The 57,671-nt window shown below is 73.2% G+C and carries 39 protein-coding genes, 1 pseudogene and 1 riboswitch (1 of these 41 running past the window's edge); of the genes and pseudogenes, 8 read left to right on the plus strand and 32 right to left on the minus strand.

Translation table 11 applies throughout. The annotated features are described in order from the left end of the window. From ACFWW8_RS21725 to ACFWW8_RS21740, 4 genes and pseudogenes are all read right to left on the minus strand, one after another. A pseudogene (locus tag ACFWW8_RS21725) lies at positions 1-108 on the minus strand (thymidine kinase); the annotation flags it as partial. 71 nt (positions 109-179) lie between these two features. After that, complete coding sequence (locus tag ACFWW8_RS21730; RefSeq protein WP_386530586.1) at positions 180-1,385, minus strand: alkaline phosphatase family protein; 1,206 nt, start codon at positions 1,383-1,385, stop codon at positions 180-182. After that, positions 1,385-1,984 carry a DUF5998 family protein gene (locus ACFWW8_RS21735; RefSeq protein WP_351279619.1) on the minus strand — a complete coding sequence of 200 codons (600 nt, stop codon included), beginning with the start codon at positions 1,982-1,984 and terminating at the stop codon, positions 1,385-1,387. Before ACFWW8_RS21735 ends, ACFWW8_RS21730 begins: the two co-directional genes overlap by 1 nt. 59 nt (positions 1,985-2,043) lie before the next feature. After that, positions 2,044-4,845: a GNAT family N-acetyltransferase gene (locus tag ACFWW8_RS21740; RefSeq protein ID WP_386530587.1), complete on the minus strand. Its 2,802-nt coding sequence runs from the start codon at positions 4,843-4,845 to the stop codon at positions 2,044-2,046. Between the two features lie 184 nt (positions 4,846-5,029). On the opposite strand from ACFWW8_RS21740, the gene ACFWW8_RS21745 reads away from it, so the two are divergent. Next, the gene (locus ACFWW8_RS21745; RefSeq protein WP_386530588.1) at positions 5,030-5,311 is read left to right on the plus strand and encodes an HPr family phosphocarrier protein; all 282 of its coding nucleotides are present in this window, start codon (positions 5,030-5,032) and stop codon (positions 5,309-5,311) included. Positions 5,312-5,556: 245 nt separating this feature from the next. On the opposite strand, the gene ACFWW8_RS21750 is transcribed toward ACFWW8_RS21745, so the two are convergent. The 4 genes from ACFWW8_RS21750 to ACFWW8_RS21765 all read right to left on the minus strand — a co-directional run bounded on the left by ACFWW8_RS21750 (position 5,557) and on the right by ACFWW8_RS21765 (position 10,348). Further along, a complete protein-coding gene (locus ACFWW8_RS21750; protein WP_386530589.1) occupies positions 5,557-6,228 on the minus strand; it encodes a GntR family transcriptional regulator in 672 nt (223 codons plus the stop codon). A 173-nt stretch (positions 6,229-6,401) separates the two neighbouring features. Then, positions 6,402-7,202, minus strand: a complete 801-nt coding sequence (locus ACFWW8_RS21755) for a M23 family metallopeptidase (protein WP_386530590.1) — start codon at positions 7,200-7,202, stop codon at positions 6,402-6,404. A 12-nt stretch (positions 7,203-7,214) separates the two neighbouring features. Beyond that, positions 7,215-7,374: riboswitch (cyclic di-AMP (ydaO/yuaA leader) on the minus strand. A gap of 185 nt (positions 7,375-7,559) precedes the next feature. Beyond that, a complete protein-coding gene (locus ACFWW8_RS21760; protein ID WP_386530664.1) occupies positions 7,560-8,927 on the minus strand; it encodes a M16 family metallopeptidase in 1,368 nt (455 codons plus the stop codon). A 56-nt stretch (positions 8,928-8,983) separates the two neighbouring features. Continuing rightward, positions 8,984-10,348, minus strand: coding sequence for a M16 family metallopeptidase (locus ACFWW8_RS21765; RefSeq protein WP_386530591.1), 1,365 nt, complete (start codon positions 10,346-10,348; stop codon positions 8,984-8,986). Positions 10,349-10,532: 184 nt separating this feature from the next. On the opposite strand from ACFWW8_RS21765, the gene ACFWW8_RS21770 reads away from it, so the two are divergent. After that, positions 10,533-12,989 carry a DNA topoisomerase (ATP-hydrolyzing) subunit A gene (locus tag ACFWW8_RS21770; RefSeq protein WP_386530592.1) on the plus strand — a complete coding sequence of 819 codons (2,457 nt, stop codon included), beginning with the start codon at positions 10,533-10,535 and terminating at the stop codon, positions 12,987-12,989. A gap of 98 nt (positions 12,990-13,087) precedes the next feature. Continuing rightward, on the plus strand, positions 13,088-15,154 hold the full coding sequence (locus ACFWW8_RS21775; RefSeq protein WP_386530593.1) for a restriction endonuclease: 2,067 nt from the start codon (positions 13,088-13,090) through the stop codon (positions 15,152-15,154). Between the two features lie 351 nt (positions 15,155-15,505). Here ACFWW8_RS21775 and ACFWW8_RS21780 read toward each other — a convergent pair whose 3' ends face one another. Together ACFWW8_RS21780 and ACFWW8_RS21785 are read right to left on the minus strand one after the other, a co-directional pair. Further along, complete coding sequence (locus ACFWW8_RS21780) at positions 15,506-16,723, minus strand: CobW family GTP-binding protein (protein ID WP_386530594.1); 1,218 nt, start codon at positions 16,721-16,723, stop codon at positions 15,506-15,508. Between the two features lie 14 nt (positions 16,724-16,737). Continuing rightward, complete coding sequence (locus ACFWW8_RS21785; protein ID WP_386530595.1) at positions 16,738-17,886, minus strand: citrate synthase; 1,149 nt, start codon at positions 17,884-17,886, stop codon at positions 16,738-16,740. Positions 17,887-17,955: 69 nt separating this feature from the next. Between ACFWW8_RS21785 and ACFWW8_RS21790 the strand changes: the two genes are divergently transcribed. Further along, complete coding sequence (locus tag ACFWW8_RS21790) at positions 17,956-19,182, plus strand: citrate synthase (RefSeq protein ID WP_386530596.1); 1,227 nt, start codon at positions 17,956-17,958, stop codon at positions 19,180-19,182. Positions 19,183-19,309: 127 nt separating this feature from the next. Here the strand turns inward: ACFWW8_RS21790 and ACFWW8_RS21795 are convergent, their stop codons facing one another. From ACFWW8_RS21795 to ACFWW8_RS21820, 6 genes are all read right to left on the minus strand, one after another. Further along, positions 19,310-20,917, minus strand: a complete 1,608-nt coding sequence (locus ACFWW8_RS21795) for a glycoside hydrolase family 13 protein (protein ID WP_386530597.1) — start codon at positions 20,915-20,917, stop codon at positions 19,310-19,312. Positions 20,918-20,975: 58 nt separating this feature from the next. Further along, positions 20,976-21,851, minus strand: a complete 876-nt coding sequence (locus ACFWW8_RS21800) for a carbohydrate ABC transporter permease (protein ID WP_386530598.1) — start codon at positions 21,849-21,851, stop codon at positions 20,976-20,978. 29 nt (positions 21,852-21,880) lie between these two features. Further along, complete coding sequence (locus ACFWW8_RS21805; protein ID WP_386530599.1) at positions 21,881-22,789, minus strand: carbohydrate ABC transporter permease; 909 nt, start codon at positions 22,787-22,789, stop codon at positions 21,881-21,883. 97 nt (positions 22,790-22,886) lie between these two features. Further along, positions 22,887-24,284: an ABC transporter substrate-binding protein gene (locus tag ACFWW8_RS21810; protein ID WP_386530600.1), complete on the minus strand. Its 1,398-nt coding sequence runs from the start codon at positions 24,282-24,284 to the stop codon at positions 22,887-22,889. Positions 24,285-24,495: 211 nt separating this feature from the next. Then, the gene (locus tag ACFWW8_RS21815; RefSeq protein WP_386530601.1) at positions 24,496-25,506 is read right to left on the minus strand and encodes a LacI family DNA-binding transcriptional regulator; all 1,011 of its coding nucleotides are present in this window, start codon (positions 25,504-25,506) and stop codon (positions 24,496-24,498) included. A 190-nt stretch (positions 25,507-25,696) separates the two neighbouring features. Next, positions 25,697-29,704: a discoidin domain-containing protein gene (locus tag ACFWW8_RS21820; RefSeq protein ID WP_386530602.1), complete on the minus strand. Its 4,008-nt coding sequence runs from the start codon at positions 29,702-29,704 to the stop codon at positions 25,697-25,699. 216 nt (positions 29,705-29,920) lie between these two features. On the opposite strand from ACFWW8_RS21820, the gene ACFWW8_RS21825 reads away from it, so the two are divergent. Both ACFWW8_RS21825 and ACFWW8_RS21830 read left to right on the plus strand, forming a co-directional pair. After that, positions 29,921-31,537, plus strand: a complete 1,617-nt coding sequence (locus ACFWW8_RS21825) for an ATP-binding protein (protein WP_386530603.1) — start codon at positions 29,921-29,923, stop codon at positions 31,535-31,537. Further along, positions 31,534-32,259, plus strand: a complete 726-nt coding sequence (locus ACFWW8_RS21830; protein WP_386530604.1) for a response regulator — start codon at positions 31,534-31,536, stop codon at positions 32,257-32,259. Before ACFWW8_RS21825 ends, ACFWW8_RS21830 begins: the two co-directional genes overlap by 4 nt. 101 nt (positions 32,260-32,360) lie before the next feature. Here ACFWW8_RS21830 and ACFWW8_RS21835 read toward each other — a convergent pair whose 3' ends face one another. The 3 genes from ACFWW8_RS21835 to ACFWW8_RS21845 all read right to left on the minus strand — a co-directional run bounded on the left by ACFWW8_RS21835 (position 32,361) and on the right by ACFWW8_RS21845 (position 36,716). Next, on the minus strand, positions 32,361-33,953 hold the full coding sequence (locus ACFWW8_RS21835; protein ID WP_386530605.1) for a cation acetate symporter: 1,593 nt from the start codon (positions 33,951-33,953) through the stop codon (positions 32,361-32,363). Then, the gene (locus ACFWW8_RS21840; protein ID WP_386530606.1) at positions 33,950-34,435 is read right to left on the minus strand and encodes a DUF485 domain-containing protein; all 486 of its coding nucleotides are present in this window, start codon (positions 34,433-34,435) and stop codon (positions 33,950-33,952) included. The genes ACFWW8_RS21835 and ACFWW8_RS21840 overlap by 4 nt, the downstream gene beginning before the upstream one ends. Positions 34,436-34,595: 160 nt before the next feature. Continuing rightward, entirely contained in the window at positions 34,596-36,716 is a 2,121-nt protein-coding gene (locus ACFWW8_RS21845) for a type IIA DNA topoisomerase subunit B (RefSeq protein WP_386530607.1), read from the minus strand. 446 nt (positions 36,717-37,162) lie between these two features. On the opposite strand from ACFWW8_RS21845, the gene ACFWW8_RS21850 reads away from it, so the two are divergent. Next, positions 37,163-37,399 (plus strand): hypothetical protein, encoded by a 237-nt coding sequence (locus ACFWW8_RS21850; protein WP_351273481.1) that lies wholly within the window; start codon positions 37,163-37,165, stop codon positions 37,397-37,399. A 189-nt stretch (positions 37,400-37,588) separates the two neighbouring features. Here the strand turns inward: ACFWW8_RS21850 and ACFWW8_RS21855 are convergent, their stop codons facing one another. The 8 genes from ACFWW8_RS21855 to ACFWW8_RS21890 all read right to left on the minus strand — a co-directional run bounded on the left by ACFWW8_RS21855 (position 37,589) and on the right by ACFWW8_RS21890 (position 50,788). Further along, complete coding sequence (locus ACFWW8_RS21855; RefSeq protein ID WP_386530608.1) at positions 37,589-38,524, minus strand: serine protease; 936 nt, start codon at positions 38,522-38,524, stop codon at positions 37,589-37,591. A 96-nt stretch (positions 38,525-38,620) separates the two neighbouring features. After that, positions 38,621-40,207, minus strand: a complete 1,587-nt coding sequence (locus tag ACFWW8_RS21860; protein ID WP_386530609.1) for an RNA polymerase sigma factor — start codon at positions 40,205-40,207, stop codon at positions 38,621-38,623. A gap of 508 nt (positions 40,208-40,715) precedes the next feature. Further along, positions 40,716-41,657: a FadR/GntR family transcriptional regulator gene (locus tag ACFWW8_RS21865; protein ID WP_386530610.1), complete on the minus strand. Its 942-nt coding sequence runs from the start codon at positions 41,655-41,657 to the stop codon at positions 40,716-40,718. 137 nt (positions 41,658-41,794) lie between these two features. After that, complete coding sequence (locus ACFWW8_RS21870) at positions 41,795-43,606, minus strand: ATP-binding cassette domain-containing protein (protein ID WP_386530611.1); 1,812 nt, start codon at positions 43,604-43,606, stop codon at positions 41,795-41,797. Between the two features lie 134 nt (positions 43,607-43,740). Beyond that, positions 43,741-44,487 (minus strand): NUDIX domain-containing protein, encoded by a 747-nt coding sequence (locus ACFWW8_RS21875; protein WP_386530612.1) that lies wholly within the window; start codon positions 44,485-44,487, stop codon positions 43,741-43,743. A 366-nt stretch (positions 44,488-44,853) separates the two neighbouring features. After that, a complete protein-coding gene (locus tag ACFWW8_RS21880; RefSeq protein WP_386530613.1) occupies positions 44,854-46,839 on the minus strand; it encodes a glycogen debranching N-terminal domain-containing protein in 1,986 nt (661 codons plus the stop codon). Positions 46,840-47,048: 209 nt separating this feature from the next. Beyond that, positions 47,049-48,317 (minus strand): DUF4192 domain-containing protein, encoded by a 1,269-nt coding sequence (locus tag ACFWW8_RS21885; RefSeq protein ID WP_386530614.1) that lies wholly within the window; start codon positions 48,315-48,317, stop codon positions 47,049-47,051. Between the two features lie 311 nt (positions 48,318-48,628). Further along, entirely contained in the window at positions 48,629-50,788 is a 2,160-nt protein-coding gene (locus ACFWW8_RS21890) for a RecQ family ATP-dependent DNA helicase (protein WP_386530615.1), read from the minus strand. Between the two features lie 359 nt (positions 50,789-51,147). Here ACFWW8_RS21890 and ACFWW8_RS21895 point away from each other — a divergent pair, with 359 nt between their 5' ends. After that, positions 51,148-51,777, plus strand: coding sequence for a hypothetical protein (locus ACFWW8_RS21895; protein ID WP_386530616.1), 630 nt, complete (start codon positions 51,148-51,150; stop codon positions 51,775-51,777). Positions 51,778-52,000: 223 nt separating this feature from the next. Here the strand turns inward: ACFWW8_RS21895 and ACFWW8_RS21900 are convergent, their stop codons facing one another. The 5 genes from ACFWW8_RS21900 to ACFWW8_RS21920 all read right to left on the minus strand — a co-directional run. Then, a complete protein-coding gene (locus tag ACFWW8_RS21900; RefSeq protein WP_386530665.1) occupies positions 52,001-52,624 on the minus strand; it encodes a hypothetical protein in 624 nt (207 codons plus the stop codon). Between the two features lie 76 nt (positions 52,625-52,700). After that, the gene (locus tag ACFWW8_RS21905) at positions 52,701-53,411 is read right to left on the minus strand and encodes a ribonuclease HII (RefSeq protein ID WP_386530617.1); all 711 of its coding nucleotides are present in this window, start codon (positions 53,409-53,411) and stop codon (positions 52,701-52,703) included. A gap of 767 nt (positions 53,412-54,178) precedes the next feature. Continuing rightward, positions 54,179-56,107, minus strand: coding sequence for a DUF4173 domain-containing protein (locus ACFWW8_RS21910; protein WP_386530618.1), 1,929 nt, complete (start codon positions 56,105-56,107; stop codon positions 54,179-54,181). A 174-nt stretch (positions 56,108-56,281) separates the two neighbouring features. Next, positions 56,282-57,199 carry an ADP-ribosylglycohydrolase family protein gene (locus ACFWW8_RS21915; RefSeq protein ID WP_386530619.1) on the minus strand — a complete coding sequence of 306 codons (918 nt, stop codon included), beginning with the start codon at positions 57,197-57,199 and terminating at the stop codon, positions 56,282-56,284. 11 nt (positions 57,200-57,210) lie between these two features. Next, a protein-coding gene (locus ACFWW8_RS21920) for a histidine phosphatase family protein (RefSeq protein ID WP_386530620.1) crosses the window boundary here: on the minus strand, positions 57,211-57,671 show its 3' portion. It continues 199 nt past the right edge of the window; only the last 461 of its 660 coding nucleotides appear in the window; its start codon lies off the right edge, out of view; its stop codon occupies positions 57,211-57,213.

The raw sequence follows: 57,671 nt of genomic DNA on the forward strand, positions 1-57,671 counted from the left end.
GAAGATCACGCCCTGGAGGCCCCGCGCGTCGCGGTTGTGGGCGATCTGGAGAGCCAGTGTGCTCTTTCCGCAGTCCATCGTTCCGGAGAAGAACACCAGCTCGGGCATGGGGAGTACGGGGCCTTTCAGGTCGTGGTCAGGTGGTGCGGGCCGCGGGCGGGCGGGCGTCCGGAGGGGCGTCAGGAGCGGATTTCGAGCAGCGGGACCAGCTGCTCGGCCGCCGTCATGGAGCCGTGCATTCCGACGAGGGCGGACTCGTTGGGCTCGTTCCGCGAGGCGGTGATCGCGGCATCGGCCTGGGCGGCCGCGACCACGTCCCCGATCCGGCCGAGGACCCGCTCGTCGCACTCCCCCGGCGGGCCGAACCAGCCGAGTTCCAGGGCCTCTTCGCGGCCCGCGACCCAGAACCGGTCGCCGAGCACCTCGCGCCACACGGTCAGTACGTCGGCCTCGGCCCCCGGCACCGCGTAGACGTGCCGGGCCCGGCCCTCGCCGCCCAGCAGGGCCACGCCGGCGCCGAGTTCCCAGTCGTCGTCGTAGTCGATCCGGGCGTCCTCGTCGAACGGGACGTCCACCATGCCGTGGTCCGCCGTCACGTACAGGGCGGTCCGCGGCGGGAGTTGCTCGGCCAGGCGCTGCACCAGGCGGTCGACGTACATCAGCTGCCCGCGCCAGGCGTCGGAGTCCACGCCGTGCCGGTGGCCGGCGCCGTCGAGTTCGCTGTAGTACGTGTACACGAGCGACCGGTCGCCCGCCGCGAGGCGCTCGGCCGCCAGGTCCATGCGGTCCTCGCCCGTCATCCGGCCGAGGAACGTGCCCCCGCTCAGCGCGACCTTCGTCAGGGGGGTGGTCTGGAAGGCGGGCGAGGACACCTGTGCGGTCGCGACCCCGGCCTTGTCGGCCAGCTGGAACACGGTGGGGTACGGCTGCCACGGCTTCGGCGCCGTCCACGGCTGCCAGCGGAGCTGGTTCATCAGTTCGCCGGTGGCCGGGTTGCGCACGGCGTACCCGGGCAGGCCGTGCCGGGCCGGCGGCAGACCGGTGCCGACGGAGGCCAGCGAGGTCGCGGTGGTGGCCGGGAACCCGGCGGTGATCGGGCGGCCGGTGCCGCCGCGCGAGCCCGCGAGGAGGGAGGTGAGGTACGGGGCCTCGTCCGGGTGGGCCTTGATCTGCTCCCAGCCCATGCCGTCGACCAGGAACACGCAGTTCCGGTCGGCCGGGGTCAGCTCCGCGATGGCGGCGGTGAAGCCGGGTACGCCCTGGCCGGCGACGAGGGTCGGCAGCAGGTCGGCGAGCGAGCCGGTGCCGTACTCCGGCACCGGGGCTCCGGCCGGGTCCAGCGGTTCCGGCTCGTCCGCCCACTGGTGCGCCGCGGGCTGCGCCATCAGCGGGCGGCGGGGGCGGAGGTGGCCGCCGTCGCTTCGCTGAGCGCCTGCGCGAAGACCAGCGTCTGGCGCACGGCCTCGGGGCCGTCGCCCGCCTCGCTGACCCGCAGGCTGAGGTCGTCCGCGGTGGAGTTGCCGGTGTAGCCGTGGTCGGCGTCGCAGTTGGCGTCGCCGCAGGCGGCCGGCTCCAGGTCGATCCGGGAGACGGCGCCCCAGCCGATGGTCAGGACGACCTCGCGGGGCAGGGTGCCCGGGGTGTAGGACTCCGGGTTGGCGACGACGCGGCTGAGCACGACCGAGGAGATGCTGGAGAGCTTAACCGACTCGGTGGACGTGGTCGCGTACGGGGACGGGGACCCCGCGTCGGCCGCCTGCTCGTCGGTGTGGCTGACGATGAACCTGTTGCCGGTCAGGACCAGCACGGTGACGTGGCGGCGCACCTCGTTGGAATCGAAGGTCGTCTCCTGGTGGACCAGGTACGACGAGATCGGCTCGCCGCCGACCGCGGCCTCCACGGCCTCGGCCACGAGGGCCGGGTAGTAGCCGCTGCGCTCGATCGCCGTGCGCAGCCCCTGGGTCGTCGTACCGGATTTCGCCATGAGGTCCATCCTAAGGCCCGTACGGGGCGCCCCGGCCGCGCCGTACCCGCTCGCTACCCTCAGTAGCTGGGCAGGGTCCGCGGGCCGAGGTCGCCGCGGGCCGGCGGGTGGGCGACCCGGACCGCCGCGCTGAGCACGGAGAGGCCCTCGGCGGCGACCACGACCGGCTCCAGGGAGACGCCGACGACCTCGGGGTGGTCGTCGACGAGCCGGGACAGCCGCAGCAGCAGCTCTTCCAGGGCGGGGGTGTCCACGGGCGCGCTGCCGCGCCAGCCGAAGAGGAGGGGCGCCGCCCGGATGGAGCGGATCAGCGTGGCCACGTCGCGGTCGGTGGCGGGGACCAGGCGGTGGGCGGTGTCGCCGAGCAGCTCCGAGGGGACGCCCGCGAGCCCGAAGGAGAGGACGGCGCCGGCCCCCGGGTCGATGACGGACCGCACGACGGTGTCGACGCCGCGCGGGACCATCGCCTGCACCACGGGCTGGAGCTCCGCCGGCTTGCCGAGCGCCTCGGTGAGTTCCTCGTACGACCGCCTCAGCTCGGCCTCGCCGGTGAGGTCGAGCCGCACGCCGCCCAGGTCCGCCCGGTGGCGCAGGTGCGGGGCGGTCGTCTTCAGGGCCACCGGGTAGCCCAGGATCGCGGCGGCCCGGACCGCCGCGTCGGCGCTCGGCGCGGGCAGGGTGGTCAGGACGCGGATGCCGTACCGGCCGAGCAGCTCGCGGGCCTCCCACTCGCCGAGGGTCAGCACGGTCCCGGGGGCGGTTCCGGCCAGCAGCCCGGCCAGCTGGCCGGCGGCCCCGGCCTCGTCGATGTCCTCGTACCCGGGGACCGAACCGGAGTCGGCGAGGCCCCGGCGCCACTGGCCGTAGCGGACCGCCTCCGCGACGGCCTTGACGGCCCGCTCGCCGGCGGGATAGGCGGGGATCCGGGTCCCGGCGGGGAGCTCCCCGGCGTCGGCGGGCCCGGCCGGGTGCCCGAACGGGCCGGCGGCGGGCTCCTGCCGGGGCGCCGCCGGGGCGGAGGGGCGCGCGGCCCCCCGTACGGCGGACAGCGCCTCGACGAGCTCGCCGAGCTCCACGTGGACCACGGCCACCGGCTTGCCCGGCACCTCGGCGACGGCGGCGCGCAGGGCGCCGGCCAGGTCGTCGGCAGGGGCCCGCTCGCTCACCCAGGGGATCGCGGTGACGATCACGGCGTCGCAGTCGTCGGAGGCCAGCGCGGCGGCCAGGGCCGTGCGGAAGTCCGCCGGGGAGGCGGCCGTGGTCAGGTCGAGCGGCGGCAGCGGGCGCAGGCCCTGCGCGAGGCAGGCGTCGTAGGTGAGGACGCCGAGCGACTCGGAGTTGCCGAGGATCGCGATGCGGGGGCCGGCGGGCAGCGGCTGGGCGGCCAGCAGCAGGCCGACGTCGACGAGCTCGGTGACGGTGTCGACCCGGATCACGCCGGCCTGCCGCAGCAGGGCGGAGACGGTGGCGTCCGGCAGCCGGGTGCCCGGGACGACATGCCCGGCCGGGGTGTGGCGGCCGCCCCGGACGACGACCACGGGCTTCTCGGCCGCGGTCCGGCGGGCGAGGCGGGTGAACTTGCGCGGGTTGCCGAGGGTTTCGAGGTAGAGCAGGGCGACGTCGGTGGTGTCGTCCTCGTACCAGTACTGGAGGATGTCGTTGCCCGAGACGTCGGCCCGGTTGCCCGCGGAGACGAAGGACGAGAGCCCTTCGCCGCGCCGCAGCAGGGCGGAGAGCAGGGCGATGCCGATGGCCCCGGACTGCGTGAACAGGCCGATGCGGCCGCGCATCGGCATCGGCGCGGGGGTCAGGGAGGCGTTGAGCTCCACCTCCGGCGCCGTGTTGATCACCCCGAAGGCGTTCGGCCCGATGAGGCGCATGCCGTACGAGCGGACCTGGCGGACGAGTTCGCGCTGGCGGGCGAGGCCGGCCGGGCCGCTCTCCCCGTACCCGGCGGACAGGACGACGAGCCCCTGCACCCCGTGGTCGCCGCAGGCGGCCACGGCCTCGGGGACGCGGTCGGCGGGCACGGCGATGACGGCGAGGTCGACGGGTGCGGCGATGGCGCCGACCGTGCGGTAGGCCCGTACGCCGTCGATGAGGTCGCGCGTGACGGCCTCGTTCACCGCGTAGAGGTGACCGTGGAAGCCGCTGTCGCGCAGGTTGCGCAGGGCGGCGGCGCCCACGCCGGCGCCGGAGCGGCTGACGCCGACCACCACGACCGAGCCGGGGGTGAGCAGCCGCTGGACGGAGCGGGCCTCGGCGCGCTGTTCGCGGGCGCGCTGGACGGCGAGGGACTCGGCGGTGGGTTCGAGGCCGAGGGTGAGGTGGACGGAGCCGTCCTCGAAGCTGCGCTTCTGCTCGTATCCGGCGTCCGTGAACACCTTGATCATCTTGGTGTTGGCGGGCAGCACCTCGGCGGCGAACCGCCGGATGCCGCGCTCGCGCGCGACGGCGCCGATGTGTTCGAGGAGGGCGGAGGCGACCCCGCGGCCCTGGTGGGCGTCCTGCACGAGGAAGGCGACCTCGGCCTCGTCGGAGGGGCCGGTGGCGGACCGGCCGTCGGCGCCGATGCGGTCGTAGCGGACGGTGCCGATGAACTCCCCGCCGATGGTCGCGGCGAGGCCGACCCGGTCCACGTAGTCGTGGTGCGTGAAGCGGCGCACGTCCCGGTCGGAGAGCCGGGGGTAGGGGGCGAAGAAGCGGTAGTACTTCGACTCGTCCGAGACCTGCTCGTAGAAGCTGACCAGACGCGCCGCGTCCTCGGTGGTGATGGGCCTGATCCGGGCGGTGCCGCCGTCGCGCAGGACGACGTCGGCCTCCCAGTGGGCCGGGTACGCGGGGTCCGACTCGGTGGTCATGGGGCCACCTTACGGCCGGTACCGGCGCGGCTGCGCTCGCGCGGCGCGTTAGGCAGGCCGGGGCAATTCGGTGCAAGCTGGGCAAGGTCGAACGGCGGCACATCGGGGCCGAAGGTCGGTCGGAGCATTCGGGACGTCGTGAGAGACTGGTCTAGACAACCGTAAGAACCTGAAGGGCATCACCATGGCAGAGCGCCGCGTCAACGTCGGCTGGGCCGAGGGCCTGCACGCTCGTCCCGCCTCGATCTTCGTCCGGGCGACGACCGCTTCCGGCGTCCCGGTGACCATCGCGAAGGCCGGCGGCGACCCCGTCAACGCCGCTTCCATGCTGGCGGTCCTGGGCCTGGGCGCCCAGGGCGGCGAGGAGATCGTCCTCGCCTCCGACGCCGACGGCGCGGACGCCGCACTGGACCGCCTCGCGAAGCTGGTGGCCGAAGGCCTCGACGAGCTCCCCGAGACCGTCTGACCCTTCGGGTTCGACCACACCCGTACGCCGAAGCCGCGGCCCCCGCCCCTGGGGACCGCGGCTTCCGCGTTCCCCCGCGCGGGACGGCCGCGGCGCGACCTCCCCGCGCGACGCGTTGCGGCCGCCGGATTCAGCCCGGCCGGGAATTCGACGGCGCCGCGGGAATTCGACCGCAGGCCGAAAAAGCACCGCGCGGGAATTCCGGCAGCGGCGCGCGGATACCCGTCCTTTGTATACGGCGCCTGTTAATGACGGCCGCTCGACATGTTTACGGCAGGTTGCGAAGTCCTCACGGCGGCCCGCGGCCGGTGCGCCGCGGAGGCACGGTCCGCGTGCATCGCGGTCAGGGCGCGCGCCCGCTCCGCGTCCCCGCGGGCCACCGCGTCCACGATCGCGCCGTGCTCCGCCCAGGACTCCACGGGCCGGGCCGGGGCCTCCACCACGTACATCCACGCGACCTTGTGCCGCATCTGCGTGAGCAGGGCGATCAGCCCCGGGCTCCCCGAGGCCTGGGCCAGCGTCTCGTGGAACCAGCCGCCCAGGGACCGCAGGTCCTCCCCCTGCCCCCTCCTGGCCCGTTCCTGGCCCAGCCTGACCAGCCCGCGGAGCACCTTCAGGTGGGCTTCGGTGCGCCGCCGCGCGGCCCGGGCGGCCGCGAGGGGCTCCAGCAGCATCCGCAGCTCCAGGAGGTCGGCCGCCTCCTGCCCGGTCGGCTCGGCGACGCAGGCGCCCGCGTGCCGCCGCGTGGTCACGAACCCCTCCGACTCCAGGGTCCGCAGCGCCTCGCGGACCGGGACGCGCGAGACCCCGTACCGGCGGGCGAGGACCTCCTCGGTGAGTCTGCTGCCCGGCTCGAAGACCCCGGAGACGATGTCGTCGCGAATTGCCATGCATACCGCGTGCGCAGGAATACGCAAGACCGAACCTCCGCCTATTTCCGACTGCCGTGCCAGAGTGTGCTGCGACTCTATTGCAACACACGATAATTTCCGAGAGCGGCCGGAAAAGCGAAACATTCGCAAAAGACCCCGGCTCGCGGTGCGAGCCGGGGTCTTTGGTGAAGCGTGGGTCGTGCGCGGGGTCGTACGGGTCAGAGGCTGACGCCGTGCGAGCGCAGGTACGAGACCGGGTCGATGTCCGAGCCGTAGTCGGCGCCGGTGCGGGCCTCGAAGTGCAGGTGCGGGCCGCTGGAGTTGCCGGTGGAGCCCGACAGGCCGATCTGCTGGCCCGGGGTGACCTGCTGGCCGACGGAGACGCTCAGCGAGGACAGGTGCCCGTACTGGGTGAACGTGCCGTCGTTGTGCTTGATGACGACGTTGTTGCCGTACGCGCCGCCCCAGCCGGCCTCGACGACGGTGCCCGCGCCCACGGCGTGGACCGAGGTGCCGGAGGCCGCGCGGAAGTCGATGCCGGTGTGGCTGCCGGAGGACCACATGCCGCCACCGGCGTGGTAGTGGGTGCTGATGCCGCCGCTGACGGGCGCGACGAAGGTGTTGAGGCGCTTGCGCTCCTCCTCGCGGGCGGCGCGCTCTGCCGCGTCCCGCTCCGCCTTCGCCTTGGCCTCGGCGAGGCGCTTGGCCTCGGCGGCACGCTGCTTGGCGTCGGCCTCGGCCTGGGCCTTGGCGGCCGCGCGCTCGGCGGCGCGCTGCTGCGACTCGGCCTGGTCCTGGATGTCATCCGCGAGCTCGCCGCCGACGACGACCGCGTCGTATCCGGCGTCGGGGACGGAGTGCCCGGTGTTGTTGTCCGCGGCGAAGGCCGGGCCTGCGAGGGAACCGACGACGCCCGTGGTGGCGAGGGCGGCTATACCGGCGTAGCCGGCGGTCTTGCGGCTCAGACGGCTGGAACCGCGGTGCTTGCCGGAGCCGGCGGTACGACTGCCAAACGCCATGAAGAGGTTGATCCTTTCCTTCCCTCTCGCCTACCGGGTTAGCTGACGGGTTCGGAGCAGGAAGGTCTCCTACGGGCTTCCTCTTGCGAGGCGGCCCGATTCACCCCAGGGACTGATGTGGGTCCCCGGCTCCCCAGGCTCGCGCCTGACGGGGACTCGGCGATCGCTGTCCGGTGCCGCGGGTGCGGCGGGCACAACTGACGAACAGCACGGCTGACGCTAGGCGGATCATCAGTCGATCGCCAAACAGACGAGCCCTTTTGTTGCGTACGCCACACCGCATATAAGCAACCTCACCACTAAAGAGACAAAAGGGGCCCTGACGGACAAGCCGCCAGAGCCCCCGTGTTCCGGACGTCAGTTGGTGACGACGCTGACGTCACCGATCCCGAGCGCCCGCACCGGCTCCTCGATCTGCGACGCGTCGCCCACCAGCACCGTGACCAGCCGGTTCGCCGGGAAGGCGCTCACGACCGCCGAAGTGGCCTCCACCGTGCCGGTCTCGGCGAGCCGGGCGTACAACTGCGCCTGGTAGTCGTCCGGCAGCTCCTGCTCCACCTGGTCCGCGAGGGTGCCGGCCACCGAGGCGGCCGTCTCGAACTTCAGCGGCGCCACGCCCACCAAGTTCTGCACCGCGACGTCCCGTTCGGCGTCGGTCAGCCCGCCCTCCGCGAGGGTGCGCAACACCTTCCAGAGGTCCTCCAGCGCCGGGCCCGTGTTCGGCGTGTCCACCGAGCCGCTGATGGCCAGCATCGAGGCGCCCTTGCCGTCGGCGGTGGACCGCAGCACCTGGCCGAAGGCGCGCACGCCGTAGGTGTACCCCTTCTCCTCGCGCAGCACCTTGTCCAGACGGGAGGTCAGGGTGCCGCCGAGGCAGTACGTGCCGAGCACCTGGGGCGCCCAGACGCGGTCGTGCCGGTCCGGTCCGATCCGGCCGATCAGCAGCTGCGTCTGGACCGCGCCCGGCCGGTCCACGATGACGACGCGGCCGGTGTCGTCGGCGGTCACCGGCGGCACGGGCCGGGGCGCGGCGGAGTTGCCCGTCCAGGTACCCAGGGTGTCGGCCAGGACGGCGTCCAGGTCGATCCCGGTCAGGTCGCCGACGACGACCGCGGTGGCCGTGGCGGGGCGTACGTGGGCGTCGTAGAAGGCGCGTACGGCCGCGGCGTCGATCCGGGCCACCGTCTCCTCGGAGCCCTGGCGTGGGCGGGACATCCGCAGGGAGGCCGGGAAGAGCTCCTTGGAGAGCTGCATGGCGGCGCGGCGCTGCGGGTTGGCCAGCTCGTGCGGGATCTCGTCGAGCCGGTTGCGCACCAGGCGTTCGACTTCGGCGTCGGCGAACGCGGGCGCGCGCAGCGCCTCGGCGAGCAGGCCGAGCGCCTTGTGCAGGCGCGAGGCGGGGACCTCCAGGGAGACCCGCAGGCCCGGGTGGTCGGCGTGGGCGTCGAGGGTGGCCCCGCAGCGCTCCAGCTCGGCCGAGAACTCCTCGGCGGAGTGCTTGTCGGTGCCCTCGGACAGCGCGCGCGCCATGATCGTCGCCACGCCGTCCAGGCCCTCGGGCTCCGCGTCCAGCGGGGCGGCGAGGTTGACCTCGACCGCGATCACCTGCTGGCCCGGGCGGTGGCAGCGCAGCAGCGTCAGCCCGTTGGACAGCTCGCCGCGCTCGGGCGCCGGGAAGGCCCACGGCTGCGGCTCGCCGGCCTCGGGGCGCGGGTGGAAGGTCATCGTGACGGCTGCGGTGTCGGCCGCGCTGTCGGCCTCGGTGTCGGCTGCGGTGTCGCTCACTGCTCCGCCCCCTCGTTCTCGTCGGACTCGTCGTTCTCGTCGGCCCCGTCCGCGTCCGCCGCGAGCGGCTCGTAGACGAGCACCGCGCGGTTGTCCGGGCGCAGCCGGGCCGCGGCCACGGCCTGGACCTCCTCGGCGGTGACGTCGAGGACGCGCTGCACGGCGGTCAGTGCCAGCTGCGGGTCGCCGAACAGCACCGCGAATCGGCACAGTTCGTCGGCGCGGCCGGAGACCGTGCTCAGCCGGTCCAGCCATTCGCGCTCGAGCTGGGCCTGGGCGCGCTCCATCTCCTCGGCCGTCGGGCCCTCGGCGGCGAACCGTGCGAGCTCCTCGTCCACGGCCGCCTCGATCGCGGGCACCTCGACCCCGCCGGACGTCTTCACGTCCAGCCAGCCCAGCGAGGGGGCACCGGCCAGGCGCAGCAGGCCGAAGCCGGCCGCGACGGCCGTCTGGTCGCGGCGCACCAGGCGGTTGTGGAGCCGCGAGGACTCGCCGCCGCCCAGCACGGTCAGCGCCACGTCGGCGGCGTCGCACTCGCGGGTGCCGTCGTGCGGGAGCCGGTAGGCGGCCATCAGGGCCCGCGCCGGCACGTCCTCGACGATCTCCTCGCGGAGCTCCCGGCCGATGACGTCCGGCAGCGTGCCGTCGCGCGGCGGCTGCTTGCCGTCGTGGCTCGGGATGGTGCCGAAGTACTTCTCGATCCACGCGAGCGTGCGCTCGGGGTCGATGTCGCCGACGACCGAGAGCACCGCGTTGTTGGGCGCGTAGTACGTGCGGAAGAAGTGGCGCGCGTCCTCCAGGGAGGCGGCGTCGAGGTCGGCCATCGAGCCGATCGGGGTGTGGTGGTAGGGGTGCCCCTCGGGGTACGAGAGGGCGGTCAGCCGCTCGAACGCCGTGCCGTACGGGACGTTGTCGTACCGCTGGCGGCGCTCGTTCTTGACGACGTCGCGCTGGTTCTCCATGGACTCTTCGTCCAGGGCGGCCAGCAGCGAGCCCATCCGGTCCGCCTCCAGCCAGAGCGCGAGCTCCAGCTGGTGGGTCGGCATCGTCTCGAAGTAGTTGGTGCGCTCGAAACTGGTGGTGCCGTTGAGGGAACCGCCGGCCCCCTGGACGAGCTCGAAGTGGCCGTTGCCGGGTACGCTCGCCGAGCCCTGGAACATCAGGTGCTCGAAGAGGTGAGCCAGACCGGTACGCCCCTTGACTTCGTGGCGCGAGCCCACGTCGTACCAGAGGCAGACCGCGGCGACCGGGGTCAGGTGGTCCTCGGAGAGCACCACGCGCAGGCCGTTGGCCAGCCGGTGCTCGGTCGCTGTCAGGCCGCCGGAGCCGGCCTGAGCTGTGGCCGTGTGACCCATGGGCATGTGGTCCCTTCGATCGCGATGTAGAGATTTCTGTCAGACCTGCCACTGTATGCAAGCGCGTCGGCCGCCGGAGAAGTTCCCGGGTCACACCTGGGTCGGAGACGGCGTTGTCGGTGCCCCGGGCCACAATGGTCCGCGTCAGACCCCCAGCACACCTCTTTCTTGGTTAAGGAGCCGCGCAGCGATGGCCCGCCGCAGCACGAAGACCCCGCCGCCGGAGGATTTCGAGGAGAAGATCCTCGACATCGACGTCGTCGACGAAATGCAGGGCTCCTTCCTCGAGTACGCGTACTCGGTGATCTACTCCCGCGCCCTGCCCGACGCCCGGGACGGCATGAAGCCGGTCCACCGGCGCATCGTCTACCAGATGAACGAGATGGGCCTGCGTCCCGACCGGGGGTACGTCAAGTGCGCCCGCGTCGTGGGCGAGGTCATGGGCAAGCTCCACCCGCACGGAGACGCGTCGATCTACGACGCCCTCGTGCGCATGGCCCAGCCCTTCTCGATGCGGCTCCCGCTGGTCGACGGCCACGGCAACTTCGGTTCCCTCGGCAACGACGACCCGCCGGCCGCGATGCGCTACACCGAGTGCAAGATGGCCGACGCCACGTCGCTGATGACGGAGTCGATCGACGAGGACACCGTCGACTTCACCGCCAACTACGACGGCCAGGAGCGGGAGCCGGTGGCCCTGCCCGCCGCGTACCCCAACCTGCTGGTCAACGGCGCGTCCGGCATCGCGGTCGGCATGGCGACCAACATGCCCCCGCACAACCTCGGCGAGGTCATCGCCGCCGCCCGCCACCTGATCCGCCACCCCGGGGCGGACCTGGAGGCGCTGATGCGCTTCGTACCGGGCCCCGACCTGCCCACGGGCGGCCGGATCGTCGGTCTGGCGGGCATCAAGGACGCCTACGAGAACGGCCGCGGCACCTTCAAGATCCGTGCGACGGTGGCCGTGGACAACGTGACGGCGCGCCGCAAGGGCCTGGTCGTCACGGAACTGCCCTTCGCGGTGGGCCCCGAGAAGGTCATCGCGAAGATCAAGGACCTGGTCGGCTCGAAGAAGCTCCAGGGCATCGCCGACGTCAAGGACCTCACCGACCGCTCGCACGGCCTGCGCCTGGTCATCGAGATCAAGAACGGCTTCCACCCGGAGGCCGTGCTGGAGCAGCTCTACAAGCTGACGCCGATGGAGGAGTCCTTCGGCATCAACAACGTGGCGCTGGTGGACGGTCAGCCGCTGACGCTGGGCCTCAAGGAGCTGCTGGAGGTCTACCTCGACCACCGTTTCGAGGTCGTCCGGCGGCGCAGCGAGTTCCGCCGCACCAAGCGCCGCGACCGGCTGCACCTGGTCGAGGGCCTGCTGGTGGCGCTCATCGACATCGACGAGGTCATCCGGCTCATCCGGGACAGCGAGAACTCCGCGCAGGCCAAGGCGCGGCTGATGGAGCGGTTCTCGCTGAGCGAGATCCAGACCCAGTACATCCTGGACACGCCGCTGCGCCGGCTCACGAAGTTCGACCGGCTGGAGCTGGAGTCCGAGCGGGACCGGCTGACCGGTGAGATCGACGAGCTGACCGGGATCCTGGACTCCGACAGCGAGCTGCGCAAGCTGGTCTCCACCGAGCTGGCGGCGGTCGCCAAGAAGTTCGGCACCGAACGGCGCACGGTCCTGCTGGAGTCGGCGGGCACCACGGTCGCCGCGGTTCCGCTGGAGGTCGCGGACGACCCGTGCCGCGTGCTGCTCTCCTCGACGGGCCTGCTCGCCCGTACGGCGAACGGCGACGCCCTGCCGGAGGAGGAGGGCGGCGCCCGCGCCAAGCACGACCTGGTCGTCTCGCAGGTCGCGGCGACGGCCCGGGCGGACGTCGGGGCGGTCACCTCGTACGGTCGGCTGCTGCGGCTCGCCGTGATCGACCTGCCGCAGCTGCCGGACACCCACGCCGCGCCGAACCTGGCGGGCGGCGCCCCCGTCTCGGAGTTCCTCTCCGGACTGGAGGCGGACGAGAAGGTGATCTGCCTGCTCTCGCTGGACGAGTCCTCGCAGGGCCTGGCGCTGGGCACCGAGCAGGGCGTGGTCAAGCGCGTCGTGCCGGACTATCCGGCCAACAAGGACGAGCTGGAGGTCATCACCCTCAAGGACGGCGACCGGATCGTCGGCGCGGTCGAGCTGCGCACGGGCGAGGAGGACCTGGTCTTCATCACCGACGACGCCCAGCTCCTCCGCTATCCGGCGGCCCAGGTGCGCCCGCAGGGCCGCCCGGCGGGCGGCATGGCCGGCATCAAGCTCACCGACGGTGCCAAGGTGATCCACTTCTCGGCCGTCGACCCGGCGCGGGACGGCGTGGTCTTCACGGTGGCGGGCTCGCACGGGACGCTGGACGACTCGATGACGTCGGGCAAGCTGACCCCCTTCGACCAGTACCCGCGCAAGGGCCGCGCGACCGGTGGCGTCCGCTGCCAGCGGTTCCTGAAGGGCGAGGACGTCCTGGTGCTGGCCTGGGCGGGCGGCTCCCCGGTCCGCGCGGCCGGCGCCAACGGGACTCCGGCCGCACTGCCGCCGGTGGACCCGCGCCGGGACGGTTCGGGGGCGCCGCTGCCCGCGGTGGTCACGGCGCTGGCGGGAGCCGCGCTGTAGGACGTACGCCGGCGTGCGGGGTGTCCGGACCGGGTCCGGACGCCCCGCACGCCGACTAGTGTTTTCCCGGATGCACGCGGTGGGGGGAGACACAGCTGATGAGCCGTCGATCGAGCAGCGGACTGATCGGGGACTGGGCGCAGGAGCAGCGCCGTCGGCAGCAGACGCTGCAGGTCCAGCAGCGGGAGGCCGAACGCCGTCAGCGGACCTACGAGCGGGAGGCGGCGCGCAACCAGCGCCAGCACCGCGAGGCCGAGGCGCAGCGGCGGACCGCCCGGCTCGACGCCGAGGTGGAGGCCCTGCAGGGGCTATTGGTCGCGGGGTGCAGGGCGCCGGCCTTCCGGATGGCCGACCTGGTGCGGCCCGACCGGCTGGAGCCGTTCGACCCCGGGACCCTCGCGCACCCCGTGCCGATGCCGCGGATCGAGCAGTTCCAGCAGCAGAGCAGCGGCTGGACCCCCGGGGCGGGCCACCGGGCCCAGGCCGAGCGCGAGGCGCACGCGCGCTACTCCGAGGCCTGGCAGGCGGCGCACGCGGCGGAGGGCCGGCGGCAGCAGGAGCTGGCCGCGTACCGGCAGCAGTACGACCGGTGGGCAGCGGACCAGCTCGCCGGTGTCCGGGCGCACAACAGCGGGCTCGCGGAGCTGGCCGGGGCCCTGCGCGACGGTGATCCGGAGGCGGTGGTGGAGTACTTCTCGGCCGCCCTGTACGCCTCGACGGCATGGCCCGAGGCGCTGCCGAGGCAGGTTGCGGCGGCGTACGACCCCGGCGCGCGCGAGCTGGTCCTGGACTGGGAGCTCCCCGCGTACGCGATGGTGCCGGAGGCCAGGTCGGTGCAGTACCTGCCGAGCACGGGCCAGGACAAGGTCAGGCCCCGTCCGGTGACGGAGCGGCGGGCGCTGTACCGGGACCTGCTGGCGCAGTGCATGCTGCTGGTCGTGCGCGAGCTGTACGCGGCGGACGAGTTCGGCGTGCTGGACTCGGTCGCCGTCAACGGTTTCGTGGACTGTCCCGATCCGGTGACGGGGCACGGGGCGCAGTTCGTACTCGCGACCGCGCAGGCGCCGCGCAGCGCCTTCTCGGGGCTGCGGCTGGAACAGGTCAGCGCGGCGGACTGCCTGGTCGGGGGGTTGCGGGGGCAGTTGTCGGCGCGGCCCGACCAGCTGACGGCCGTACGTCCGGGTCGCAGGCCGCAGGAGGTCGGCGGAGGGGTCGTCAGCCACGGCGGGGACGCGGGCGGTGACGACGAGCCGGACCTGTTCGCGATGGACCCGATCGCCTTCGAGAACCTGGTCGCCGAGCTGTTCCGGGCGATGGGCATGGAGGCGGTGACCACGCAGCGGTCGGGCGACGGCGGTGTGGACGTCGAGGCGCTGGACCCGGCCCCGATCCGGGGCGGGCGGATCGTGGTGCAGGTCAAGCGCTACCGCAACACGGTGCCGCCCACGGCGGTCCGGGACCTGTACGGCACCGTCCAGGACAAGGGCGCGAACAAGGGCGTCCTCGTCACCACCGCGACCTTCGGGCCGGGGTCGTACACCTTCGCCAACGGAAAGCCGCTGGAGCTGGTTCCCGGCGACGCGCTCGTGGAGCTGCTGCACCAGTACGGGCTGCGGGGGCGGTTGGGGGGCACGGGCGGGAGCGTCCCGGCGCAGCGCGCGCCCGAACCCGAGGCGTCCGCCGACCACAACGTGCTCGGCATGTCCTGGTCGGGCTCGGTGGCGCTGGACGTGTGCGCGCTCGTGTGCACGGGCGGCCGCGTGCTGAGCGAGGACCACTTCGTCTTCTTCAACAACCCGCGGACCCCGGACGGTGCGGTCCGCACCCGCCCGCACGCGGCGCCCGACAAGGCGGCCGTCGAGGTGTCCTTCGACACCCTGCCGCGGGAGGCCGACCGGCTGGTCCTGGTGGCCGCCGTGGACCCGGAGGCCGATCCGCACGGCGATCTGGCCGGGTTCACCGATGCCCGGATCCGGCTCCTCGACGCGGCGGGCGCGGAGGCCGGCCGGCTGGAGGTCTCCGACGGCCGGGCGGGCGAAACGGCTCTGGTCCTGGGCTCGTTCCGGCGCCGGGCGAACGGCGACTGGGACTTCGTGATCGGCGGCAAGGGCTACCGGGGCGGCCTGGAGGACCTCCTGCGGGAGTACGGCATCGAGGTGGCCTGAGGGGTGTCGTCACACTCGCTCCTGCCGTGCGGCCGCACGGCGCACGGCCCGCCCTCGGGCTTACGGAACGACCGTGACGACAACACCCCTTGGAGTCGGGCGCGGCCGCGGCGCTGCGGGCCCCCGCTGCGGGGCCGACGCCGGGACCGCACGGGAGCCGGGACCGCGCCGGGACCGGGGTCGGTTCGGGTCGCGGCGGTCCGCTTCACCTCGCGGGCGACCGCCCGGGCGTCGGCGACCGGACCGATGTGGCCGATCTTGGGACGGGGCGGGCCCGACGCCCCGTGACACGGACGGCTGTCCCCACGTCTCACGGCCGCCGCCCGCGGGGTGGACCCCGGCCGGCCGCCGTCACTCCTCGGTACGTTCGGCTTCCTGTGCCTGCTCCTCGTGCCCCTCCTGCTCCTGCCCCTGCCGCGCCACGTACCGCAGCACGCCCCACATGCTCTCGGGGCCCAGCTCGTGCGGGGCGGGCTCGCGGCAGGCCTCCAGGTCGCGGAGCAGCCCGGCCGCGTCGATGCCGGAGCCGATCAGGACCAGCCGGCTCAGGCGCGCCTCGCCCCGCCCCCACGGCTGGGGGGCGAAGCGGAGGAAGCGGCCGACCGCGTGGACCTCGTACCGCTCCCCGTGCCCGGGGACCCCGAAGTGGACGAAGCCCTTGATCCGGTAGAGGCCGGGCGGGCGGCGGTCGAGGAAGTCGATGAACCGTCGGGGGGAAAGGGCCTCGCGGGAGGTGAACTCGACGCTCTCGTACGCCGCGTGCGGGTGGGCGGCGCGGCCGTGGCCGCACCCGGGGCCGTGCACGTGACCGGGATCCTGCGCGCGGCTCTGCGCGTGTTCCTGCTCGGGGCCGTCCCCGTGGTCCTGCTCGCCGCCCTGCTCCCGGCCCGCTCCGTGTCCGGGGCCGTCCGCCTCCGCGAGCAGGTCCTCGAAGGAGAGCTGTCCGCGGGTCTCGGTCCACGGCCGGCGGTCGAAGAGGAGCTCCGGATCGATCCGCCCGTGCTCGGCGCCGATCCGCGGGGTGCCCGGGGCGCAGAGCGTGTCGAGGACCTCCTCGATCCGGGCCCGCTCGGCGGGGTCCACCCGGTCGGTCTTGTTGAGCACCACCAGGTCGGCGACCGCCAGGTGCCGGTCGGTCTCCGGGTGCTTGCCACGGGTCGCGTCGAACTCCGCCGCGTCCACGACCTGCACCAGGCCGCCATAGCGGACGTCCGGGTTCTCGCTGGCCATCAGCATCCGGATCATCTCCTGGGGCTCGGCCAGTCCGCTCGCCTCGATGACGATGACGTCGATGCGGTGGGCGGGCGCCGCCAGCTTCTCCAGATACGCGTCGAGCTCGCTGCCGTCGACGGCGCAGCACAGGCAGCCGCCGCCGAGGGAGACCATCGAGTCGCCGAGCCGGCCGGCCACCGACATGGCGTCGACCTCGATCGAGCCGAAGTCGTTGACGACGACTCCGATGCGGGTGCCTCCGCGGTGGGCGAGGAGGTGGTTGAGCACGGTGGTCTTGCCGGAGCCGAGGAAACCGGCGAGGACGACGACGGGGACGGGCTGCCTGCTGCTGTTCACCCGGTCGATCGTAGTCAGTCCGCAGCCGGGACCGGCTGGGGAGCGAGGGGTCCGGTGTAGCGGGCGGCGGGACGGATGATCTTCGAGTCGGCGGCCTGTTCGAGGACGTTCGCACTCCAGCCGACCACGCGGGCCGCGCAGAAGGTGGGGGTGAACATGGCGCGCGGCAGCCCGCACAGTTCCATGACCACGCCCGCGTAGAACTCCACGTTGGTGTGCAGTTCGCGGCCGGGCTTGAGCTCGGCGAGGATCCGCTCGACCTGGCGCTCGACCTCGACCGCGAAGTCCACGAGCGGGCCGCCGAAGCCCAGCGCGAGGTCGCGGAGCATGCGCGAGCGCGGATCCTCGGTGCGGTAGACGGGATGCCCGAAGCCCATGATCCGGTCGCCGGCGAGCACCCGCTCGCGGATCCACGGCTCGATGCGCTCGACGGTGCCGATGGCGTCCAGGGTGTCCAGGGCCCGGCTCGGGGCACCGCCGTGCAGCGGTCCGGAGAGGGCGCCGACGGCGCCGGTCAGGCAGGCCGCGACATCGGCGCCGGTGGAGGCGATGACGCGGGCGGTGAAGGTCGAGGCGTTGAACCCGTGGTCGATGGTGGAGATGAGGTACTGCTCGACCGCGCGGGCCCGGACCGGGTCGGGTTCGCCGCCGGTCAGCATGTAGAGGTAGTTGGCGGCGTACGGGAGGTCGTCGCGCGGCTCGACCGGCTCCTGCCCCTGCCCCAGCCGGTGCAGGGCGGTGAGCAGGGTCGGTACGGCGGCGCAGGCGGCCAGCGCGTCGGCGGCCCGGCGGCCGGGGTCGAGGTCGTAGACGGGGCGGAAGCCCGCGGAGGCGCCCAGCAGGGAAAGGGCCGTTCGCAGCCCGGCGAGGGGGCCCGAGAGGGCGGTGGCCCGGGCGAGCCCCGGCAGGGCGTCCCGGACCGCGGCGGGCAGCCGGCGCAGCGGGGCTGTCTCGGCGGCGAAGGCGGCCCGCTCGGCGGCCGACGGGAGCGTGCCGCGGAACATCAGGTGCCACACGTCCTCGAAGCCCCGGCTGCCGGCGAGCTCGACGGCGGAGTACTGGCGGTAGTGGTAGAAGCCCTCGCGGCCCCGGACGTCTCCGATTTCGGTCTCGGTGACCACGACGCCCGCGAGACCGCGGGGTACATCGACAGTGGTGTTCATGGATCGACCATCGATGATTGATGTAATCATTGTCAATATTGATTGAATCAATGTGTATAGAGTGCCGCCATGGACGAAGCGCAACGGCTCACCACCCGGCAGGCCGCGGAGCTGCTCGGGGTGAAGCCCGCGACCGTGTACGCGTACGTCAGCCGCGGCCAGCTCACGAGCCGGCGGGACGCGGTGGGCCGCGGCAGCACCTTCGACGCGCACGAGGTGGAGGCGCTCGCCCGGCGCAGCAGGCGCGAGGCGGCGGTCCCGGCGGGGGAACTCTCCGTCCGGACCTCGCTGACCCTCATCGAGGACGACCGGTACTACTACCGGGGCGTCGACGCGGTGGAGCTCGCCTCGGCCCACCCCTGCGAAGAGGTCGCCGAGTGGCTCTGGACCGGCTCCCTGCCCCGCGGGGCGCGGTTCACCGCTCCGCCCGACGCCTTGGCCGCCGCCCGCCGGGCCGTGGCCGCGCTGCCCGGGCACAGCGGGCCGATCGACCGGCTGCGGGTAGCGACGGCCGCCGCCGCCGTCTCGGACCCGCTGCGCTTCGACCTCTCCCCCGAGGCCGTCCTCGGCTCCGCGCGCTGCCTGATCCCGATGCTGGTCGGAGCCCTGCCGGTGCTCGGGCGGGCGCAGTGGGCCGGCGACGGCCGCACGGCACGGCAGTTGTGGCCGCGGCTCACGGAGCGGGAGCCCGACCCGGACGCGTTGGCCGTGCTCGACCTGGCCCTCGGGCTGCTGATCGACCACGACCTGGCCGCGTCGACCCTGGCCGTACGGGTGGCCGCGTCGGCGCGGGCGCACCCGTACGCGGTGGTGTCGGCCGGACTCGGCGCATTGGAAGGCCCGTTGCACGGTGCGGCGGGGCGGCTCGCGCACGGGATGCTGGCCGAGGCGCTGGAGCGGGGCGGCGCCGCGCCCGTCGTCGCCGACCACCTGCGGGCGGGACGGCGCGTTCCGGGGCTCGGGCACCGGCTGTACCGGGGCGAGGACCCGCGGGCCGGCGCCCTGTTCGCCCGCCTGGAGGCGCTGCCGCAGGCGGGGCCGGCGCTGGCGGCCGCCCGGGAGGTGGTGGCGGTGACCGCCGCCCGCAGACCCGGGCTGCACGCCAACGTGGACCTGGCGCTGGCCGTGCTGACGGTGTCGTACGGGATGCGTGCGGAGGCCGGGGAGACCGTGTTCGCAGTGGCGCGCACGGCGGGCTGGATCGCCCACGCGCTGGAGGAGTACGAGGAGCGGCCGCTGCGCATGCGGCTCAGCGGCCAGTACCAGGGTCCGCGCCCGCCGCAGCCGATGCCGTGACGTGCGCGGGCCCCCCGGCCCGCGCCCGCCGGACCCGCGGCTCACGGCCCCGCGGCCTCCTCGGCACCCGCCGCACCCCGTGCCCCGGGCCGGTGGTGCTGACGGTGCCGGCGGTCCGGCTGCGGCATCAGGTCCGCAGCCAGACCGCCGTGTCCTGCGGGAGCAGCCCCGTGTCGTCAAGGGCGGAGCTGCCCAGCAGGAGGCTCGTGTGGGCCGGCAGCGGGACCGGCTCCCGGGACAGGTTGGCCACGCAGAGCAGCCCGTCGGGGCGGGCGAACGCCAGTACCCCGGGCGGCGCGTGCAGCCACTCCAGCCCGCCCCCGCCGAAGCCGCCCGCCGCGCGGCGCAGACCCAGGGCGGTGCGGTAGAGGGTGAGCATGGAGTCCGGGTCCCCGTCCTGCCGGTCGGCCGCGTACGCCGGCCAGTCCGCGGGCTGCGGCAGCCACGGGTCGCTCCAGGGCTCGGCGGTCCAGGGCAGCGGCACCCGGCAGCCGTCCCGCCCGGGGTCGGTGCCGCCGGACCGGAAGTGCATCGGGTCCTGGATGCGGCCGATCGGCACGTCGGCTTCGGGGAGCCCCAGCTCCTCGCCCTGGTAGACGTACACGGCGCCGGGCAGGGCCAGCGTCAGCAGGGCCGCGGCGCGCGCACGACGGGTGCCGAGCTCCAGGTCCGTGGGGGTCCCGAAGGCCTTGGCCGCGAAGTCGAATCCGGTGTCGGCACGGCCGTAGCGGGTGACCGTACGGGTCACGTCGTGGTTGCAGAGGACCCAGGTGGCCGGGGCCCCGACCGGGGCGTGCTCGGCGAGGGTCTCCGTGATGGAGGTGCGCAGCCGCTCCGCGTCCCACGGGCAGCTGAGGAAGGAGAAGTTGAACGCGGTGTGCAGCTCGTCGGGGCGCAGGTAGCGGGCGAACCGCTCGGAGTCGGGCAGCCAGACCTCCCCGACGAAGATCGCGCCGTAGTCGTCGGCGACGGCCCGCCACGAGCGGTAGACGGCGTGCAGTTCGTCGCGGTCGATGTACGGGTGGATCTCGCCCGGCCAGGGCTCGGGCGGGCGGCCCGCCAGGTCGGGCAGGGCGGGGTCCTTGGCGAGCAGGGCCGCGGAGTCGATCCGTACGCCGGCCACCCCGCGCTCGAACCAGAACCGCAGCACCTCCTCGTGCTCCCGGCGCACGGCCGGGTGGTCCCAGTTGAGGTCGGGCTGCTGCGGGGTGAAGAGGTGCAGGTACCACTCCCCGTCCGGCACCCGTGTCCAGGTGTCGGCGCCGTTGAACTGCGAGGGCCAGTCCCCGGGCGGCAGTTCGCCGTGCTCGCCGCGGCCGGGGCGGAAGTGGAACAGCTCCCGCTCCGGGCTGCCGGGGCCGGCGGCGAGGGCGGCCCGGAACCAGGCGTGCTGGTCGGACACGTGGTTCGGGACGATGTCGACGATGGTGCGGATGCCCAGCTCGCGGGCCTCGGCGATGAGCTTCTCGGCCTCGGCCAGGGTGCCGAAGGCGGGGTCGATGGTGCGGTAGTCGGCGACGTCGTAGCCGCCGTCCGCGAGCGGGGAGAGGTACCAGGGGGTGAACCACAGTGCGTCCACGCCCAGGTCGGCGAGGTACGGGAGGCGGGCCCGGACGCCTGCGAGGTCACCGGTGCCGTCCCCGTCGCCGTCGGCGAAGCTGCGTACGTACACCTGGTAGATGGCGGCCGTGCGCCACCAGTCGGCGGCGGGTCGGGGCAGGGGAAAGTCAGCCACGGAGGGGTCCTTTCGCGGGGGCGGCCGGGCGCGGCGGCGGAGCTGGGGCTCGGGGTGGTCAGCCCTTGAGGGAGCCCGCCGTCAGGCCGCTCATGATGTTGCGCTGGAAGATCAGGAAGATGACGAGCGTGGGGGCCGATGCCATCGCGAGTGCGGCGATGAGGTGGTTCTCGGGGACGCCCGAGGCCAGCGAGTAGATGCCGACGTTGAGCGTCTGCAGGGCGGGGTCCGGAAGGGTCAGCATGGGCCAGAGGAAGTCCTTCCAGACGCCGACGATCGCGAAGATCGACACGACCCCGAGGATGGGCCGTGACATCGGCAGGACGATGGAGCGCAGGATGCGCAGGGCGCTCGCCCCGTCGATGGCGGCGGCGTCGAGGATCTCCTGCGGGATGGAGTCGAAGAACCGCTTCAGCAGGAAGATGCTGAAGGCGTTGGTCACGGACGGCAGCCAGATCACCCAAGGCGTGTTGAGCAGGTTCCGCTCGATGATCGGCATGTCCAGGACCGTGAGGTACTGCGGTACGACGAGGACGGTCGCCGGAATCATCAGGGTCGCCAGCATCATGCCGAGCACGGCCTTGCCGAAGACGGGCCGCAGCCGGGACAGCGAGTAGGCGGCGGCCACGTCGAGGACGAGCTGGAAGGCGAGGGCGCCGAAGGCGTAGTAGAGGGTGTTGAACAGCAGCTTGGCGAGGTCCATCACCTTCCAGGCGGCTTCGTAGTTGGCGGTGTGCAGGGAGTCGGGCACCAGGGTCGGCGGGACCCGGGCGAACTCCTCGGTGCTCTTGAGGCCGCCCGCGACCATCCAGTAGAGGGGGCCGAGGAAGACGAGGGTGAAGCCGGCCACGACCAGGACGAGGACGGTCCAGTAGAGGATCCTGCCCCGAGTGCGGCCGAGTTGGGCCGGCGATATCAGCGTGCGCTCTGCCATGTGAAGTGCTCCCCCCGGCGGGTTCCCGGTCAGTTCTCGTTGTCGCGGCTGAGGCGGACGTACAGGGCGGAGAAGCCCGCGAGCAGGACGAGCAGGCACAGGCCCAGGGCCGCGGCGCCGCCGTACTGGTTGAAGCTGAAGGCGTACTGGTAGATGAGGATGACGACGGTCGTGGTCGAGCCTTCGGGGCCGGCGCCGCCGGTCAGCAGGAAGGGTTCGACGAAGACCTGCATCGTCGCGATGATCTGCATCAGCAGCATGAGCGAGAGGATGAGCTTGGTCTGCGGGATCGTGACGTGCCAGATCTTGCGCAGCAGACCCGCCCCGTCGAGCTCGGCGGCCTCGTACAGCTCACCCGGGACGCTCTGGAGGGCGGCCAGGTAGATCAGGGTCGCTCCACCCATGTTCATCCAGGTGGAGGCGATGACGACCGAGAGCATCGCGGTGTCGGTGGACTGGAGCCAGTCCTGGGGCGGGAGGTGCAGGAACTCCAGCGCCCGGTTGAAGAGGCCGTAGCCGGGGTCGTAGAAGTACTTGAAGAGCAGGATCGAGGCCACCGGCGGCATCATCACCGGCAGGTAGACGAGCAGCCTCAGGTAGCCCTGCGCGTGGCGGAACTCGTTCAGCACGAGGGAGACCACGAAGGGGACCAGGAACCCGAAGAGCAGGGCGAGCCCGGTGAAGAGCAGGGTGTTGCGCCAGGCCTGCCAGACGTTCGGGTCGGCGAAGACGTAGCGGAAGTTGTCCCAGCCGACCCAGCGGGTGGCGCCGCCCTCGGTCTTCTGGAAGGCCAGCAGGAACTCCCGGACCATCGGGTACCAGGAGAAGAAGGAGAAGCAGAGGACGGCGCCGATCAGGAAGCCGTGGGCCGTGAGGTTGCGCTTGAAGGCCCGCAGGAACTCCGCGCGGGAGTCCCGGGGCAGGGTGGGGGCCGACATCGCCGCTCGCTCCTTGGTGGATCGTCGCCGCCTGGGGGGAGGTGGGGCGGGTGGGACCGGGGGGCGGGGAGGCTCACCGCCGGACCCACCCGGGCCGCTACTGGTTCCCCAGCACCTGGTTGACCGCCTTCTCCGCGTCTCCGAGGAGCTGGGCGGGGTCGGCGTCCTTGTTGGTGAGGACGCCCGACATCACCTTGTCGAGGACCTTGTAGACCTCCTGCGCCTTCGGCGGCTCGGCCTTGCCGGGCACCGGGTTGTCCAGGAAGGGCTTGAAGTTGGCGACCGGCATGGTGGCGCTCGCCGCCTTCAGCTCGTCGTCCTTGATCTTGCCCGCGCCGGTGAAGAAGGCGGGCTGGGGCAGACCCACCGGCAGGCCGTCGGCCTTGCTCCGGTCGTACTGGAACTGGCCCTTGCCGATCGTGAGGGTCTTGAAGTTCAGCCACGCGATGGCGGCCTTGACCTTGTCGGGCGAGCTGCCCTTCTTGATCATGTAGCCGTTGCCGCCGGCCAGGGTGGCCGCGCCGCCGGGGATGGGGCCCATGCCGAAGTTGTCGTACTTGGCGCCGAGCTGCTGGACCATGTACGTGATGTCGTCGGGTGCGGCGAGGAACATGCCGAGCTTGTCCGAGGCCATCTGCTTCTGCAGGTCGCCCCACTTGAGCAGCTGGGTCTTGCCCATGGTGTCGTCCTCCCAGCGCATGGCGCGGAGGTTGTCGACGATCTGCCGGCCCGTGGGGTTGTTGAAGGCCGCCTTGCCGTCGGCGCCGACGATGTCGCCGCCGAGGCCGTACATGGCGGCCGTGTAGTGCCAGCCTCCGGTGTTCTCGACGCTGTACTCGCCGAAGCCGGCGACGCCGTTTCCGAGGGCCGCGATCTTCCTGGCGGCCGCCCGGACCTCCTCCCAGGAGCGCGGCGGGCTGTCGGGGTCGAGGCCCGCTCGCTGGAAGAGCCCGCGGTTGACCAGCAGGCCCATCCTGTAGTTGCTGGTGGGGACGCCGTAGAGCTTGCCGTCTCGCCTGAGGACGTCCATCACGCTCTTGTCGATGTCGCCGAGCGCGGGGACCGAGGCGGGGGTGACGTACGCGGAGATGTCCTGCGCCCCGTCGTTGTCCAGCACCTGCTGGAGGTCGGTGAAGTAGGCGTAGAACACGTCCGGCTGGGACTTGGCCTTGAGCATCGCGGTGAAGCGCGGGGGCTCCAGGCACTGGCCGGGGGTGGAGCGGCCTTCGATGGTGACGTTCGGGTAGGTCTTGTTGAACTCCGCCACGTCCTCCTTCCACTCCTTGAGCTCGGCCGCCTTGGCCGCGGGCGGCATGCAGTCGATGGAGACGGTGACCTTGGCCTTCGGGTCGAGCGGGGTGGTGGCGTCGGCCGAACTCCCGCCGGCCTGAGGCTTGTCGTCGCCGCTGCTGCTCGTGCCGCAGGCCGCGAGGGCGGTGACGGCGAGCGTGCAGGCGAGGGCGGCCGCGACGTTGCGGCGGACGTTGGTTCTCATCGGTGGACCCCTTCGAGCATCGGGCAGGAGGCGTGGGGCGAGCGCGGCACACTCAACCACCACCCACAGATGAACGCAATATCTCGCGCAGATTTCGTAAGTCATTGACAGTGGAACGTCGGACGCCGGACGCACAAAGGGCTTCGGACCGTCCGTGGACGGTCCGAAGCCCTGGTCGCTTCACGTGGGGGCCGTACGGGCCCTGCGCGCCCTACCGGCGCGGAGCCTGCGCCGTGGAGCCGCGGACCACCAGCTCCGGCTCGAAGAGCAGTTCTCCGGGCTGCACGGCGGCCCCCTGGATCTGCGCGGTGAGCAGTTCGACCGCGGCCCGGCCCATGGCCTCGATGGGCTGCCGGACGGTGGTCAGGGGCGGCTCGGTGCAGTTCATGAACGCGGAGTCGTCGTACCCCACCACGGAGACCTCCCGGGGCACGTCCAGGCCCCGGCGGCGGGCGGCCCGTACGGCCCCCAGGGCCAGCGGGTCGCTCGCGCAGATGATGCCGGTGATCCCGCGGTCCAGCAGCCGGGACGCGGCCGCGTGGCCGCCCTCCAGCGAGAACAGGGTCCGCTCCACGTGGGCGGCGGGCAGTTCGGCGCCGGCGGCGGCGACCACCGCCTGGGCGGCGACCAGCTTGCGCAGCGAGGGCATGTGGTCGGGCGGCCCCAGCACCAGGCCGATCCGCTCGTGCCCGAGGGAGGCGAGGTGGCGCCAGGCCTGCTCGACCGCGACCGCGTCGTCGCAGGCCACGCACGGGAACCCGAGGTCGTCGATGGAGGCGTTGATCAGCACCACCGGAACCTTGCGCTCCGAGAGCAGCCGGTAGTGCTCGTGAGGGGCGTCGGCCTGCGCGAAGAGGCCTCCGGCGAAGACGACGCCGGACACCTGCTGCTGGAGCAGCAGCTCGACGTAGTCGGCCTCGGACACCCCGCCGGTGGTCTGGGTGCACAGCACCGGCGTCAGGCCCTGCTGGGCCAGGGCGCCGCCGATGACCTCGGCGAACGCCGGGAAGATGGGGTTCTGCAGCTCGGGCAGGACCAGCCCGACCAGCCGGGCCCGCTCGCCGCGCAGCTGGGTGGGACGCTCGTACCCGAGGACGTCCAGGGCGGTGAGCACGGACTGTCGGGTCGCCTCCGAGACGCCCGGCTTGCCGTTGAGCACCCGGCTGACCGTTGCCTCGCTGACTCCCACCTTCTTCGCCACTTGAGCAAGTCGTCGCGTCATGAGCGCAAGAGTAGCGCAAGAAATGCAAGTTCCTTGCAGTTCGATTACAACCAGTTTGCCGCACGCGAGCCCGGCCCGGAAGGGGCCGGGCTCGGGGCCCGCGGACGCCGGTGCAGCCCGGCCGGACCGGGTTGTACGGGTGGGAGCAACGGGCGGGGCGCCCCCGGAAGGGCGTCCCGCCCGGGTCCGGTCACGGCAGCCGGTTGATCCTGAACGTGGACGTCGTGTTCCGCACGTCCACCGCGTTGTCGCTCGTCCTCAGGTTGTGGAAGGTGACCTCGCCGACCGCGGGACCCTGCCCCGCCTCGGGCATCTCGTTCGCCCAGAGGCCGAAGCCCGACTTCGCGTCGAAGGCGTCACCGCTCTTCTTCGCACCGGTGATGGTGATGTCCCGCAGGATGGTGTCCTTGATCGGGTTGACGGGCTGACCTCCCACGTACTGCGTCTGGAACATGATTCCGCTGTACGTCGGGTCGACGATGTCGACGTTGTTGATCCGGATGCCCTGGAAGACCTTGGAGGCCGAGAAGACCCAGATCCCCGGGAAGGTCTGCCCGCCCCAGAAGTGGCCTCCGGACCGGACGATCGAGATGTTTTCGAAGGTCGTCGGATCGGTCCCGAACCCGTTCATCGGATACCCGAAGTCCAGCGAGCTGATGGTGATGCCCGAGTAGACGAGGGTGTCGGCGATGTGGATGTTGCGGAAGGTGTTGTTGAAGCCGCCGTAGACGGCGACGCCCGCCGCGCGCCAGGTCAGGATCGTGGTCAGGTTCTCGTAGACGTTGTTCTTCATGTCCGCGCCGCCCGCGTCGATCGCGGAGAACAGCGCGAAGCTGTCGTCCCCGGTGGCCCGCGCCTCGTTGTTGGTCACGAGGTTGTCCGTGCTGCCGTTGGTCATGTTGATGCCGTCGGCGAACATGTTGCGGATCCGGGAGTTCTTGATGGTGACCCGGTCGGTGTTGGCGCCCCAGTACAGGCACACCATGTGCTCGTTCCAGATGTTGTCGATGGTGATGTCGGAGACGTTGGCGAAGTCGAAGACCTTGCCGGGGCCGTCGATGCGCGACGTGTAGTTGCCGAAGTAGGCGAAGCCCGAGAAGGACGAGCCCTTCGCGGTGCCCTCCGCGCGCCACCCGATGTCGGTGTTGTTCTGGGTCGAGGGGGCGTGGAAGCGGGTGAACCACGGCCCGGCTCCGACCACCTGCACGGCCTTTCCGTACACCTGGAACTTGCTGGCCGTCTGGTAGTCGCCGGGCGGCAGGTAGACGCCGACGAGCTTGCCGGTGGTGTCCATCCGGACCCTGTCCAGGGCGTTCTGCACGTCCTGGTGGGTCTGGCCGGCCGGCACGGCGTAGGTCGCCGGGTCCGGGTTGGGGATCGCGGCGGCCTGCTCCAGGCTCACGAAGTCGATCGCGTAGACGGAGGTGTTGGACGCGTCCTTCTGGAGGCGGATCCGGCTGCCCTGCGGGACGGTCTCGCCCAGCAGGATGTTCGCCTCGTCGTAGATGTGACGGGGGGCGCCGGAGCCGGGCGAGTCGCCCGGGGAGGCCTCGGCCCCGTAGAGCCAGGCGTACTTGGAGGTCAGCGGGAGCGTCTTCTTGAACACGCCGTTGACGTAGACGTTGATCGTGGAGTCGATGCCCCCGCCGCCCGGTGCGTCCGGGATGGAGAACCGTGTGACCAGGGTGTTCGTGGCGGCCCGGGTGGTGAACTCCACGAACTCGCCGGTCGCGTCGAGACTGACCGCCTTACGGCCCGAAGCCTCGCCCGCGATGTCGCCGATGGTCCGGTTGGGGCCGACCACCCCGGCTCCGCCGCCGACGACGCCGTCCTCGGCCTCGTACATGTCGAAGGGCATGTTCGCCCCGCGGCCCACGAAGAACGGCTTGGTGGAGGTGTTGTTGCCGCGCTTGACCGGCAGCTCGCCGGCGTCCGCGGCGAGGACCGTCCTGACGGTGTACTTGCCGTTGGCGGCCGGCCAGCTGCCGAGCGCGATCGGGGCGGTGGAGGCGCCGGCGGCGAGGGCGCCGCTGAAGGAGCCCGTGAGCGTGCGCACGGTGGCGCCGCCCGCGTCCAGCAGGGTGAGGGTGATCTCGTGCGTTCCGGCGGCTGCCGCGACGGTGCCCTGGTTGCGGACGGTGACGGCGAAGTTCACCGGCTGACCCGCGGACGGGGCGCTCGGCGACCAGGTCACGGCCGAGGCGACGAGGTCGGAACTGTCGACGGGGCGGACCAGCAGCGGCGGTCCGGTGAAGGTGTTGTTCGTGTCGTTCTGCTCGACGACCGTGTTCGCCTCGTCGACGATCGCGCTCAGCGGGTACGTACCGGCGTCGCGAGGGCCGATGGCGGCGGTGACGGTGGCCGAGGCACCCGCGGCGAGCGCCGGCACGGCGGCGGCAGCGGTCTTCGCGCCGCCGAGCTGGAAGGTGACGGCGGTGGCCGCGGCCGGAGCCGGGCCGGCGTTCTTGACGGTCGCGGACAGGGTGACGGCGTCCGACTCGACCGGGGCCGCCGGAGCCGCGCTCAGTGCGGTGACCACCAGGTCGGGGTTGGGCGCCGGAACGCCGATGACCTGGAACTCGGCGATCTGCCCGTTGGAGGAGCCCGTGTTGGAGGTGAACCGCAGCTGGACGTCCGCGACGCGGGCGGTCAGCGGGATGGTGACGGTGTTCCCGGACGCCGGGCCGAACGCGTAGTCCTTGGCGGCGACCAGGCTGGTGACGGCCTGGGAGCTCTGCTCGCGGCCGAGGACCTGGATGTTCTGGATGCGGGGACCCCAGGAGCTGTCCGGGCTGAGCTTGAGGACGACGCGGTCGGTGTCGGCGTTGGCGCCGAGCTTGACCGTGAGGGTGCTGGGATACGCGCCGGCCGCGCCCTCCCAGTAGGTGGCCGTGCTGTTGTCGTTGGCGTTCTCCGCGGCGAAGGTGTGGATCACGGAGGAGCCGGCGATGGGCTTGCCGACGGCCAGGTTGGAGCCGCCGCCCCCGGCGCCGTTGCGGGTGACGGAGTTGCTGTCGCCGGAGCGGTTGCCCGCGGCGTCCTTGGCGCGCACGACGTAGGTGACCGTGGCACTGGTCGGCTGGGTGTCGGTGAAGGTGGTCACGCCGCCCGCGACGCTGGTGCGCAGCTGGTTGTTGGCGTACACGTCGTAGCCGGTCACGCCGACGTTGTCGGTGGACGCCTGCCAGGTGAGCTTGACCTGGCCGGTGGCGGGCTCGGTCAGGGCCAGACCGGACGGAGCCGAGGGGGCCCGGGTGTCACCGGTCTGCGGACCGTAGACCTCCAGCTCGGAGAGCTGGCCGCCGGGCTGGACGGAATTGAGCGAGATCAGCACGCGCAGGTACCGGGTCGTGGCGGCGTCGAAGGTGACGGACACCGTGTTGCCGCCGGCCGGGGCGAAGGCGTAGGCCGTGGAGGCGGTGAGGTCGGTGAAGTCCGAGCCGTTGGCGCTGCCCTGGATCTTCAGGGTCTGGGTGCGCGCGCCCCAGCCCTCGGGCAGCCGCAGGACGACCCGGTCGACGCGGACGGAGGAGCCGAGGTCGGCCTGGATCCACTGGGGCAGGGCGTTGTTGACGCTCTCCCAGTAGCTGGCGGCGTTGCCGTCGTTGGCGTTGGCCGGCACGTAGGCCTGGGTGTGGCTGCTGGCGGTCAGGGTCTTGCCCAGGGCCAGGTTGGTGGAGGAGTCACCGGGGGCGCGGACCTCCAGCTCGGAGAGCTGCGCGGCCTGCCAGCCCGTGTTGGCGGTGATGTTGATCCGCACGTAGCGGGTCTGGGCGGCGGGGAAGGTGACGGTCACCGTGTTCCCGCTGCCCTGGCCGAAGGTGTAGGCCGCCGAGTTGACCAGGGTGCTGAAGCCGGCGCCGTCGGCGCTGCCCTGGACGGACAGGGTCTGGCTGCGGCTCTCCCAGGCGGCGGGCAGTTTGAGCACCACCTGGTCGACGCGGGTGGTGGCGCCGAGATCCGTCTGCACCCACTGCGGGAGGGCGGCGCCCGCGCTCTCCCAGTACGTCGACTGGTTGCCGTCGGTGACGTTGGCGGCGGTGTACGCGCCGTTGGTGCTGCTCGCGGCCGCGGGCCGACCCGCGGCGATGCTCGGACCACCGGCGGCTGCGGCGGTCAGGGCGGGCCAGCCCATCATCAACAGGGCGGTGCTGATGACGGCGGCCAGGACCCGCCCTCTCCAATGGAGCCTTCTCATATGTCCTCGCCCCTCAGGCATGAGTTTTCTGAACCAGGTGAGATAGGAATTTGCGTCGTGCGGTGCGAGAGTTGCAGAGCTTTGCTGACTCGTCTACTGCTCTGACCGCACTTTCACGGCTTCATCTCTTGCGCAAGCTGCACGCAAATCACGCAAGTGATTTGCGTGCAGCTTGGAAATTCCGCTGGTGCCCGAGCCGACCTACCGTTGCTCCTCATGCGGTTCCACCTCCTGAGCGCTCGGCGCCTCGGGCTGCCCAGACGGGCGGTCTCCCAGATCCTGCTGACCCAGCTGGCCATCGCCGGCGGGGTCGTCGTGCTGGCCACGGGGCTGTTCCTGGCCCCGCTCGGCGCCCAGCTCGACGACCAGGCCATGCGGCGCGCACTGGCCATCGCGCAGAGCGCGGCGGCCGACCCGTCGCTGGCCGCCGACCTCCTCGGCTCCGGGCCCTCGGCGGACGGCCCGGTCCAGGCCTCCGCCGAACGGATCCGCCGGGCGACCGGCGCCGAGTACGTGGTCGTCCTCGGCCTGGACGGCATCCGCCGCTCGCACCCCAGCACCGAACGCATCGGGCTGCCCGTCTCCACCGACCCAGCCGACGCACTGGCGGGCCGCGAGGTCATGGAGATCGACGACGGCACCCTGGGCCGCTCCGCCCGAGGCAAGGTTCCGCTCGTCGCCGCGGACGGCGAGATCGTCGGCGCCGTCTCGGTCGGCATCGCCTACGACAGCGTCCGCGACCGGCTGCTCGGAGCCATCCCCGGCCTGCTCGCCTACGCGGGCGGCGCTTTGGCCGTGGGCGCCCTCGCCGCCTGCCTGCTGTCCCGCAGGATCCAGCGGCAGACCCGGGACCTGGCCTTCTCGGACATCGCCGGCCTCCTCGCGGAGCGCGAGGCGATGCTGCACTCCATCCGGGAGGGCGTGATCGCCCTCGACCGGAACGGCCGGGTCCGGCTGGTCAACGACGAGGCCGCCCGCCTGCTGGGCCTCGCTCCGGACTCCGCCGCCTCCCTGGCCGGACGCCCGCTCGACGAGGTACTCGGCACGGGCCGCACCGCCGACGTCCTTTCCGGCCGGGTCTCCGGCCGGGACCTCCTCACCGTCCAGGGCCCGCTGGTCCTGGTCGCCAACCGGATGCCCACCGAGGACGGCGGCGCCGTCGCCACCCTGCGCGACCGCACCGAGCTGGAACACCTCGGCCGCGAGCTCGATTCCACCCGGGGCCTGATCGACGCCCTGCGCGCCCAGGACCACGAGCACGCGAACCGGCTGCACACGCTCCTCGGCCTGCTGGAGCTGGGCCTGCACGAGGAGGCCGTGGAGTTCGTCACCGAGGTCGCCGACGTACACCGGACCACCGCCGAACAGGTCACCGAGAAGGTGCACGACCCGCTGCTGGCCGCCCTCCTCGTGGGCAAGGCGACCGTGGCGGCGGAACGCGGTGTCCCGTTGCGGCTGGCCGCGGCCACCCTCCTCCCCGACCGCCTGGTCGACCCGGGCGGCCTCGTCACGATCGTCGGCAACCTCGTCGACAACGCCCTGGACGCCGCCGCCGGTTCGGCGGAGCCGCTGGTCGAGGTGGAACTGCGCGCGGAAGGCCGCTCCGCCGTGCTGCGGGTGCGCGACAGCGGACCCGGCGTCCCCGCCGCACGCCGCGAGGAGATCTTCACCGAGGGCTGGTCGACCAAGCAGCCCAGGGCCCACCGCGAGCGCGGGCTCGGCCTCGCCCTCGTACGCCGCCTCGCGGAGCGGCAGGGCGGCAGCGCCCGGGCCGGCGCGGCGGCGGACGGCGGGGCCGAGTTCTCCGTCGTCCTCCCGGAGGCGCTGCGATGACCGGGACCGCCGGCGGCGGCTTGAACGGACCGGACCCACTGGACGTACTCGTCGTCGACGACGACGTGCGCGTCGCCCGCATCAACGCCGCGTACGTGGCGAAAGTGCCGGGCTTCCGCGTGGCCGCGCAGGTCCACTCCGCCGCCGAGGCCCTCGCCTTCCTCGCCTCCCGCCGGGTGGACCTGATCCTCCTCGACCACTACCTGCCGGACGAGAACGGCCTCGACCTGGTGCGCCACCTGCGCCAACGCGGCCAGGGCACCGACGTGATCATGGTCACCGCCGCCCGTGACCTGACGACGGTGCAGGCCGCCATGCGCCTCGGCGCGCTCCAGTACCTGGTCAAGCCCTTCACCTTCACGGGCCTCCGCAGCCGGCTGGAGGCGTACGGGGCCCTGCGCCGCACCCTGGAGACCGGGGGCGAGGCCGAGCAGGACGAGGTGGACCGGATCTTCGGCGCCCTGGCCGCCGCCGGATCCCCCAACGAACTCCCCAAGGGCCACTCCCCCACCACCGCGGACCTGGTCCGCAGGGTGCTCCGCTCCGCCGACGGCCCGCTGTCCACCCAGCAGATCGCCGACCGCGCGGGCATCAGCCGTCAGACCGCCCAGCGCTACCTGAAGCTCCTGGACCGCGCCGGCCGCGTCACCCTCGCCCTGCGCTACGGCGAGACCGGCCGCCCCGAGCACCGCTACACCTGGCTGCCCTCGGAGGGCGCCTGAGCCCCCGCCCGCCTGCCGGCACCCCGAACCGACCGGCCCGGACGGGGCCCGACCCGGTGTGGGCCTCCCGGCGCGGGCCCCGCCCGCTCGGCCCGGCCGGCTCAGACCGCCCCGGCACCCGTCAGGGCTCGGACCTCGGTCTCCGCGTGCCGCCTCTCGTCGGGCTCCTCGCCCGACGCGGCCGTGCCCAGCCAGCCCGCGAGGAAGCCCAGCGGGATCGAGACGATCCCGGGGTTCTGGAGCGGGAAGAGCTGGAAGTCCACCCCGGGGAAGAGCGACTCCGGGCTGCCGGACACCACCGGCGAGACCAGGACCAGCAGTACGGCCGGAACCAGCCCGCCGTACACCGACCAGACGGCGCCCCGCGTGGTGAACCCGCGCCAGAAGAGCGAGTACAGCAGCACCGGCAGGTTGGCCGACGCGGCCACCGCGAAGGCCAGCCCCACCAGGAAGGCCACGTTCAGGTCCTGGGCGAGCAGTCCGAGGGCGATCGCCACCGCCCCGATCCCGACGGCGGCGGCCCGGGCCACGGACACCTCGCTGCGCTGCCGGGCGTGCCGGCGCTTCAGGGAGGCGTACAGGTCGTGCGCGACGGACGCCGACGAGGCCAGGGTGATCCCGGCGACGACGGCGAGGATGGTCGCGAAGGCGATGGCCGCCACGAAGGCGAACAGCACCGCGCCCCCGGTGGATCCGGCGCCCCCGCCGAGGAAGGCGGCCAGCAGCGGCACCGCCGTGTTGCCGGAGGCGTTGGAGGCCCGCACCGCGTCGGGTCCCACCAGCGCGGCGGCTCCGAAGCCGAGCACGATGGTCATCAGGTAGAAGCCGCCGATGAGGCCGATCGCCCAGACCACCGACCGGCGGGCCGCCCGCGCGGTGGGCACGGTGTAGAACCGCGACAGGATGTGCGGCAGCCCGGCGGTCCCGAGGACCAGCGCGAGGCCGAGGCTCATGAAGTCGATGCGGGCCGTCCAGTCGCCGCCGTACTTCAGTCCCGGGCCGAGGAAGCGCGCCCCGTGCCCGCTGCGGTCGGCGGCGCTGGTGAGCAGCTGGTCGAAGTTGCCGTGGAAGCGGAGCAGGACGAGCACGGTCAGGGTGATCGCCCCGCCCATCAGCAGCACGGCCTTGACGATCTGGATCCAGGTGGTGGCCCGCATGCCGCCGAAGGACACGTAGACCACCATCAGCGCGCCGACCCCGATCACGGTCAGCGTGCGGGCCGCGGCGCTGGAGTTGCCCAGCAGCAGGCCGACCAGGCTGCCCGCGCCGACCATCTGCGCGACGAGGTAGAGCACCGAGACGACGACGGAGGAGGTGCCGGCCGCGATCCGCACCGGCCGCTCGCTCATCCGGGCGGCGACCACGTCGGCGAGGGTGAAGCGGCCGCAGTTGCGGACCAGTTCGGCGACCAGGAACAGCACCACCAGCCAGGCGACGAGGAAGCCCACCGAGTACAGCAGGCCGTCGTAGCCGAAGAGGGCGATCAGTCCGGAGATGCCCAGGAAGGAGGCGGCGGACATGTAGTCGCCCGCGATGGCGAATCCGTTCTCCATGGGCGAGAAGAGGCGCCCGCCCGCGTAGAACTCCTCCGCCGAACCGTGCCGGTTCCGGCTGACCCAGGTGGTGATGCCCAGGGTGACGGCGATGAAGAGGCTGAAGAGGATCAGCGCGAGCGTCTGGTGTTCGGTGGTCACCGGCCGCTTCCCCTCGCCCGGCTGCGCTCCTGGCCGCGTTCCTGCTCGAAGACGGTCCAGCGCAGGTCGAGGGCGGCCCGGTCCCGGCGCAGCCGCGCGTGCCGGGCGTACGCCCAGGTCAGCAGGAAGGTGCTGAGGAACTGCCCGAGCCCCGCCAGCATGGCCACGTTGACCGCGCCCGCCACGGGCCGGGCCATGAGGCCGGGCGCCGCGGTGGCGGCGACCACGTAGGCCACGTACCAGAGGAAGAAGCCGGCGGTGGCGGGGACGACGAACCTGCGGTAGCGGCTGCGGACCTCCTGGAAGGCGGCACTCCGCTGCACTTCGAGGTAGATGTCGGATGCGCCGGGCGCGGGCCGGCCTCCGGGGGCCGGAGTCGGCGGGGACGTTTCTTCACCCTCGCCCCAGCCGACGGCCAGCGCGTCGTACCAGGGGTCGTCCAGCCGGACCGTTCCGGCATCGCGACCTGCGTGCTTGTCCACCGAACTCTCCTTGTCCGCCGCCGCATTGGCCGCGTACTCCCAAGGATGTGTCGAGTGGCCGCTCTCCGGACTGGTGTCCCGGCGCTCTTCACTCCATCAGGTGATGGAGTGAAGAGCGCCGGTGTGCCGTGGCTCGGAGCGTGCGGTCACCGCCGCCGGGTCAGGCGTCGATGCGCGAGCGGTCCAGCGTCGCCGCGGAGCTGGTGATGAACTCCTTGCGGGGGGCCACCTCGTTGCCCATGAGCAGGTCGAAGACCTGCTCGGCCCCGTCCAGGTCGCCGATGTTGATCCGGCGCAGGGTGCGGAAGCGGGGGTCCATCGTGGTCTCCGCCAGCTGGTCCGCGTCCATCTCGCCGAGGCCCTTGTAGCGCTGGATCGAGTCTTTGTACCGGATGTTCTTGCGCTGGTACTCCAGCAGGGTCTGGCGCAGTTCGTTGTCCGAGTACGTGTAGACGTACTTGTCCTGGCCCTTCTTGGGCTGGACGAGCTCGATCCGGTGCAGCGGCGGTACGGCCGCGAAGACCCGGCCCGCCTGGACCATCGGCCGCATGTATCGCTGGAAGAGCGTGAGCAGCAGGCAGCGGATGTGCGCGCCGTCGACGTCGGCGTCGACGAGGAGGACGATCTTGCCGTAGCGGGCGGCGTCGATGTCGAAGGTCCGGCCCGAGCCGGCTCCTATGACCTGGATGATCGCGCCGCACTCGGTGTTCTTGAGCATGTCCGAGACTGACGACTTCTGGACGTTGAGGATCTTGCCGCGGATGGGCAGGAGTGCCTGGAACTCGGAGTTCCGCGCGAGCTTGGCGGTGCCCAGGGCGGAGTCGCCCTCGACGATGAAGAGCTCGCTGCGGTCCACGTCGTCGCTGCGGCAGTCGGCCAGCTTGGCGGGCAGCGAGGAGGACTCCAGCGCGGTCTTGCGGCGCTGGGCCTCCTTGTGCTGGCGGGCCGCGATCCGGGTGCGGGCGGCCGCGACGATCTTCTCCATCACGGAGCGCGCCTGCTGCTTGTCGTCGCGCTTGGTGGAGGTCAGGAACGCCTTGAGTTCCTTGGCCACCACCGCGGCGACGATCCGGGCGGCCGCGGAGGTGCCGAGCACCTCCTTGGTCTGGCCCTCGAACTGCGGCTCGGCGAGACGGACGGTGACGACGGCCGTCATGCCCTCCATCGCGTCGTCCTTGACCACGTCGTCTTCGGCCACGCGCAGCAGCTTCGCGGAGCGCAGCACCTCGTTCACGGTCTTGGCGATCGAGCGCTCGAAGCCGGAGATGTGGGTGCCGCCCTTGGGGGTGGCGATGATGTTCACGAAGGACTTGACGTTGGTCTCGTAGCCCGTGCCCCAGCGCAGGGCGATGTCCACGCCGAGCTCCCGGGTGACCTCGGTGGCGGTCATGTGGCCGCGGTCGTCCAGGACCGGCACGGTCTCCTTGAAGGTCCCGGTGCCGGTCAGGCGCAGCACGTCGCAGACGGCTTTGTCCTGGGCGAGGTACTCGCAGAACTCGCTGATCCCCCCGTCGAAGCGGAAGGTCTCCTCCGTCTTGCCGGAGCCGTCGAGGCCGCGCTCGTCGCGCACGACCAGGGTCAGGCCGGGGACGAGAAAGGCGGTCTGGCGGGCGCGCTGGTGGAGCGTGTCCAGGTTGAGCCGGGCGTCCTTGAGGAAGATCTGCCGGTCGGCCCAGTAGCGGACCCGGGTTCCGGTGCGGCCCTTGGGGACCCGCTTGGCCTTGCGCAGGCCGTTGGCGGGGTCGAAGGGGCTGTCGGGGCCCTGCTCGGTGAACATCCCGGGGACGCCGCGGCGGAAGCTGATGGCGTGCGTCGCGCTGTTGCGGTCGACCTCGACGTCCAGGCGGGCGGAGAGGGCGTTGACCACGGAGGCACCGACCCCGTGCAGGCCGCCGGAGGCCGCGTACGAGCCGCCTCCGAACTTGCCGCCGGCGTGCAGCTTGGTCATGACGACCTCGACGCCGGACAGGCCGGTCTTGGGTTCGACGTCCACGGGGATGCCGCGGCCGTTGTCCCGGACCTCCACGGAGGCGTCCTCGTGGAGGATGACCTCGATGTGGTCGCAGTAGCCGCCCAGGGCCTCGTCGACCGAGTTGTCGATGATCTCCCATAGACAGTGCATGAGGCCCCGGCTGTCGGTGGACCCGATGTACATGCCGGGGCGCTTGCGGACGGCCTCCAGCCCTTCGAGGACGAGCAGGTGCCGCGCGGTGTAGTTGGAACCGTCCCGGTCTGCTCCGGACAGCAGCGCGCTGGAAGGCACGGACGTGTCGGCGGTCACGCAGTTCGCTCCTCGCTGAATTTCTTTTCTGGCCCGGTGGGGCGCAGGGGTGGCTTGCTTGCCGGTCGAAGGGTACCGAGGCCTGGTAGAGCCGATGTAACGCCACCCTCGCGCGCCGCTCAGCCTAGTGCAGATACGCACGGATGTTCGATCACCTGCGGGGGTGAAGCAAACATCACGTTCCCTTCCAGGCATGAACCATTTAGTGTTCGGGCACGTCCTCATGAACAACCTGGCATCACGCCGGGGAGGATGGAACTGCAAGAAGCCAACGACTGACAACGCGAAACCGTAAAGCAACGCAATACGGCTCCTTCGCCGCCAACCGGCAACAGCCGGCCAGCTTCGGAAGGAAGTTTCGAGGAAAAGCCGCGAGCGGGAACGTTTTCGGCCTGGTTGGATGTTGACCCTGGTACGACAGCTCGTCGAGCTAGAGAAGAGGCGACGTGACTACTGTTCTGACACCCGCGACCCCGCTGACGGCCGCTGACCGATGCGACCGTTGCGGCGCCCAGGCATATCTGCGCGTCGTCCTGCTGAGCGGCGGTGAACTGCTCTTCTGCGCCCACCACGGTCGCAAGTTCGAGCCGGAACTCAAGAAGATCGCCGCGGAAATACAGGATGAGACCGAGCGGCTCACGTCCGCTCCGGCAGCGACTGCCGCCGAACCCGAGGACCGCTGACACAAGGCCTGCACCTCGCATCCGACGAGCCAGGACCGGCCAGGCCGGTCGACGGGCGCCTCCCCTGTGACCCAGGGGCGGCGCCCGTCCTCATGTCCGGACCCCGCCGCCCCGAGCTCCGTCCGCGGCCCCGCTGCGGCAGCGCGCGGAAAGCCGCCCCGTCGGGGACGGCCGCCCGCGCGCCGTCCCCTACTCGATCCTGCCCGTGCTCTGCCCCCGTACGGCCCCTGCAGCCCCCTCGGAGCTCCTCCGGACGTCCTGTGCGCCCGCCCGGCCACCCGACGGCCCCGAGCCGCTCTCCGGGCCCGTCACGAAGTCGGTCAGCGGTGCTATGCGCGTGTACACCCCCGGGCTGTCGGCCCGCCCGCAGCCGCGCCCCCACGACACCAGCCCGATGAGCCGTCCCGCGGCCACCAGCGGCCCGCCGCTGTCCCCCTGGCAGGCGTCCTTGCCGCCCTTCCCGTCCCCCGCGCACACCATGGATTCCGCCCGGTACTGCCCGTCTGCGTCCCCCGGGTAGGCCCGCCCGCAGACCTCGTCAGCCAGGACGGTCACCCGCGCAGCCCGGAGCCCGTACGCGTAGTCACCGAACCCGCTGGTGTCGCCCCACCCGTAGACGGCCGCCTCGGTCCCGGCCGCGTATGCGGGGTGCCCCGCACCGGCCATCGGGAGCACGTAGTGGGCGGGCACCGCCTCGGCGAGGTCCAGTACGGCGAGGTCCCCGGCGTTGCTGGCCGGATCGTAGGCGGGGTTCACCCGGGCCCCGCGCACCGCGATCTCGCGGCCGTCGGCCGCCTGGAGCTCGGTGCGCCCCGCGACGACCCTGAGGTCCGAGACGGACTCGACGGGACCGCCCAGCACCTCGCGGCCCAGGCAGTGGGCCGCGGTCAGCACCTTGGCAGGGGCCACGATGACGCCCCCGCAGAACTGCCCGCCCCGCGTACCCCCGAACCGGTCACGGCTGGTGAGGGCGACGACCCAGGGGCTGTCCGCGACCTTGACCGGCTTCCCGCCGATCACCACGCTGTCCGCGGCCGCCTGCGGCGCCTGGGCCAGCGGCGCCGCGGCCGCGCCCGCCGCCAGGGTCAGCGCGCCCGCCAGAGCGCGGGCAAAGGGACGACGCATGAGGCCTCCTGACTCCGAGTGTGCATGACTCCACCCAGAGTGGGATGCCCGGTGGCCGTGCGCACCCGCGCGACCACCGGCGACCGTCCCCGCCGGTCAGTCCAGGTAGTCGCGCAGCACCTGGGAACGGGAGGGGTGGCGCAGCTTCGACATCGTCTTGGACTCGATCTGGCGGATCCGCTCGCGCGTGACCCCGTAGACCTTGCCGATCTCGTCGAGGGTCTTGGGCTGGCCGTCGGTCAGGCCGAAGCGCATCGAGACCACGCCGGCCTCGCGCTCGCTGAGGGTGTCGAGCACGGAGTGCAGCTGCTCCTGCAGGAGCGTGAAGCTGACCGCGTCGGCCGGGACGACCGCCTCCGAGTCCTCGATCAGGTCGCCGAACTCGCTGTCGCCGTCCTCACCCAGCGGCGTGTGCAGGGAGATGGGCTCGCGGCCGTACTTCTGGACCTCGATGACCTTCTCGGGGGTCATGTCGAGTTCCTTGGCCAGCTCCTCCGGGGTGGGCTCGCGGCCCAGGTCCTGGAGCATCTGGCGCTGTACGCGGGCGAGCTTGTTGATGACCTCGACCATGTGCACCGGGATGCGGATCGTGCGGGCCTGGTCGGCCATGGCCCGGGTGATCGCCTGCCGGATCCACCAGGTGGCGTACGTGGAGAACTTGTAGCCCTTGGTGTAGTCGAACTTCTCCACGGCGCGGATCAGGCCCAGGTTCCCCTCCTGGATCAGGTCCAGGAAGAGCATGCCGCGGCCGGTGTAGCGCTTGGCGAGGGAGACCACGAGGCGGAGGTTGGCCTCCAGCAGGTGGTTCTTCGCGCGGCGGCCGTCCTCGGCGATGATCTCCAGCTCGCGCTTGAGCTTGGGCGCCAGCTTGTCGGAGTTCGCCAGCTTGTCCTCGGCGAACAGGCCCGCCTCGATGCGCTTGGCGAGCTCGACCTCCTGCTCGGCGTTGAGGAGCGGCACCTTGCCGATCTGCTTGAGGTAGTCCTTGACCGGGTCGGCGGTCGCGCCGGCGACCACGACCTGCTGGGCGGGGGCGTCGTCCTCGTCGTCGGAGATGACGAAGCCCTTGTTCTCGCCGCCCTCCTCCTCTTCCTCGGACTCGCCCTTGGCGGCCTCGGGCCCGTCTTCCGCGGCCCCGTCCTCGCCGTCGTCGGAGTCCTTCTTGGAGGTGGTCTTCTTCGCCGCGGTCTTCTTGGCGGCGGTCTTGCGGGCGGGCGCGGCCTTCTTCGCCGTGGCCTTCTTCGCCGCCGTCTTCTTGGCCGCGGGCTCGGTTCCGGTACCGGTCTCCCCCGTGGCGGCGTCCGCGGTGTCCGGATCCGTCGTCCCGGCTGCGGGCGCCTCGGTCGTCGCGGTGGCCGTGGGCTGCGCAGCCGTCGTCTTCGCGGCGACGGTCCTGGTCGCCGTCCGCTTGGCCGGGGTCTTTGCTGCGACGCTCTTGCGGGTGGCGCGCTTGGGCGACTCCGCGGCACTGACCATCAGCGTCACACCCTCTTCCTCGAGGATCTGGTTGAGGCTGCGCAGAACATTCTTCCACTGGGTCGCTGGAATCTGGTCAGCCTCGAAGGCCCGACGCACGTCATCGCCGGCGATCTGCCCCTCGGCCTTGCCCCGCTCGATGAGCGCCATCACGGACTCGGAATCGGCGATCTCCGACGGGAGCGTACGGGATGTGCTGGCCGACACGAACAACCTCTCGGAACGATGGAAACGGCTTCCGACCCCGGGCCTGGTGGTGCTGGACCGGAGCCGACGACCACCGACTGGGGATGGGTCGGCGGCGCGGGCAGGGGCCGGGGAGCTTCGCAGCACCCCAAGGGCTGCTGCATTCCCTCCGTCGGCCATCACCTCTTAGGTCATCGCGTGACCTCGCGGAGCGTTACGCCCAATCTTCGTGGCCCGAGTCACACCCCGTATGCGCGTACGGAGGTCATACGGTCCCGCACGCCCCTTCCGGCACGGCCGCGCCCCGCTCACCACACGGCCGCCGCCCAGTCGCCGCAAGGCCAGCGAGCCGGTCACCGCACGGCCGCGGGTGTACGCGCCCGGCGCGGCCGTCGGGGCCCCGCGGGAGCCACCGGGGTCGGGCTCGGCCTCGGCGGTGTCGGCCGAACGGGGCCGGACACCCGTGTCGCCGGACCCGACCGGGCCCGGCGACATGTCGTGCACCCCCGCGCCTGCGCGCGTCCGCCCGTCAGTGCTCGCGCGGGGCGGGCACCACGCGCTCGACCTCCGGATGCACCGTCAGGAGCTGGCGCATGGCGTTCTCCGCGCCCGTCGCGTCACCGGCGGCGAGGGCCTCGACCATCCGCGCGTGGTGCGCCACGCTCGTCTCGCTCGGGCGGTCGCAGGCGGTGATGGGGCTGCCGGAGACCTGGAGGGCGGAGGAGACGATGCCGGAGAGGTGCTCCAGCATGCGGTTCGCGGCGACCTGGATGAGGAGCGCGTGGAACTCGTTGTCCGCGCGCGCGAAGGTGATCGAGTCGCCCTGGCCGAGGGCGTGGCCCATGATCTCGACCATGTCGGCGAGCCGCTGCTGGATGTCCGGGCGGCCGTGGCCGGCCGCGAGGCGGGCGGCGAGCGGCTCGATGGTCCAGCGGAGTTCGCCCAGCTCGCGGCGCTGCTCGTCGCGCTGGGGCCCGAAGGCGCGCCATTCGATGATGTCGGGGTCGAGCAGGTTCCAGTCGGCGACCGGACGGACCCGGGTGCCGACGTTGGGGCGGGCGCTGACGAGGCCCTTGGCCTCCAGGACCCGCAGCGATTCACGGACGACCGTGCGGGAGACCTCGAAACGCTGGCCGATCTCCTCCGGTACCAGCGGGCGGTCCGCACCGAGGTCGCCGGAAACGATCATCTGGCCGAGCTGCTGGACGAGTTGGCCGTGCAGTCCGCGGCCGCGGCTGCCTGCCGCGCGACGGCCCACGCGGCTCAACTCGACGTCGGCGCCGTTCCAGTGGGGCGCTGCGACGCGGTCGGAGCCGGGGGCCTCCGCGTAGGGGTAGCGGTCGAGATCGCCCGGGCCGGCGAGACCGGAGTCTGCATGGCGGGCGGCGGTCATCATGGTGTGCGCAAGGGTACTCACGAATCCTTTGTCGGCCGTGCCTCCGTCGCCCTTGAGGTCTTTGCTGAAAAGCACACGAAAGGGTGATCGGTGCCACCCACGCAATTGACGACTTATCGTAAAGAACCGGGCCCTTTGCGGGGAGTTGCGGTCCGCTTCACTCCGGAGGGGTCGCACCGTGCCGGCCGGAGCCCCGTCCGGCACGGAAACGATCACCAGCGGACCCGGCTGCGCAACCCCGTGAACCCGTAGGCGCACAGCAGGACCGTCAACGACAACACCAGCGCGGTACCGACGGGTTGGGCCATCACCCGCAGGGCTCCGAGGAGCACCCGGTCCACCTCTGGGGGCCACTGCCCCCAGGTCAGACCGCGCAGTCGGGCCGCGAGTCCGGTCGCCGGGTACGCGGAGGGCCCCTCCAGCACCTTGCGCACCAGCGGAACCACCATCACCGGTACGGCGAGGACCGCGGCCAGCCCCGCGGTGGCGGACCGGAAGACACCGGACGCCAGGACGCCGGCCCAGGCACATCCGATGAGCAGTCCGGCCCAACTCGCGGCCGGGGAGAACCATTCCGCGGGCATGCGCAGCGGGCCGCTGTCGAACACGAGGGCCAGCGCGGCGGCGTCGGCCGTCACCGCCGCGGCGCCGAGCAGCAGGGCCAGCACCGCGCAGACCCCGAGCTTGGTGATGAGCAGACCCATCCTCCGGGGCACGGTGCCGCGGTCTGCGGCGAGCGCGGGATAGCGGTACTCCTCGCCGAAGGCCAGGGCGCCGAGCAGTCCCGCCCCGATCGCGGCGGGCGGCAGCGGCAGCAGCTCCGGCCAGGCGGCGAGCAGCCGGTTCTGCGGGGTGTGGCCGGCCCGCGCCAGCGCGAGGGCGGTGAGGACGGAGGCGGCGACGACGAGAGCGGCGGTGAGGACGGGCGTGGCCGTGCCGAAGACCCGCAGCAGCTCGTAGCGGAGCGGCCGCAGCGGGCCGCCGACGCGGCGCACCGCCGAGTCCGGCCGCCGGGTGCGGGAAGCCCGGGTCCCGCTCCCGGCCCGGCGGGGGCCGGGCGGGGCGGCGGCCGCGCCGACGCCCGTGACCGTGCCGGCTTCGGCTCCCGCCGAGGCCGCGCGGGCGTGCGGGAGCGGGGAGGCGGGCGCGCCGGCGTCGCCGGTCTCGTCGGCGAGCTGGTGCACGAGTACGCCGTGCCGGAACGCCGCCTCGCCCACCTCGGCGCAGGTGCTCCCGTACACCGACAGCCGGATGCCGCTCTCCTCGACGACCTCGACCACACGCTGGGAGGCCCGGGCCTCGCGGCCCAGTACGTCCGCCAGCCGGGCGGCGTGCGGGGTGCGCACCGCCACCCGGGGCCGCAGCCGCGTCCGGGCGAAGTCGGCGGCGTCCTGGTCGGCGACGAGCCGGCCGGCCTCGATGGTGACCACGCGGTCGGCGCTGCGGGCGGCCTCTTTGGCGTCGTCGGTGGTGAAGAGCACCGCTCCGCCGAGGGAGGCGTGTCCCCGCAACAGGGCGTGGAGCCAGCCGCGCTCACGGGGTGAGAGTCCGGCGGCGGGCTCGTCCAGGAGCAGGGTGCACGGGTCCGCGAGCAGCGCCGAGGCGAGCGCGACACGGCGCTCCATGCCCAGGGACAGGGACCCGAGCCGCTGGTCCCGCAGCCCGGCGATGCCGACGACCTCGAGCATGGTGTCGGCCCGGGAGGCCGGCACCCCCGCGGCGGCGCACAGCATCCGCAGCTGGTTGCGGACGGTCCTCGACGGGTTCCCGGGGACGTCGCCCAGCAGGACGCCGACCTCGCGTCCGGGGTGTGCGATCCGGTGCAGCGGGCGGCCGCGGAAGTAGGTGACCCCGCGGCCCGGTTCGAGTTCGAGCATGAGTCGCAGCGCGGTGGTCTTGCCCGAGCCCGGTCCGCCGAGCAGGGCGGTCACGGTCCCGGGGCGGGCCTCGAAGGTGAGGTCGTCCACGACGGGCGGGGCGCTGGGACGGGGCGGTGTGCTGGTCAGTCCGATGGCCTGGAGCATCGCTTCTCTCGCGGGGGGTGAGACCGCTCTGCGGCAACGTGGGTACCGCAAGCAAGATAACGCGATATGTCCGATTTTCGGCGCAACCGGTCCGATGGACTGCCGATAACGCCGCCGGGGGTGGTCGCGGAGCGTCAGACCTCCGGGCGCAGCATCGGCGGGTTGAGCAGGGTGGCCCCGCCCGCCCTGAACAGCTGGGCCGGTCGCCCGCCCTGACGGGTCGTGGTGCCTCCGGCGGGCACCAGGAAGCCGGGGGTCCCGGTGACCTTGCGGTGGAAGTTCCGCGGATCGAGGGCGACGCCCCAGACCGCCTCGTAGACCCGGCGCAGCTCGCCCACGGTGAACTCGGGCGGACAGAAGGCGGTGGCCAGGGAGGAGTACTCGATCTTCGAGCGAGCACGCTCGACTCCGTCACCGAGGATCCCCGCGTGGTCGAAGGCAAGTCCCGGGGTGCCCTGGTCGTCCGCGGCCAGGAGCTCGTCGACGGGGGCCCAGCGCGCGCTGTTGGCGTCCCCTCCGGCCCGGGGGGCCGGCAGGTCCGGAGCCAGCACCAGGTGCGCCACGCTGACGACGCGCATCCGCGGATCACGCTTCGGATCGCCGTAGGTCGCCAGCTGTTCGAGGTGCGCCCCGTTGCCCGCGCCGGGAGCCGCGGGATCGTGCGCGCACAGCCCGGTCTCCTCGGAGAGCTCGCGGGCCGCGGCGCCCGCCAGGTCCTCGTCTTCCCGCACGAAGCCTCCGGGCAGCGCCCAGCGTCCCTGGAACGGCTGCTCACCCCGCCGGACGACCAGCGCGCAGAGCGCGTGGCGCCGCACGGTGAGCACGACCAGGTCGACGGTGACGGCAAAGGGCGGAAAGGCCGACGGGTCGTAGGGCGACATGCCGCGATCATAGTCGTCTGCCTGACGATAAACAGCGTTTTGGTGACCTTGAGGGCCGCTGCCGCAGAGCACCCGCCGGCCGTCGGCCGGGCCGGGCCGCCGGGCGGTCGCCGATGACGGGCCCGGCGCCGCTGTTCCCCCGGCCGTCCGGCCGGCCCGGCCGACGAGGCCCCGACCGGGGCGCACGGCCCGGGCCGTCCCGCCCGGCCCGGAGCCCGGCCCGGAGCCCGGACCGGCGGGAGTCGGCGGGCGCCCGCGGAAGGCGGTAGCGGGCCAGCGTGCCGCAGGCACTCGGGCGATCCCGGCGCCGCGGCGGGGTGCGGTACCGGGCGGCGCGGGCCACGCCGCTCCGAAAACGGCGGTTCCTCAGCCCAGTTGGAGCACATCGGCCGCCTCCTCCACCATGCCGAGTCCGAGGCGGCTGACCCGGACGGTGAAGGGTTCCCCGGCGACGCGGAGGCCGGAGAGCCGCAGGGCCCCGAGGGGGGCACCGGGCAGCGGGGCGAGGGCGACCGTGGCCGCGGGCGCGTCGGGGCGGATGCCCACCAGCGCGGTCAGTACGTGGACCCCTGCCGCGGCGGCCACCGCGGCGGGGCGGCAGGCCGCCGGATGCGGGAGCGGGGCGCTGCCCCGGGTTCTCTGCTCGGCCGCGAACATCTCCGGCAGCCGGTAGCCGAAGCTCTCGGCCGCGTCGAGCAGCCCCCGGAGGAGACCGGCGGCCTCCTTCTCGAAGCCGGCCCGGGCCAGGCCGGCCACCGCGACCGCGCTCTCGTGGGCCCGTACGGCGCCCGAGCGGTGACCGAACGGATTGTGCCCCGGCTCACTGGCCGCCATGCTGCGCAGCCCCCATCCGCAGTCCATGCCGGGGGCTCCGAGCAACCGGGCGAGCTGTTCGGTGCGGGTCCGGTCCAGGAGGCCGGGGGCGAGCCGGCCCCCGCCGAGCAGTCCGGTGTCGAGCAGGTGGGCGGCGGCCCCGGTCAGCCGGTGCAGCGGCCGGCCGTCGGGGTGGAGGGCCGCCGCGGGCCGGCCGCCGTCCGGGCCGTCGATCCAGAACCGACGGCGGAACACCTCCCGCAGCGCGGCCGCCCACTCCTGCCACTCGGCGGCGCCGGGCCGTCCGCACCCGGCGAGGAGGTCCGCGCCGAGGAGGGCGGCCCGGTGGGCATGGGCCTGGGTCTCGCAGCGCCGTGGTCCCGGGTCGGGGTCGGCCAGGAAGCCGTCCTCCCCCAGTGCTCCGCGCAGCCAGTCGAGGCACCGCTCGGCGGCGGGGAGCAGTCGGGCCACGTCCTCCTCGGGCATCCCCCACAGCCGGGCTTCGGCGAGCACCGCGGGGAAGGCCAGGGTCGCCTCCGTCCCGGTGCAGCCGGGCGGAAGCTGGTAACCGGCTCCGCGGAGCGGCCCGGGGATCTTCCCGGCGTCGGGCCCGGTACCGCCGGCCTGGGCACGGGCCAGGATGCGCAGGGTGGCCGCGGCGAGCCCGGTACCGAGCGGCAGCGCCATCCTCGCGGCCCACAACGATTCGGCCGGGGCCAGCCCCAGCCTCCACGGGACCCCCGCGGCCGCGAAGGCGTCGCCCGGAGTCCCGGGGTCCCTGAGGAGCAGCGCGCCCAGGTCCTCGACGCTGGTGCGGAACCACGCCTCGGCCCTGGGGTCGTCCCCCTCGGCGAGCGCGTCGGCCAGCGGGTTGACGACCCTCCCGGCGCCGGCCCTCGCCACGCGGTCGTGCGTGGTCCGCAGCTCGATGGTGCGGGACTCCCCCGGACCCAGTTCGAGTTGCCAGCGCAGCAGTCCGGTGGAGGCGAGGGCGTCGTCCGGGGCGGGTTCGGCGGCGGTGACGGCCTGGGTCCCGCCGGTGCTCCAGCGCAGGCCCGCGGCGTGCACGGCGGCGGGGAGCTCGGGCCCCGCCCGGCCCGCGGCCACCGCGGCCAGTTCGGCCAGGTCGGTACCGAGCAGCAGCTCCACGGGGATCCGTACCGGGCGGGCCGCGTAGCTGCGCAGGGTGATCCGCTCGGTGCCGTCGGCGTGACGCACTCGCTCCACGCCGATGTCCGGGTCGGGGCCGGGCTCGGCTCCCGTGCGCACCGTCGCGGTGAAGGAGGCCCGGTCGGCGCCGAGGCTGCGGCCCTGCACGGCGACGGGGTCGCGGCCGCCGATCCGCAAGACGCAGCGGGAGAGCAGGCGGCGCCCGGAGCGGTAGATCCCCTCGATCCCCCGCCCGGTCAGCTGTCCGTGATCGGGCGAGATGGCCAGACAGGGCGCGGCGACACAGATGACGGCGCCGTGCACGGGCGGCAGCTCGGCCCTGCGGGCGGCGGGCACGCCGGGCGGGCGGGGAGGTGCGGGGTGGGACATGTGTCGCCTTGTCTGCGCTCCGGTCGGTTCAGCTGGGCGGCGGCGTGGCCGGGCCCCCACCGCCCCCCAGCTGAACGCCCTCACCCCCGCGCGGGTCACGGGCCCGGGGGACGGCCGCGCGTGCCGGGGCCGGTAGCGGCGCCGCAGGGGCGTGCCGAGGGCCTTGCACAGCCGGTTCACGGGGCCGTCCCGGCGGCCCGGGCGCGGGCTCACTGCCCGCTCCCTGCGGAACGGCGGGAGGTGCGGCGGGCCGCCGTGCGGTCGCGGCGGCTCGGGGGGCGGGTGGTGCCGGCCGCGGGGCGCCTTCGCCGGGGTTCCCGGCGGCGGCGCTCCTCGCGCAGGCACTGCCTGAGGCCCTCGGGGTCGATGCCTTCGTTGCAGGCGTGGTGGAGCAGTTGGGCGAAGCGGTACTCGGCGTCCGCCCGCAGGGCCATGCCCAACGCGATCCGGGCGGTCGGTTCGTCCCCGGTGGACCAGGAGACCCAGCCGGCGAGCGTGAGGGGGGCTGCCGCGTGCTCGCCGTAGGCCCCGACGCAGCGCCGGGCCAGCGCCCGCCACAGCCGCAGGGCCGGGGCGGCCTCCTCGTCCTCCATCCACTCCGCCGCGACGTCGCGGATCTCGCGGTCCTGGAGGCCGAGGATGAGCGCGGCCGCCTCCTCGTGGCCGATGAGCCCGTCGTCCCGATCATCGGCGCCACGGGGCCACTCGACGGGCGGGGCGAGGGTGATCCGCCGCATGACGGCCTTGGCCAGGGCGAGGGTCTCCGCGCCGACCTCCTCGCGGGTCGACCCGTCGAGGATCTTCGGCACGAGGGCCGCGGCGGCCCGGTCCAGGGCCTCCTCCATCTCCTCGGCCACGACTCCGCGCAGGGGCGCCAGCCGGCTCTCGATCTCCTTGAGGGATCCCCTGACCTGGAGTCCGGCGAAGGTGGCGGCCGCCGCCATCACCGAGGTGCCGACCGCGGCCAGCCGGCTGCCCTCCGCGGGACAGCAGCGGGCGTCCGGGCAGACGTAGGACCAGAGACGTCCCGAGGACAGGCACAGGGCTTCCAGGACCGGCACGTCCCGGGCTCCGCAGGCCAGCCGGATGCGTTGGGCGAGGGGCCGCAGCCGGGTCATGACCCGCTGCCCGCTCTCGTCGCCGCGCGGCTCCTGGCAGAGGAAGACGACGATGCCGTCGGGCTTGCCGCCGCGCCGCTCGCTGCCGCGGATCAGGCAGTCCGCGGCTTGCCGGGCGGTCTCCTCCCACTCCGCGGGCGCGGCGGGAATGCCGACGCGGAGCCGGCCGCCGAAGCGGCCGCCCTCGCCGTGGACGGCGACCATCACGAGGGAGTCGGTCGGGTGGAAGCCCAGCATGTAGGGCAGTGCGTCGGCCAGTTCGGCCGGGCTGCGCAGGGTGATCTGCGGGCCGGCGGCGGACCTGGCCGCGGTGGCGGACTGGTGGTCGGACGGGACGCGTGATTCGTGATTGTTCGTCATGTCCCGAAGGTCCCGCGCCCGGCCCGATCCGAAAACCCCTGTGGATAACTGTTTATCCTTCAACTTCCACAGGCCGACCTCCTCGTTGGCGCACGCCCGGAGCCATCGGGTTACATCGAGGCGAGGCCTTGCGCACCCCGATGTTCGAGGCCGCCACGCTCGCGGAGCCGGCGGCCGTCAGACGGTCCGCCGGAGACCCGGACCGCACCCGAGCCCGAAGCCGCGCCCGTACGGAGCGATGCCCCTGCGGAGCCGCTCCCTTCCGAAGCCGCGCCCCTCCCCGGGCCGCGGCCCCGGGAAGCGCGTACCGCTCAGCCCGCGGCCGCGAGGACCAGCGGGAGGACCTGCTCGCTGCCCGCCCTCCGCAGCAGGCGGGCGGCCACGGCGAGGGTCCAGCCCGAATCGGTGTAGTCGTCCACGAGCAGGACGGGACCCGGCGATCCGGCCAGCGCCGCGGCCAGCTCCTCGGAGACGGCGAAGGCACCGGACAGGGCCCTGAGGCGCTGCGCGGAGTTGCTGCGGCGCGCCGCGTGGGTACCGTCCGGCCCGGTGTACGTCAGGGTGCCCAGGAACGGGAGGCGGCCGACGGTCGCGATGCCCTGGGCGAGGGAACCGACCAGCTGCGGGCGGGTCAGCGACGGTACGGCGACGATGCCGACGGGCCGCGCGGAGGCGTCCGGGACGTTCGCCGCCCAGCCGCCCGGGGAGCGCGCCCAGTCGGCGATGACCGCCACGGCGGCGTGCAGGACATCGTCGGGCACCGGCTGGTCGGGCGCGTTCTCCGCGAGCAGCGGACGCAACCGGTTGCCCCAGCCGATGTCCGAGAGCCGGCCCAGGGCCCGCCCGGTGGAGCACTGCTCCTTCACCGGGATGCGGCCCTTGAGGTCGATGCCGAGCGCGGACATCCCCGTCGGCCACATGCGGCGCGGCTCGATCTCCGTCCCGGGGCGGTCCAGCTCCCTGGCCGCCCCCGTCAGCGTCTCCGACGAGACGGAAGCGTCGGCCCAGACGCCCGCGCAGTTGTCGCAGCGGCCGCACGGGACCGCCCCCTCGTCGTCCAGCTGCCGGCGCAGGAACTCCATCCGGCACCCCGTCGTCCCGACGTAGTCCCGCATGGCCTGCTGCTCGGCCGCCCGCTGGCGGGCGACCCAGGCATACCGCTCGGAGTCGTAGGTCCACGCGGCGCCGGTGGACGCCCAGCCGCCCTTGACCCGCTTGACGGCCCCGTCCACGTCGAGGACCTTCAGCATCGTCTCCAACCGGGTGCGCCGGAGCTCCACGGCTGCTTCCAGGGCCGGTACGGACAGCGGGCGGCCCGCGTCGGCGAGCGCCGAGAGGGTCTGGCGGACCTGGGCCTCGGGCGGGAAGGCCGTATCGGCGAAGTAGCGCCAGATCGCCTCGTCCTCCTTGCCCGGCAGCAGCAGCACGTCGGCGTGCTCGACCCCGCGGCCGGCGCGGCCGACCTGCTGGTAGTAGGCGATCGGCGAGGACGGCGAACCGAGGTGGATCACGAAGCCGAGGTCGGGCTTGTCGAAGCCCATGCCGAGCGCGGACGTCGCGACCAGGGCCTTGACCCGGTTCTCCTGGAGGTCGATCTCGGCCTGCAGCCGGTCGGCGTTCTCGGTGCGCCCCGTGTACGAGGCCACGTTGAAGCCGCGCTGCCGCAGGAACGCGGTGGCCTCCTCGGCCGCGGCGACGGTGAGGGTGTAGATGATTCCCGAACCCTGCAGCTCGTCGAGGTGCTCGGCGAGCCAGCCCAGGCGGTGCGCGGCGTCGGGCAGCCGGACCACGCCGAGCCGCAGGCTCTCGCGCTCCAGGGGGCCGCGCAGGACCAGCGCCTCGCCGGCCCCGGTGCCCAGCTGCTCGGCCACGTCGGCGGTGACGCGCGCGTTGGCCGTGGCGGTCGTCGCCAGCACCGGCACGCCGGGGGCGAGCTCGGCGAGCATCGCCCGCAGCCGCCGGTAGTCCGGGCGGAAGTCGTGGCCCCAGTCGGAGATGCAGTGCGCCTCGTCGACCACCAGCAGGCCGGTCGTGGCCGCGAGCTTGGGCAGCACCTGCTCGCGGAAGTCGACGGAGTTGAGGCGTTCCGGGCTGACCAGGAGAACGTCGGTCTCGCCGCGCTCGACCTCCCCGTAGATCGTTTCCCACTCCTCCGGGTTGGCGGAGTTGATGGTGCGTGCCCGGATGCCGGCCCGGGCCGCCGAATCGACCTGGTTGCGCATCAGGGCCAGCAGCGGCGAGATGATCACCGTGGGGCCGGAGCCGCGACGGCGCAGCAGGGCGGTGGCGACGAAGTACACCGCGGACTTGCCCCAGCCGGTGCGCTGCACCACCAGTGCCCGCCGACGGTCCTCCACGAGGGCCGCCACCGCCTGCCACTGGTCCTCCCGCAGCCGCGCCGAACCCCCCGGGTCGCCGACGAGCTCGGCGAGGATGGCGTCGGCTTCGGTGCGGAGCTCCAGGTTGTCCATGCCCCCATGCAACCCGATGGCACGGACAATCGCGCAACTCACCCAGCGTGACACGAGGCTCACGAACGGCCCGCCGGCCCGGCGGAGCCCGGGACCGGGGGCCGGTCCGGAGGGGTTCCCGTCGGTACGGACGCCGCTGCCGGGGCCGAATGCGTCAGCGTCGGCGCGGCGGGGCAAGGATATGAACGGCATACCGGCGAATTCCGGTCGGCGGCGGCAATTGCTCGTTGCCGCATGCTCGGGGCCCACGCGAGAATCGGAGTGTTCCCGCCCGGCTCCCCGGTACCTCCCGGGCCCGGCCGCGGCGTGCCCGCACTCCAGCCGTGCCCGTTTGCGGGCGTGTACCCGAAGGGAGGACCGTGACCTTCGGATTCGCCCAGCCCTCGACCACGTCCCTGGCCATGCTCACCGGCGGCGCCAGCCGGCACGGCCGACGACTGGAACCCGCCGAGTGGACCGCGGCGGGCATCCCGCTCCTGCGCAATCCGCGAGAGGTCGTCAGCGGGCTGCACTCCCGGCACCGTCCCGCGCCGTCCACCGCGGTGATCGCCGTCCTCGGCCCGGAGGAGCGGCTGGTCGCGAGCGCCTCGTTCGTCCAGCGGTCGCCCTCCGCGGACGGCTGGGAGTACCGCAACGCCCTGCTGTCGCGGTTGCGCCGGGTCCTCCCGCACGACCTGCGGCGCCGGACCCCGGTCCGGACGGCCGTGTTGCTCTACTGCCGCGAGGGCGACGAGCGCTGGACCGAGGAGGACGGGGCCTGGATGTGGGGGCTGCGGGACGCCTGCACCCTGCACGGGCTGCGGTGCGGCGCGTACATCACCCTGACGCGCGGCGGCTGGCAGGTCCTCGGCGAGGGACGGGGCGGCCGGCAGCCGAGCTCCGACTCGAAGCCGCAGCGGATCGGCGAGACGGGAGCGGGCTTCGCCCCGCTCGCCCTGCACACCGGCGGCGGCGCGGGCGACGCCCTGCGCCGGACCGCCGCGCGCTGAACCCGGCGCACATCCCGGCAGCAGCCGGACCGGCCCGGTACACGGGTACGTACGCGCACGGGCGCACGCACCCGGAACCGGGCGTACGGAGGAACCTGGCGCACAGCCGAACCCGGCACGCGCGGCCGAGCCGGGCGTACGGCGGATCAGGCCCCGGGCTTCGGCGGGACCGGCTCCGTCGCCCGCCCCGCCCGCCGCCCGTACCGGATCCGGCTACGGGGCGTCAGACGCCCGCACCCAGAACCGAGTTGACCAGAGCGGTTTCGCCGCACACGACGAGCAGCGCGCCGGCACCGGCCCGCGCGAGCGGCAGCACGGCCGCGAGCGCGTCGGCCGGACCGCCGTTGGCGGCGACGACCACGACGGGACGGCCGCCGGCCCGGCGGGCCTGCGCCGCGTCGGCGTAGAAGACGTCGTCCCCGGCGGCGTGCAGGGCCCAGTAGGCGGCCTCGCCGAAGGACAGCTCGTGGGCGGCCCACGGGTGCGGGTCGCCGGTGGTGAGCACCAGGACGTCGCCGGGCGCGCGCCCGGCGTCGAGCAGCAGGTCGACGGCCTCTTCGGCCGCGTCCAGCGCGCCCTCGGCCGAGGCCGGGATCAGCTGGACCTGCGGCACCGTCGCGGAGACGGACGGCGCGGCGGGAGCGGGGGCGGCTGCGGGAACGGGTCCGGGGGTGGCCTGCGGCGCACGCTGCGCGGGCGGTGCGGGCCGGACGGGACCGGGGCGTCCGGGCCGCGGTACGGCGGCGGGACGCGGACCAGGTACGGGACGGGGGGTCTGCGCGGTGCGGCTCGCGGCCGGCGTGACGCGGGGACCCTGGGCACTCTCGTGAATCTGAGGCTCCTCGATGGCGGGGTGAGAGGCTGGAGTTGAAGTCTTTCAAACACCGGTACGAAACGTACCGGTCGGTGGCGCATGGATGCGATCAGAAATCGAAGCCGAGTTGGCCTCCGTCTTCCAGTTCCACGGCTTCCTCGCTGCGGCGCACCTTCTTGAGGTGGCGCCACCGGGGCAGCGTGTCGAGGTACGACCACGAGAGCCGGTGGTAGGGGGTGGGACCCAGTTCCTCCAGCGCCGCCCGGTGCACCGGCGAGGGGTATCCGGCGTTGGCGGCGAAGGCGAAGTCCTCGATTCCGCCGTGCTGCCGGCCGAGCTCGGCCATCATGCGGTCGCGCCGGACCTTGGCGATGACCGAAGCCGCGGCGACGGCGACGCAGGACCGGTCGCCCTTGATCACCGTCCGGACCCGCCAGGGGTGGCCGAGGTAGTCGTGCTTGCCGTCGAGGATCACCGCGTCGGGCCGCACGGGCAGGGCGCCCAGGGCCCGCTGCGCGGCGAGCCGGAGGGCGGCGGTCATGCCCAGCTCGTCGATCTCCTCCGGGGAGGCGTGGCCGAGGGCGTGCGCCGTGACCCAGCCCTCCAGGACGTCGAGCAGCGCGTCGCGTCGTTTGGGGGTGAGCAGTTTGGAGTCGGTGAGCCCGGCTGGCGGCCGGCGCAGACCGGTGACCGCGGCGCACACGGTGACGGGACCGGCCCAGGCCCCCCGTCCGACTTCGTCGACCCCGGCGACCACCTTGGCGCCGGTGGTGGCACGGAGGGAGCGCTCGACGGTGTGGGTGGGTGCTTCGTACGGCATGGCGCCAGCAAGGTTACGCCGCCCCGCGCCGCCTGCCCACCCCGGCCCCTCGGAGGCCCCGGCTCCGGGGAGCCGCCGGACCGCTCCGGCCCACCGCGCGGAGCCGGGCGGAGCTCACGCCCGCAGCAGCGGCACCCTCACGCCGTCCATCATCTCCGTGATGTCCCGGTTCCCCCGTTCGCTCCCGCATACTTTCGTGCGGTGCATCATCACCGTCGGGATCACGCCCACGACGAACGGACCCGTCGCATCCACCCCCTCGTCGCCCCGCTTGATTCCGCTTGATTCCGCGCTCGACCAGCTTCCCGACCAGCCGCTGCGCGGGCTCGGGCAGCCCGGATCGGAAGCGCCTCGTGGAAGCGTCCCGCGTGCACGTGGTCGCATTCGTGAAGCACCGGCCGCAGGGCCTGTCCGACGAGCGAGTGCATGACGTCCCGCATCCGGAAGCACAGCAGGCGCAGGTCCTGACGAACGGATCCGCGGTCGGGAATCCCACCGATGCGATGCGCGGCAGTCTCGACTGCCGCTGGGCACTCTCGGGCGACGGCGCGGCCTCCGGCCTGGTCAACGGGAGCCACCAGGTGGGAGGTTCCCCCGGCCTGTCCATTCTGGTCACCGTCTTCGGCCCCCCCGCGACCGCGCTGCTGGTGATCCGGGTCCGCAGGAGCGACCTGGAAACCCTGAACGCCGCCGGGGCGGCCGGTCCCGCCGCCTGGCGGGACCCCGGGCGCGGGGCGCTCCCGCGCCCGGGATCCCCGTACGGACGCTCAGTACTCGACGCGGGCGCCGAAGCCGCCGAGCCGCCGGCACTCCTGGTACGAGACGGTGACCGGGCGCTCCCGCAGGATCCGGCGCGCCCGCTGCTCGCCCAGGCTTGTCGCGTACCAGGGGGACGCGGCGGACCCGGCCAGCCCGTCGGCGATCCCGCGCAGCGCGCAGGACCGCTGGGGCTCCGGCAGGCCGTCGAGGGCGGGCACGGCGTCCGCCGACAGGGACTGGAAGTAGGCCAGGTCGATCTTGCCGTCCTGGTGGAACCGTGCCGCGTTCCGCTCGGCGACCATGCCGTCCGGGGACAGCAGGCCGAAGACGAGGACGGCGGCCGCGGCGCTGCCCGCGACGGCGCGCGGCAGCCGGCGCGCGCCGAACACCCCGGCAGCCATGATCAGCACGATCACCAGCCCCAGCCAGAGTTCCATGGCGGCGACCGACACCCGCAGCCTGGTCAGCCCGTACGCGTCCACGTAGAGGTCCATCCGGCGCAGGGCGGCGGCGACCACGACCAGAGTCAGGACGCACAGCGAGCCGAGCACGACGCGGACGAAGCGCCGGTCGCCGGCGCCGTCCCGCGGGGCCCACCGGAGGGCGAGCGCGATCACGGCGAGGGTCAGCAGCGTGGCCCACAGCAGTTGCCAGAAGCCCTGGCGGGCGTACTCGGCGTAGGTGAGGCCGGTGCTCCGCAGGACCTTGTCGTACCCGCCGAACAGGACGGCCAGCTGCACCGCGTTGAAGCCCGCGAAGAGCACGTTGAGCAGGATGAGCGGAAGGGCCCATTCGACTCGGGACCGCGGCCTGCCGGGCTTCGTCGTGATCCGGTCCCAGCGCAGCGGCGCCGCGGCGATGCGGGCCGCGGCGAGCGCGAGGACGGTGCCGAGGAGGAAGAGCAGGAGGCGTACGGGCCCGTCGCCGATGGAGACGTCGGGTGTCAGCTCGCCCAGCAGATCGGCGAAGGCGGCGTCGGCGGAGGCGAAGAGGGTTCCGAAGAGGAGCAGCAGGACGGCGGCCACGCCGGCGGCCTTGGCCACGGGCAGCCAGCGGTCCTTGCCGGCTCCGCCGCGGGAACGCAGGCCGTTCCAGGCCCAGCCGACCCCTGACACGGCGGCTTCGAGGAAGCCGACCGGGCCGAGCAGGATGCCGGGCCAGGTCCGGCTGCCGTGCAGGGCCAGCGCACCGAGCAGGACGGCGGCGAGGATCGCGAGCGTGGACGGCCATGCGGAGTCGCGCAGGGCCGGTATCGCGAGGAGGGCGAGGCAGCCGACCGCCCAGGCCACGCTCCAGGGGCGGGCGGTACGCCGGGCCGTGCGGGCGGCGGCGTACGCGGCGACTGCGGCGGGCAGCACCGCCAGCAGCAGGCCGGGCCCGAGGCCGTCTCCCAGCAGCAGCGCGGCGGCGAGGCCCGCGACGAGGGCGGCGACGAGCGTGGCGGTACCGACCGGGGCGGCCTCCGCGGGCCTGATCCGCACGGCCCAGTCGGACGGCGCGGCGGCCTTGGCCCGGGCGGCGGCGACCCGCTGCTGGTAGAGGTACTCCTGCCAGGCGTGCCACGCGGCGGCGTCGCCCGGGGTGGGCTGCGGTGGAACGGACCCGCCGGCGACGGCAGTCGCGGGGGCGGCGGTCGCGGCGACGCCCTTCGCCGGGGCGGCGGTCGCCCCCGGAGGACCGCCGGCCTCGGTACCCGCACCCGGGCCGGTACCGGCAGTTGCGGCGGCGCCCGGATCAGCCCCCGACCCCGCGGCGGCGGGCGGGGTGGCGGCCGGCTCCGGCGTCGCCCCCGCGGCGGCGGCTTCCCCGGCCCGGCCGGCGGACGGCGCGGGATCCGGCGCGGGCGACCCGCGCCCCGCCGCTCGTGAGGCGCCCCCGGCGCCGGCCGCCCCCGTCCCGGCCTCCGTCCCGTCCGCCCCGTCGGTCTGGTCTGACATCGGGTTCCCCTCCCCTGCCGGCCGCCCCGGATCTTTCCCAAGGGTTCGGCGAAGCGGACAGAGTAGGCCTGCGACGTGCGGATTCAGCCAGATCTCGCTGGGCCCTGTGGCAGGACCGTGACAATCAGAACGGCTTGTTCCCGCCCGTTCCGGGACCGGGAACCGAGGTGTCCCTCAGCGTCCCGCGGACACCGGCAGCCAGTCCGGCAGGGCCTCGGTGCGCGCCAGCCACGCCTCCGGGAGCACTGCTTCCCCGCGCGCGCCCAGCACGCCGCCGACGATCGCGCAGGTCGTGTCGACGTCACCGCCCACCTGCGCGGTGGTCCAGAACGCCCGCTCGTAGTCGTCCAGGGACCGCGCCGCCGACCACAGGGCGAACGGCACGGTGTCGTGGGCGCTCGTGCGCCGCCCGCAGCCGAGGACCGCGGCCACCGTGGTCGCGTCGCCGTAGTCCAGCATGTCCCGCGCCCGCCGCACCCCCGCGCCCACGGCGCTGCGCGGCACCAGTGCGATCACCCCGTCCAGCAGGTCGGCGGGGCTCGGCGGGCCGCCCGGGGCCGCCGCGAGCGCCGCCGCGGCGGCGACGGCCATCGCCCCGCACACGGCCTCGCGGTGCTGGTGGGTGGTGTAGGCGGAGATTTCCGCCTGGTGCGTGGCCTGCTCGGGGTCGTCGGCGTACCACGCGCCCAGGGGCGCGATCCGCATGGCGGCGCCGTTGCCCCACGAGCCCTGGCCGTTGAACAGCTCGGCGGCCAGCGTGCGCCAGTCCTGGCCCTCCCGGACCAGGCGCAGCATGCGGTTGACGGCGGGTCCGTACCCGCGGTCGAAGTCGTGGTGGTGGGCGAAGGAGGAGGCGAGGGCGTCCTGGTCGATGCGGCCGTGCCCGGCCAGCACCGCCACCACCGAGCAGGCCATCTCGGTGTCGTCGGTCCACTGCCAGGTTCCGGCGCCGGCCGGCAGTTCCCGCCGCTTGAGCAGCGGGTAGTTCACGGGGACGAAGTACTGGGAGCCCAGGGCGTCACCCAGGGCCAGCCCTCGGAGGCTGGCCACGGCGCGTGCGTAGCGCCTTTCGGAAGAGGAGTCAGCGGTCATCGCGCGACACTCTAGCCGTCCAGGTCATAAGGCTCGGGTGTGGTCCACCGCTCAAACGGGCGGTCCATCCGGTACCGGCCGTCCGGGCCGGGCAGGAGCACTCTGAATTCGCCGTTCCCCGGGTTGGACAGGGCCTCGAATTCGGCCACCGACCAGTGGAACCATCGCATGCAGAACAGCCGCATCGTCAGTCCGTGCGTGACCAGCAGCACGTTCTGCGGGTGGTCCGGGGCCTCGAAGCTGCGGTAGAGGCTCTCCAGGAAGGACCCGACCCGGTCGTACACGTCGGCCCCCGACTCGCCCTGCGCGAAGCGGTAGAAGAAGTGGCCGTACGCGTCCCGGTACGCCTTCTGCAGCCGAACGTCGTCCCGGTCCTGCCAGTTGCCCCAGTCCTGCTCGCGCAGCCTCGGCTCCTCGCGCATCCGGACGCGCGCCGGGTCCAGCCGCAGTTCCCGGAAGGTCTGCAGGGTCC

Source organism: Streptomyces sp. NPDC058701 (assembly GCF_042715295.1).
Lineage (GTDB): Bacteria > Actinomycetota > Actinomycetes > Streptomycetales > Streptomycetaceae > Streptomyces.

Bases quoted from the DNA above. Each gene is read 5' to 3' on its own strand.
- ACFWW8_RS21830 (WP_386530604.1), top strand. From the start codon at position 31,534: ATGACCGGGACCGCCGGCGGCGGCTTGAACGGACCGGACCCACTGGAC.
- ACFWW8_RS21905 (WP_386530617.1), bottom strand. From the start codon at position 53,411: ATGCCGTACGAAGCACCCACCCACACCGTCGAGCGCTCCCTCCGTGCC.
- ACFWW8_RS21810 (WP_386530600.1), bottom strand. From the start codon at position 24,284: ATGAGAACCAACGTCCGCCGCAACGTCGCGGCCGCCCTCGCCTGCACG.
- ACFWW8_RS21825 (WP_386530603.1), top strand. From the start codon at position 29,921: ATGCGGTTCCACCTCCTGAGCGCTCGGCGCCTCGGGCTGCCCAGACGG.
- ACFWW8_RS21745 (WP_386530588.1), top strand. From the start codon at position 5,030: ATGGCAGAGCGCCGCGTCAACGTCGGCTGGGCCGAGGGCCTGCACGCT.
- ACFWW8_RS21770 (WP_386530592.1), top strand. From the start codon at position 10,533: ATGGCCCGCCGCAGCACGAAGACCCCGCCGCCGGAGGATTTCGAGGAG.
- ACFWW8_RS21885 (WP_386530614.1), bottom strand. From the start codon at position 48,317: ATGACGAACAATCACGAATCACGCGTCCCGTCCGACCACCAGTCCGCC.
- ACFWW8_RS21855 (WP_386530608.1), bottom strand. From the start codon at position 38,524: ATGCGTCGTCCCTTTGCCCGCGCTCTGGCGGGCGCGCTGACCCTGGCG.
- ACFWW8_RS21755 (WP_386530590.1), bottom strand. From the start codon at position 7,202: ATGGCGTTTGGCAGTCGTACCGCCGGCTCCGGCAAGCACCGCGGTTCC.
- ACFWW8_RS21820 (WP_386530602.1), bottom strand. From the start codon at position 29,704: ATGAGAAGGCTCCATTGGAGAGGGCGGGTCCTGGCCGCCGTCATCAGC.
- ACFWW8_RS21760 (WP_386530664.1), bottom strand. From the start codon at position 8,927: ATGACCTTCCACCCGCGCCCCGAGGCCGGCGAGCCGCAGCCGTGGGCC.
- ACFWW8_RS21910 (WP_386530618.1), bottom strand. From the start codon at position 56,107: ATGTCAGACCAGACCGACGGGGCGGACGGGACGGAGGCCGGGACGGGG.
- ACFWW8_RS21775 (WP_386530593.1), top strand. From the start codon at position 13,088: ATGAGCCGTCGATCGAGCAGCGGACTGATCGGGGACTGGGCGCAGGAG.
- ACFWW8_RS21890 (WP_386530615.1), bottom strand. From the start codon at position 50,788: ATGGACAACCTGGAGCTCCGCACCGAAGCCGACGCCATCCTCGCCGAG.
- ACFWW8_RS21915 (WP_386530619.1), bottom strand. From the start codon at position 57,199: ATGACCGCTGACTCCTCTTCCGAAAGGCGCTACGCACGCGCCGTGGCC.
- ACFWW8_RS21785 (WP_386530595.1), bottom strand. From the start codon at position 17,886: ATGAACACCACTGTCGATGTACCCCGCGGTCTCGCGGGCGTCGTGGTC.
- ACFWW8_RS21875 (WP_386530612.1), bottom strand. From the start codon at position 44,487: ATGTCGCCCTACGACCCGTCGGCCTTTCCGCCCTTTGCCGTCACCGTC.
- ACFWW8_RS21800 (WP_386530598.1), bottom strand. From the start codon at position 21,851: ATGGCAGAGCGCACGCTGATATCGCCGGCCCAACTCGGCCGCACTCGG.
- ACFWW8_RS21730 (WP_386530586.1), bottom strand. From the start codon at position 1,385: ATGGCGCAGCCCGCGGCGCACCAGTGGGCGGACGAGCCGGAACCGCTG.
- ACFWW8_RS21880 (WP_386530613.1), bottom strand. From the start codon at position 46,839: ATGTCCCACCCCGCACCTCCCCGCCCGCCCGGCGTGCCCGCCGCCCGC.
- ACFWW8_RS21765 (WP_386530591.1), bottom strand. From the start codon at position 10,348: ATGCCCATGGGTCACACGGCCACAGCTCAGGCCGGCTCCGGCGGCCTG.
- ACFWW8_RS21870 (WP_386530611.1), bottom strand. From the start codon at position 43,606: ATGCTCCAGGCCATCGGACTGACCAGCACACCGCCCCGTCCCAGCGCC.
- ACFWW8_RS21735 (WP_351279619.1), bottom strand. From the start codon at position 1,984: ATGGCGAAATCCGGTACGACGACCCAGGGGCTGCGCACGGCGATCGAG.
- ACFWW8_RS21790 (WP_386530596.1), top strand. From the start codon at position 17,956: ATGGACGAAGCGCAACGGCTCACCACCCGGCAGGCCGCGGAGCTGCTC.
- ACFWW8_RS21740 (WP_386530587.1), bottom strand. From the start codon at position 4,845: ATGACCACCGAGTCGGACCCCGCGTACCCGGCCCACTGGGAGGCCGAC.
- ACFWW8_RS21805 (WP_386530599.1), bottom strand. From the start codon at position 22,789: ATGTCGGCCCCCACCCTGCCCCGGGACTCCCGCGCGGAGTTCCTGCGG.
- ACFWW8_RS21815 (WP_386530601.1), bottom strand. From the start codon at position 25,506: ATGACGCGACGACTTGCTCAAGTGGCGAAGAAGGTGGGAGTCAGCGAG.